This window comes from Streptomyces sp. ALB3, assembly GCF_044385685.1.
In the GTDB taxonomy this organism is placed as follows: domain Bacteria; phylum Actinomycetota; class Actinomycetes; order Streptomycetales; family Streptomycetaceae; genus Streptomyces.
In genome coordinates this window covers 1-56,200 of sequence record NZ_JBISCE010000039.1, presented here as the reverse complement: position 1 = coordinate 56,200, position 56,200 = coordinate 1, and the positions used below count along the sequence as shown (strand labels likewise).

The 56,200-nt window shown below is 73.8% G+C and carries 53 protein-coding genes and 1 other RNA gene (1 of these 54 cut by a window edge); 23 read left to right on the top strand and 31 right to left on the bottom strand.

The features are described 5' to 3' along the window. The 3 genes from ACHFIV_RS24970 to ACHFIV_RS24960 form a co-directional block, all read right to left on the bottom strand. Positions 1-487: the 5' portion of an MOSC domain-containing protein gene (locus ACHFIV_RS24970; RefSeq protein WP_398973150.1), read on the bottom strand. The gene continues 59 nt to the left of window position 1, outside the view; only the first 487 of its 546 coding nucleotides appear in the window; the start codon lies at positions 485-487; the stop codon falls past the left edge of the window. A 53-nt stretch (positions 488-540) separates the two neighbouring features. Next, on the bottom strand, positions 541-1,104 hold the full coding sequence (locus tag ACHFIV_RS24965; RefSeq protein ID WP_398973148.1) for a flavoprotein: 564 nt from the start codon (positions 1,102-1,104) through the stop codon (positions 541-543). Positions 1,105-1,204: 100 nt separating this feature from the next. Beyond that, on the bottom strand, positions 1,205-1,717 hold the full coding sequence (locus ACHFIV_RS24960; RefSeq protein WP_398973145.1) for a hypothetical protein: 513 nt from the start codon (positions 1,715-1,717) through the stop codon (positions 1,205-1,207). A gap of 177 nt (positions 1,718-1,894) precedes the next feature. Between ACHFIV_RS24960 and ACHFIV_RS24955 the strand changes: the two genes are divergently transcribed. The 4 genes from ACHFIV_RS24955 to ACHFIV_RS24940 all read left to right on the top strand — a co-directional run bounded on the left by ACHFIV_RS24955 (position 1,895) and on the right by ACHFIV_RS24940 (position 4,452). Further along, the gene (locus ACHFIV_RS24955; protein ID WP_398973142.1) at positions 1,895-2,110 is read left to right on the top strand and encodes a hypothetical protein; all 216 of its coding nucleotides are present in this window, start codon (positions 1,895-1,897) and stop codon (positions 2,108-2,110) included. Positions 2,111-2,385: 275 nt separating this feature from the next. After that, the gene (locus ACHFIV_RS24950; RefSeq protein ID WP_398973139.1) at positions 2,386-2,811 is read left to right on the top strand and encodes a DUF7144 family membrane protein; all 426 of its coding nucleotides are present in this window, start codon (positions 2,386-2,388) and stop codon (positions 2,809-2,811) included. Position 2,812: 1 nt separating this feature from the next. Beyond that, the gene (locus ACHFIV_RS24945; protein ID WP_398973136.1) at positions 2,813-4,195 is read left to right on the top strand and encodes a DUF1254 domain-containing protein; all 1,383 of its coding nucleotides are present in this window, start codon (positions 2,813-2,815) and stop codon (positions 4,193-4,195) included. 35 nt (positions 4,196-4,230) lie between these two features. Next, positions 4,231-4,452: a DUF2277 domain-containing protein gene (locus tag ACHFIV_RS24940; RefSeq protein WP_398973133.1), complete on the top strand. Its 222-nt coding sequence runs from the start codon at positions 4,231-4,233 to the stop codon at positions 4,450-4,452. A gap of 13 nt (positions 4,453-4,465) precedes the next feature. Here the strand turns inward: ACHFIV_RS24940 and ACHFIV_RS24935 are convergent, their stop codons facing one another. The 4 genes from ACHFIV_RS24935 to ACHFIV_RS24920 form a co-directional block, all read right to left on the bottom strand. Further along, on the bottom strand, positions 4,466-5,125 hold the full coding sequence (locus ACHFIV_RS24935) for a DedA family protein (RefSeq protein WP_398973131.1): 660 nt from the start codon (positions 5,123-5,125) through the stop codon (positions 4,466-4,468). A gap of 211 nt (positions 5,126-5,336) precedes the next feature. Next, on the bottom strand, positions 5,337-5,795 hold the full coding sequence (locus ACHFIV_RS24930; RefSeq protein ID WP_398973128.1) for a DoxX family protein: 459 nt from the start codon (positions 5,793-5,795) through the stop codon (positions 5,337-5,339). A gap of 112 nt (positions 5,796-5,907) precedes the next feature. Further along, on the bottom strand, positions 5,908-7,584 hold the full coding sequence (locus tag ACHFIV_RS24925) for an alkaline phosphatase D family protein (protein WP_398973125.1): 1,677 nt from the start codon (positions 7,582-7,584) through the stop codon (positions 5,908-5,910). Positions 7,585-7,677: 93 nt separating this feature from the next. Continuing rightward, on the bottom strand, positions 7,678-8,322 hold the full coding sequence (locus tag ACHFIV_RS24920) for an HNH endonuclease family protein (protein WP_398973122.1): 645 nt from the start codon (positions 8,320-8,322) through the stop codon (positions 7,678-7,680). A 249-nt stretch (positions 8,323-8,571) separates the two neighbouring features. Between ACHFIV_RS24920 and ACHFIV_RS24915 the strand changes: the two genes are divergently transcribed. Further along, the gene (locus ACHFIV_RS24915) at positions 8,572-9,306 is read left to right on the top strand and encodes an ABC transporter permease (protein ID WP_398973119.1); all 735 of its coding nucleotides are present in this window, start codon (positions 8,572-8,574) and stop codon (positions 9,304-9,306) included. 66 nt (positions 9,307-9,372) lie between these two features. Here the strand turns inward: ACHFIV_RS24915 and ACHFIV_RS24910 are convergent, their stop codons facing one another. Continuing rightward, on the bottom strand, positions 9,373-10,035 hold the full coding sequence (locus ACHFIV_RS24910) for an HAD-IA family hydrolase (protein WP_398973116.1): 663 nt from the start codon (positions 10,033-10,035) through the stop codon (positions 9,373-9,375). 169 nt (positions 10,036-10,204) lie between these two features. After that, positions 10,205-11,173: a peptidoglycan-binding protein gene (locus ACHFIV_RS24905; protein ID WP_398973114.1), complete on the bottom strand. Its 969-nt coding sequence runs from the start codon at positions 11,171-11,173 to the stop codon at positions 10,205-10,207. A 139-nt stretch (positions 11,174-11,312) separates the two neighbouring features. Between ACHFIV_RS24905 and ACHFIV_RS24900 the strand changes: the two genes are divergently transcribed. After that, a complete protein-coding gene (locus tag ACHFIV_RS24900; RefSeq protein ID WP_398973113.1) occupies positions 11,313-13,358 on the top strand; it encodes a DHA2 family efflux MFS transporter permease subunit in 2,046 nt (681 codons plus the stop codon). A gap of 18 nt (positions 13,359-13,376) precedes the next feature. Here the strand turns inward: ACHFIV_RS24900 and ACHFIV_RS24895 are convergent, their stop codons facing one another. Then, positions 13,377-13,853, bottom strand: coding sequence for a GNAT family N-acetyltransferase (locus ACHFIV_RS24895; RefSeq protein WP_398973111.1), 477 nt, complete (start codon positions 13,851-13,853; stop codon positions 13,377-13,379). Between the two features lie 28 nt (positions 13,854-13,881). Between ACHFIV_RS24895 and ACHFIV_RS24890 the strand changes: the two genes are divergently transcribed. Both ACHFIV_RS24890 and ACHFIV_RS24885 read left to right on the top strand, forming a co-directional pair. Further along, a complete protein-coding gene (locus ACHFIV_RS24890) occupies positions 13,882-15,006 on the top strand; it encodes a serpin family protein (protein WP_398973108.1) in 1,125 nt (374 codons plus the stop codon). Between the two features lie 189 nt (positions 15,007-15,195). Continuing rightward, positions 15,196-17,238: a bifunctional glycosyltransferase 87/phosphatase PAP2 family protein gene (locus ACHFIV_RS24885; RefSeq protein ID WP_398973106.1), complete on the top strand. Its 2,043-nt coding sequence runs from the start codon at positions 15,196-15,198 to the stop codon at positions 17,236-17,238. A gap of 29 nt (positions 17,239-17,267) precedes the next feature. On the opposite strand, the gene ACHFIV_RS24880 is transcribed toward ACHFIV_RS24885, so the two are convergent. Genes ACHFIV_RS24880 through ACHFIV_RS24860 form a run of 5 tightly spaced genes read right to left on the bottom strand, consistent with a single transcriptional unit; the run spans position 17,268 to position 22,879 of the window. Further along, entirely contained in the window at positions 17,268-18,086 is an 819-nt protein-coding gene (locus ACHFIV_RS24880; protein ID WP_398973104.1) for an ECF transporter S component, read from the bottom strand. Next, entirely contained in the window at positions 18,083-19,798 is a 1,716-nt protein-coding gene (locus ACHFIV_RS24875) for an ABC transporter ATP-binding protein (RefSeq protein WP_398973101.1), read from the bottom strand. Before ACHFIV_RS24875 ends, ACHFIV_RS24880 begins: the two co-directional genes overlap by 4 nt. After that, a complete protein-coding gene (locus ACHFIV_RS24870; RefSeq protein WP_398973098.1) occupies positions 19,795-20,940 on the bottom strand; it encodes an energy-coupling factor transporter transmembrane protein EcfT in 1,146 nt (381 codons plus the stop codon). The genes ACHFIV_RS24875 and ACHFIV_RS24870 overlap by 4 nt, the downstream gene beginning before the upstream one ends. Then, a complete protein-coding gene (locus ACHFIV_RS24865) occupies positions 20,937-21,623 on the bottom strand; it encodes an SCO2322 family protein (RefSeq protein WP_398973095.1) in 687 nt (228 codons plus the stop codon). Before ACHFIV_RS24865 ends, ACHFIV_RS24870 begins: the two co-directional genes overlap by 4 nt. Beyond that, a complete protein-coding gene (locus ACHFIV_RS24860; RefSeq protein WP_398973093.1) occupies positions 21,620-22,879 on the bottom strand; it encodes a prenyltransferase/squalene oxidase repeat-containing protein in 1,260 nt (419 codons plus the stop codon). The genes ACHFIV_RS24865 and ACHFIV_RS24860 overlap by 4 nt, the downstream gene beginning before the upstream one ends. A gap of 272 nt (positions 22,880-23,151) precedes the next feature. Here ACHFIV_RS24860 and ACHFIV_RS24855 point away from each other — a divergent pair, with 272 nt between their 5' ends. Then, a complete protein-coding gene (locus ACHFIV_RS24855; protein WP_398973090.1) occupies positions 23,152-23,661 on the top strand; it encodes a hypothetical protein in 510 nt (169 codons plus the stop codon). On the opposite strand, the gene ACHFIV_RS24850 is transcribed toward ACHFIV_RS24855, so the two are convergent. Beyond that, entirely contained in the window at positions 23,643-25,133 is a 1,491-nt protein-coding gene (locus ACHFIV_RS24850; protein WP_398973087.1) for an extracellular catalytic domain type 1 short-chain-length polyhydroxyalkanoate depolymerase, read from the bottom strand. The two genes, ACHFIV_RS24855 and ACHFIV_RS24850, sit on opposite strands and share 19 nt — an antisense overlap. 261 nt (positions 25,134-25,394) lie before the next feature. Here ACHFIV_RS24850 and ACHFIV_RS24845 point away from each other — a divergent pair, with 261 nt between their 5' ends. Both ACHFIV_RS24845 and ACHFIV_RS24840 read left to right on the top strand, forming a co-directional pair. Beyond that, on the top strand, positions 25,395-26,180 hold the full coding sequence (locus ACHFIV_RS24845; protein WP_398973085.1) for a 3-hydroxybutyrate dehydrogenase: 786 nt from the start codon (positions 25,395-25,397) through the stop codon (positions 26,178-26,180). Between the two features lie 38 nt (positions 26,181-26,218). Further along, entirely contained in the window at positions 26,219-28,195 is a 1,977-nt protein-coding gene (locus tag ACHFIV_RS24840) for a helix-turn-helix domain-containing protein (RefSeq protein WP_398973083.1), read from the top strand. 21 nt (positions 28,196-28,216) lie between these two features. Here ACHFIV_RS24840 and ACHFIV_RS24835 read toward each other — a convergent pair whose 3' ends face one another. From ACHFIV_RS24835 to ACHFIV_RS24805, 7 genes are all read right to left on the bottom strand, one after another. Beyond that, the gene (locus tag ACHFIV_RS24835) at positions 28,217-29,107 is read right to left on the bottom strand and encodes an alpha/beta fold hydrolase (protein WP_398973080.1); all 891 of its coding nucleotides are present in this window, start codon (positions 29,105-29,107) and stop codon (positions 28,217-28,219) included. Next, positions 29,104-30,192 carry a branched-chain amino acid ABC transporter permease gene (locus ACHFIV_RS24830; RefSeq protein WP_398973078.1) on the bottom strand — a complete coding sequence of 363 codons (1,089 nt, stop codon included), beginning with the start codon at positions 30,190-30,192 and terminating at the stop codon, positions 29,104-29,106. Before ACHFIV_RS24830 ends, ACHFIV_RS24835 begins: the two co-directional genes overlap by 4 nt. Next, complete coding sequence (locus ACHFIV_RS24825) at positions 30,189-31,076, bottom strand: branched-chain amino acid ABC transporter permease (RefSeq protein WP_398973076.1); 888 nt, start codon at positions 31,074-31,076, stop codon at positions 30,189-30,191. Before ACHFIV_RS24825 ends, ACHFIV_RS24830 begins: the two co-directional genes overlap by 4 nt. Further along, the gene (locus ACHFIV_RS24820; protein ID WP_398973073.1) at positions 31,076-31,837 is read right to left on the bottom strand and encodes an ABC transporter ATP-binding protein; all 762 of its coding nucleotides are present in this window, start codon (positions 31,835-31,837) and stop codon (positions 31,076-31,078) included. The genes ACHFIV_RS24825 and ACHFIV_RS24820 overlap by 1 nt, the downstream gene beginning before the upstream one ends. After that, the gene (locus tag ACHFIV_RS24815; protein ID WP_398973070.1) at positions 31,834-32,625 is read right to left on the bottom strand and encodes an ABC transporter ATP-binding protein; all 792 of its coding nucleotides are present in this window, start codon (positions 32,623-32,625) and stop codon (positions 31,834-31,836) included. The genes ACHFIV_RS24820 and ACHFIV_RS24815 overlap by 4 nt, the downstream gene beginning before the upstream one ends. A 3-nt stretch (positions 32,626-32,628) precedes the next feature. Then, positions 32,629-33,864: a substrate-binding domain-containing protein gene (locus tag ACHFIV_RS24810; RefSeq protein ID WP_398973067.1), complete on the bottom strand. Its 1,236-nt coding sequence runs from the start codon at positions 33,862-33,864 to the stop codon at positions 32,629-32,631. Between the two features lie 128 nt (positions 33,865-33,992). Further along, positions 33,993-34,598: a TetR family transcriptional regulator gene (locus ACHFIV_RS24805; RefSeq protein ID WP_398973065.1), complete on the bottom strand. Its 606-nt coding sequence runs from the start codon at positions 34,596-34,598 to the stop codon at positions 33,993-33,995. A gap of 231 nt (positions 34,599-34,829) precedes the next feature. Between ACHFIV_RS24805 and ACHFIV_RS24800 the strand changes: the two genes are divergently transcribed. From ACHFIV_RS24800 to ACHFIV_RS24790, 3 genes are read left to right on the top strand one after another with little or no spacing between them, the layout of a single operon-like run. Then, entirely contained in the window at positions 34,830-36,143 is a 1,314-nt protein-coding gene (locus ACHFIV_RS24800; RefSeq protein ID WP_398973062.1) for a glycosyltransferase family 4 protein, read from the top strand. 52 nt (positions 36,144-36,195) lie between these two features. Further along, positions 36,196-36,927, top strand: a complete 732-nt coding sequence (locus tag ACHFIV_RS24795; protein WP_398973060.1) for a class I SAM-dependent methyltransferase — start codon at positions 36,196-36,198, stop codon at positions 36,925-36,927. Further along, complete coding sequence (locus tag ACHFIV_RS24790) at positions 36,924-38,012, top strand: prenyltransferase (protein WP_398973057.1); 1,089 nt, start codon at positions 36,924-36,926, stop codon at positions 38,010-38,012. The genes ACHFIV_RS24795 and ACHFIV_RS24790 overlap by 4 nt, the downstream gene beginning before the upstream one ends. On the opposite strand, the gene ACHFIV_RS24785 is transcribed toward ACHFIV_RS24790, so the two are convergent. The 5 genes from ACHFIV_RS24785 to ACHFIV_RS24765 form a co-directional block, all read right to left on the bottom strand. After that, entirely contained in the window at positions 38,009-38,302 is a 294-nt protein-coding gene (locus tag ACHFIV_RS24785) for a hypothetical protein (RefSeq protein ID WP_398973055.1), read from the bottom strand. The two genes, ACHFIV_RS24790 and ACHFIV_RS24785, sit on opposite strands and share 4 nt — an antisense overlap. 132 nt (positions 38,303-38,434) lie before the next feature. Next, positions 38,435-39,262: a hypothetical protein gene (locus ACHFIV_RS24780; RefSeq protein ID WP_398973054.1), complete on the bottom strand. Its 828-nt coding sequence runs from the start codon at positions 39,260-39,262 to the stop codon at positions 38,435-38,437. A 186-nt stretch (positions 39,263-39,448) separates the two neighbouring features. Beyond that, a complete protein-coding gene (locus tag ACHFIV_RS24775) occupies positions 39,449-40,327 on the bottom strand; it encodes an N-acetylmuramoyl-L-alanine amidase (RefSeq protein WP_398973051.1) in 879 nt (292 codons plus the stop codon). Between the two features lie 22 nt (positions 40,328-40,349). Then, positions 40,350-41,006, bottom strand: a complete 657-nt coding sequence (locus ACHFIV_RS24770; RefSeq protein WP_398973049.1) for a class I SAM-dependent methyltransferase — start codon at positions 41,004-41,006, stop codon at positions 40,350-40,352. Between the two features lie 102 nt (positions 41,007-41,108). Continuing rightward, positions 41,109-42,656 (bottom strand): MFS transporter, encoded by a 1,548-nt coding sequence (locus ACHFIV_RS24765; protein ID WP_398973047.1) that lies wholly within the window; start codon positions 42,654-42,656, stop codon positions 41,109-41,111. Between the two features lie 272 nt (positions 42,657-42,928). Between ACHFIV_RS24765 and ACHFIV_RS24760 the strand changes: the two genes are divergently transcribed. Next, positions 42,929-44,443, top strand: a complete 1,515-nt coding sequence (locus ACHFIV_RS24760) for an MFS transporter (protein ID WP_398973045.1) — start codon at positions 42,929-42,931, stop codon at positions 44,441-44,443. Between the two features lie 181 nt (positions 44,444-44,624). Here the strand turns inward: ACHFIV_RS24760 and ACHFIV_RS24755 are convergent, their stop codons facing one another. Beyond that, positions 44,625-45,905, bottom strand: coding sequence for a hypothetical protein (locus ACHFIV_RS24755; protein ID WP_398973042.1), 1,281 nt, complete (start codon positions 45,903-45,905; stop codon positions 44,625-44,627). A 597-nt stretch (positions 45,906-46,502) separates the two neighbouring features. On the opposite strand from ACHFIV_RS24755, the gene ACHFIV_RS24750 reads away from it, so the two are divergent. From ACHFIV_RS24750 to ACHFIV_RS24730, 5 genes are all read left to right on the top strand, one after another. Continuing rightward, positions 46,503-47,543, top strand: coding sequence for an ABC transporter substrate-binding protein (locus tag ACHFIV_RS24750; protein ID WP_398973039.1), 1,041 nt, complete (start codon positions 46,503-46,505; stop codon positions 47,541-47,543). Between the two features lie 84 nt (positions 47,544-47,627). Next, positions 47,628-48,464: a Nif3-like dinuclear metal center hexameric protein gene (locus tag ACHFIV_RS24745; RefSeq protein WP_398973037.1), complete on the top strand. Its 837-nt coding sequence runs from the start codon at positions 47,628-47,630 to the stop codon at positions 48,462-48,464. Beyond that, positions 48,461-49,204, top strand: coding sequence for a zinc ribbon domain-containing protein (locus ACHFIV_RS24740; protein WP_398973572.1), 744 nt, complete (start codon positions 48,461-48,463; stop codon positions 49,202-49,204). Before ACHFIV_RS24745 ends, ACHFIV_RS24740 begins: the two co-directional genes overlap by 4 nt. After that, positions 49,204-50,466: a bifunctional RNase H/acid phosphatase gene (locus tag ACHFIV_RS24735; protein ID WP_398973035.1), complete on the top strand. Its 1,263-nt coding sequence runs from the start codon at positions 49,204-49,206 to the stop codon at positions 50,464-50,466. The genes ACHFIV_RS24740 and ACHFIV_RS24735 overlap by 1 nt, the downstream gene beginning before the upstream one ends. 9 nt (positions 50,467-50,475) lie before the next feature. After that, positions 50,476-51,261, top strand: a complete 786-nt coding sequence (locus ACHFIV_RS24730) for a TSUP family transporter (protein WP_398973033.1) — start codon at positions 50,476-50,478, stop codon at positions 51,259-51,261. A 13-nt stretch (positions 51,262-51,274) separates the two neighbouring features. Here ACHFIV_RS24730 and eda read toward each other — a convergent pair whose 3' ends face one another. Together eda and yaaA are read right to left on the bottom strand one after the other, a co-directional pair. Then, a complete protein-coding gene (eda, locus tag ACHFIV_RS24725) occupies positions 51,275-51,922 on the bottom strand; it encodes a bifunctional 4-hydroxy-2-oxoglutarate aldolase/2-dehydro-3-deoxy-phosphogluconate aldolase (protein ID WP_398973031.1) in 648 nt (215 codons plus the stop codon). 80 nt (positions 51,923-52,002) lie between these two features. Next, positions 52,003-52,803: a peroxide stress protein YaaA gene (gene yaaA, locus ACHFIV_RS24720; protein ID WP_398973570.1), complete on the bottom strand. Its 801-nt coding sequence runs from the start codon at positions 52,801-52,803 to the stop codon at positions 52,003-52,005. A 278-nt stretch (positions 52,804-53,081) separates the two neighbouring features. Here yaaA and ACHFIV_RS24715 point away from each other — a divergent pair, with 278 nt between their 5' ends. The 3 genes from ACHFIV_RS24715 to ACHFIV_RS24705 form a co-directional block, all read left to right on the top strand. Beyond that, a complete protein-coding gene (locus ACHFIV_RS24715; RefSeq protein ID WP_398973028.1) occupies positions 53,082-53,615 on the top strand; it encodes a TetR/AcrR family transcriptional regulator in 534 nt (177 codons plus the stop codon). An 18-nt stretch (positions 53,616-53,633) separates the two neighbouring features. Then, positions 53,634-54,033, top strand: an RNA gene (gene rnpB / locus ACHFIV_RS24710) — RNase P RNA component class A. 587 nt (positions 54,034-54,620) lie between these two features. Further along, a partial coding sequence (locus ACHFIV_RS24705; RefSeq protein WP_398973026.1) for a sensor histidine kinase occupies positions 54,621-56,200 on the top strand: 1,580 nt, incomplete at its 3' end.

Sequence of the window (56,200 nt, the reverse complement as noted above, 5' to 3'; positions counted from 1 at the left end):
GCGGGCGGACCAGGCCGCCGTGGCGGACCACGGACATGATGCCGGACCTGAACGTGAAGTCGTCGGAGACGGGATCGAGGGCGAACATCTCTCCCAGCAGGCCCTGGCGGAAGTCGTTGATCTTCGCGCACGGGTTGCGCAGGCCCGTCACCTCGACGACCGCCTGGTCACCGAGGTGCAGCAAGGTGCCGGCCGGAAGGCCGAGCAGGTCGACATCGCGGGTGGTGATGTTCTCACCGAGCCGGCCCGGGGTGACGGTGTAGCCCTTGAGGGCCAGCTCGTCGAAGAGTTCCTCGTGCATCAGGTGCACCTGGCGCAGATTGGGAAGGTCCGGCTCGTACGTCATGCGGAACTGATGGCGGATCGTCACGCCCGCGTGGACGTCCCCCTCGACGCCGAGTCCGGCGAGCAGTGTGACGGACTCGCGATTGGGCTTGCTGAACGCATACGTCCCGTTGCTGCTCACCGCCGTGACCCGGCCGGCCATTCCCACCCCGCCCCTCTGTTACGCGTACGTCGGGCCATCCTAGGGACTCCACGTCAGGGCGTCCGGGCAGCCGCACGTTCCAGGATCGCCGCCCAGGGGAGTTCCCGGAGTGCCGGTCCCTGACGCGGTTCGTACAGGGGCCAGACGTCCGCTCCGTGGACCAGTTCCACGCCCGCCCTGCGCAGGGCCTCGATATGGCCTTCCCACGCCGGGTGCCGCGCGTGGGCCGCGTTGATCATGGGGAAGACCACCACCGGGACGCCGGGAGTGCCCAGCGCTTCGCTCACCTGCGTGAGGGCCTGGTTGTCGGCGATGCCCGTCGCGAGCTTGGCGACGTAGTTCGCGCTCGCCGGAGCGACGACGTAGCAGTCCGCGACGGGGTGGGGCCGGGGCTCGGCCGGCAGGCGGGGGGTGTCCCGTACCGGCAGGCCTGTCAGCGCCTCCAGCCGGTCCCACTCACCGCTCGCCCGCAGCCACCGGCCGGCGTTCGGCGTGAGCGTCACTGCTGCCTGCCAGCCCTGGGTGACAGCCGGCTCGACCAGGCCGGTGCGCAGCGTCTCCAGGCCGTCGGTCGCCGTGGCCACGACGCCCAGCACCCCACGGCTGCCTGCACTCACCGTCTTCTCCGTCCCGCGTCGGTCTGTTCGCCCGGCCGGCGTCACGGCACAGACCTACCACGGCCCCGGCGACCGCCGGTAGCCGCTGTGTGCGCGCACTTCAGTCGCCGATGCCGAGGTCCTGGCGCATGAGGCGGTGCAGGGCGGTGAGCCGTGGGTCCGCGGCCTTCAGGTCGAGCAGCAGCTGACCGGCTGTCTCACCCTCGCGGGGCAGACCGCGGTCGATGCGCTTGAGCGCGGCGTCCACCCCGGCCAGGACCACGTTGACCTCGCGGGACGCGGCGAGTACGGCGTCGGGGACGATCATCTGCGCCTCGGCGTACCGGTCGCGGTAGTCGCGTCGGCCTTCCTCGAGCAGGGCCCGGTCCTCGTCGGTGCAGACCCCGTCACGCGTGCGGTGCAGGGCGTCCTTGAGGAGGGTGTGGAAGTGACGGGTCGCCCGGTTCATCGAGGTGTACGCGGTGCGCCGGTCCTCGAAGGACCGCCGCCGCTCCTCGACCCCGAGTTCCGCCGCGCGCTGACGTCTCGTCATCCCACTCGTGACCACCGGTGCGAAGAGCGTGCCGAGCACTCCGACGACTGCGGTGATCATTGCGGCTATGGCGGCGCTCATGCCGACGACCCTAGCCAGTGTGCCGTCCGTCCGGCGCCGGTTCTCCCGACTGCGGTGCCGCCACGCGCACGACGCCGGCCCCCGCCGCCGGGCCCGCCCGCCGCTGACGAGCGGCCCGGCTCCGGCCGCCCCGGACCCCGGGATGCGAGCCGAGGAGGCACGGGAGACGGTGGAGACATGTCCGGACATCCACCCGTGATCGTGTATCCGCCGTCGCCGACCGGTGGACGACGGGTGACCGTGCGCGGGCGGATCGTCGGGCTGGCGCACGGGCGTGGCGACGTCGCCTCGTTCCTGCGGCGGGCGGGACTCGCCCAGGGGGCCGGGGAGATCGACCTGGACCAGCCGGAGCTGATCGAGTGGCGGGGTGGCGACCTGGACACGTGGAGGTGAGCCGCCCGCGGCACCGTGCGGCACACCGGCGTGCGGCGTCGCCCGGACCTCCTCGCCGGACGTCACCAGGCGGGGTGGGGGAACCCGGGACCCGTACGTCGCGCACCCGGGCCTGATCCTCGACCGGTCACCCGGTCGGCCGCGCACACCCCTGCCTGATCCTCGGCCGGCCGGTCACCCGATCGGGCGCGCCCGAGTCGTGGCCGGCGAGGTCGTCGCACAGGGTCGGATCTGCCCGCAGCCGTGTGGGGTGGTCCGTCGAGTGGAGGAATCCCATGACCCAGTCATCGTCCGCAGCCGACCCCCGGCGCCCCTCCGCCCCCGACCCCTGGGCGGCCACCGGGGCGATGTTCGCGGGAGTCGTACTCCTCGTCGACGGCATCCTCTCCATCGTCAAGGGGATCGCGGGCATCGCGTCCGACGACGTGTACACACGCATCAACAACTACACGTTCAAGTTCGACATCACGGCCTGGGGGTGGATCCACCTGATCCTGGGGGTGATCCTGGTGCTCGTCGGATGGGGCATCCTCAAGGGCGCGGCCTGGGCCTGGGGCGTCGGCATCGGGCTGGCCGCGCTGAACCTGATCGCGAACTTCGTGTGGCTGCCGTACCAGCCCGTCTGGGCGATCATCTCCATCGCGCTCGACACGTTCGTGATCTGGGCCCTGTGCGCCCACCGGGCGAAGCCGGTCATCTGACGTGCGTCCGGGGCGAGGCGGCCCGAAGCCGGACGCGATCACGGCGCTGGCCGCCGACGCGTACGTCTACGGGTCGCCGCTCGTCCGCCAGCTGTCGGCCGTCCAGGCCTGTCTGCGGGAGGGCTGCGGGACGTTGGCGCCCGCGCCGTTCAACGACTTCGCCCACGCGGACGGCCCGGCCAGGCCCGGCGACCCCGTGCCCTTCGCTCCCGCCGACCTCGTCGACGCGCTGGCCCAGCTCGACCTCTCCGGAGGGCCGGTGAGGCTGCACGTGCCGGACACCGGGGGCGCGTACTACGTCCTGCAGTTCGTGGACGCGTGGGGCAACGCCTTCGCCTACCTCGGTCCCCGCGCCACCGGCACGGGCGAGGGGGACTGGATGATCGTTCCGCCCGGCTGGGCCGGCACCGTGCCGGGAGGGGTGTCGGGAGTGATCGACGCGCCTACCTCCGTCGTCTCCGTCGTCGGCCGGCTCGCGTGCGACGGACCCGAGGACGTGCCCCGCGTCAGAGCGCTCCAGCAGGAACTCACGCTCACCCATCTGGGCGACCGCGCCCACCGGACGGGACTTCCGGCGACCGAGCCCGGAGTGCCGGGGGAGCTGCGCTTCTTCGAGGAGCTCCGGGTGTGGATGGGTGACTTCCCGCCCGCCGCCCCGGACCGCGCCTACCAGGACCGTTTCCAGCCCCTGGGGCTCCTGGAGGAGGGCCTCTCGCCGTACGTATCGGCCGGGCCCGCGCTCACACGCGCGCTGGGCCGGGGACTCGCGCTGGGGCGACTGCGTGTGGAGGAGGCGGCCCGCAGACCCCTGGCCGAGACCGGCGGCCTCCCGGGCGCCTGGCAGACGGTCCCGCACCTGCGTGACTACAACCTGGACCACTTCGGTGTCGGCACGCTCGGCTCGCCGGAGTGGAGGATCCCGGACCGGGAAGCGTCGTACCTGGTCAGGGCAGTGGCGGCGCGGCGGGGGCGGTGGATCCCCCATGGGTACGAGGCGCTCTACGCGCACACCTCCCGTGACGCGCGCGGCCGGCCGCTCGACGGCGCCCACCGCTACGTCCTGCGCCTCGCGCAGCCACCGCCCGTCCGGGCGTTCTGGTCGCTGACCGCCTACGACAGCCCCGGCGGCCACCTCGTCGAGAACGCGGCGGACCGGTACGTGGTCGGGGACCGGACGCCCGGGCTCCGCCACGGGGCCGACGGCTCGCTGACCCTGTACCTGAGCACCGAACGGCCGGCGGGCCCGGCCGGGGAGACGAACTGGCTCCCGGTGCCTGCCGGGCCCTTCCGGCCGGTCCTGCGGCTCCACCTGCCCGACCAGGCCCTTCTGGACGGGAGCTACGTGGTCCCGGCGATCGAGCGGCTCGGGGAACACGGGTCCTGAGGCGCGTTGTCAGTGGCGCGCCGCACACTGGAGGCATGTGCCGCAGCATCAAGACGCTTCGTCCGCCAGCCATCCCCGAAGAGGCCACCGAGGAGGAGATGCGAGCCGCCGCCCTGCAGTACGTGCGCAAGGTGTCGGGCTTCCGCGCGCCCGCCGCGCACAACCAGGAGGTGTTCGACCGCGCCGTCGCGGAGATCACCGAGGCGACGCGGCGGCTGCTCGACGACCTGGAGATACGGGGCGCCGCCCGGGTCTGAGTGACCTGGCCCGTCAGGTCCCGGCCGGGACGCCGGCGGCCGGGGCCGTGGAGGCGTGGCGGGGGCGCCGGACGACGAGCGCCGCGAGAGCGCCCGCCAGGAACAGGGCGAGGACCGACACGGCGGTGCCCAGCCAGCCCGCGCCCAGCCACTGGCCGCCGAAGTAGCCGAGGCCCACGCTGTAGACCGCCCATGCCACCCCGGCCACGGCCGACCAGGGCAGGAACTCCTTCACCTTGCGGTGGGCGGCGCCCGCGCCCAGGGAGACGACCGACCGGCCGGCCGGGGCGAACCGGGCTACGACGACGAGTGCCCCTCCGCCACGGCTCAGTGCCGCGCCGAGGCGTTCCTGCGCGGTGGTGAGCCGGCGGGAGCGTGCGATGGCCCGGTCCAGACGGTCACCACCGCGCCAGGCGAGCCGGTAGGCCACCAGGTCACCGAGCACCGAGGCGGTGGCGGCGCAGAAGACCAAGGCCAGGAGCGAGGGCACCTGCCGGGTCGCCTCACCGGCGACGGCCGTGACCGTGGTCGTACCGGCGGCCGCAGCCGTGGCCGCGGTGATCACCAGTACACCGCTCGGCAGTACGGGCAGGAAGACGTCCAGGAGTACCGAGAGGGCGACCACTGCGTAGATCCATGGGCTGCCGGTCAGCGCACCCACACTCTCGAGCACTTGTTACTCCCCGTTCCCGTGTCCGTGTCAACGCCGCGACGCCGCGACGTCGCAGGGGAGCGGCAGGCGGCAGGGCCAGCTGTACAGCGTACGCCTGCCGTTCACCCGGTTCACCTGGTATCAGCCGGGTGGGCGGCCGATGTCGTGCAGGTCACGTACGGCCCCGGCCCCCCTCGGGAGGAGGGGGGCCGGGGTGCGGGAGCTCGTGTGGTCAGACCGAGACGGCCTGCGCCTTCTCGGGCGCGGGCTCGCTCGCGCGCGCGGAGCCGCCGCGCGAGGAGAACAGCCGGTCCAGAGCGACGGCGCCGGGGCCGGTGAAGACCAGCAGGAGGAAGGCCCAGCAGAAGACCGCCGAGGCCTCGCCGCCGTTCTGCAGGGGGAACAGCGACTCGGGCTGGTGCACCTTGAAGTACGCGTAGGCCATGGACCCGGAGGAGATGAGGGCGGCGATCCGGGTACCGAGGCCGAGCGCGACGAGGGTGCCGCCGACGAGCTGGATCACGGCGGCGTACCAGCCCGGCCAGGTGCCGGCGGGTACGGTTCCGCCTCCCATGGAGCCGCCGAGTACTCCGAAGAGCGAGGCAGCACCGTGGCAGGCGAAGAGGAAGCCGATGACGACGCGGAAGAGGCCCAGTGCGTAGGGCTGGGCCCGGTTCAGACGTATGACCATGGGGGGTGGGGCTCCTTCGGTCTGGGGACGGAAACCGATCGGGGCCCCACAGGTTAGGGTGACCTCATTATTACTTGCAAGTTCAACATTCTGTGGAGTGGCTGAAAATTGTTCACTCGTTCGAGGTGAGCCCGCGCTCCAGAACGGTCTCGAGCTGCGCACCCGTAGGTGTCGCCCTGGCCTGAACCAATGTCAGCGCAGCTTTCCGGCCGTGCAGCGTGAGAGTCATCAGCTGATTGCCGAACCACGGTCCGCCCGTCTTGCGCCAGCGCATCGGCGGGCTTCCCGTCCGCCCGTGGAGCGCCAGCGCGCGCCCCAGCCACCGGCCCGTCCGGCTCCAGCCGAAACGGAATCCGGCTCTGACGTATCCGGGAACGGAGTTGTGGACGGGAGAGCAGGTCAGTTGCAGGACGTGGGCGGTGGAAGTGTCGCCCGGGGCGGAATCGGACCACTGGGGTTCGGCGATGTACGCATGGTGCACATCGCCCGAGAGCACGCAAACCGTCGCGGGCCCCCCGGGGGCGCGGCCCACTTCCCTCAGGAGCGCCGACAGGCGGCGGAAGGAATCCGGGAAGGCGGCCCAATGCTCCAGGTCACCGGCCCTGCGCACCTTCTCGCCGATGCGCGCCCAGCGCTCACCGCGCTCTCCGCCGCACAGTGCCGCGTTCCAGGTCTCCGCTTCGTGTATCAGGGGCGGCAGCAGCCACGGCAGTGAGGTGCCGATCAGCAGATGGTCGTACGCGCCGGGGTCCGCGAGGACCTCGTCCCGCAGCCACCGCTCCTCCTCCTCGCGGAGCATCGACCGCTGCTGCTCCTCGAGGTCGCGGGCCGCCCGGGTGTCCACCATCAGGAGCCGTACTCGGCCGAAAACACGCCGGTAGCTCCACCGGGTCCGTGCCGGGTCGGCGTCAGCGGCCGCCGCGTGGTCGCGGAGGGTCTCGGTGCCGTCCGGGACGGCGCGTACGGCCGCGTAGACCGGGTCGGCCTCCAGGGCGTCGGGGGAGAGGTTGCCGAGGTGCTGGTAGACCCAGTACGACATGAGCCCGCTGACGATCCGTTCGTGCCACCACGGCGTACGACGCATGTCCCGCACCCAGGCGGCGCTGGTGTTCCAGTCGTCCACGACGTCGTGGTCGTCGAAGATCATGCAGCTGGGGACCGTGGAGAGCAGCCATCGCACGTCCGGGTCACGCCAGGACTCGTCGTAGAGGTGGGTGTACTCCTCGTAGTCGGCGACCTCCGCGCCGGGGGCCTCCTCGAGGTCCCGGCGGGCCGCGAGCCGTCGCCTGGTGGCCGGTGACGTCTCGTCCGCGTACACCTGGTCGCCCAGGAGGAGGAGGACGTCGGGGCGTTCCCCTCCGGGGTCGGCGGCGAGACGGGCGGCCAGGGTGTCGAGCGCGTCGGGGCCGATGGCGTCGTGCCCGTGGGCGGGCGGAGCCGCCCAGCGGCAGGAGCCGAACGCGACCCGTACCGGACCGGCCTCCTCCGCCTGCGGAACCGCGGGCGTGGTGATGGTGCTCGGGGGGAAGCGCGAGTCCTCCGGCGGCCACACGCGGCGGCCGTCGAGCAGCACCTCGTAGGGCGTGGTCGACCCCGGTGTCAGGCCCGTGACCACCACCAGGGCGTAGTGGTGCCCCTGGACCGCGAACGTCGGGGAGGCCCCGGCCGCCCCGTCCGCACAGCGGACCTCCGCCGTGCAGGGCCGGGTCGCCTCCACCCACACGGTCGCCCGTGACCCCGACTCCCAGTCGACGTACCTCAGCAGCGGTCCCAGGCGTAGCCCGGCCATGTGTGCCCTCCTCGCGTCGCCGTGACCGATGGCTCCGTAGGGTACGGGGCGGCGGAGGAGGGCGGGCCGGTGCCGCCGGAGCGGGAGGGCGGGTCAGCAGCCGTTGAGGACGGACTGCAGGGCGCTCTTCTCGGTGGAGTCGACGCTGAGGCCGTAGTAGTGCTTGACGTGCACCCAGGCGCGGGCGTAGGTGCAGCGGTAGGCGGTGCGTGAGGGGAGCCACTCGCCCGGGTCCTGGTCGCTCTTGGACTGGTTGACGTTGTCGGTGACCGCGATGAGCTGAGGACGGGCCAGGTCGTTGGCGAAGGACTGGCGCCGGGTGTTGGTCCAGCCGCTGGCCCCGGACCGCCAGGCCTCGGCGAGCGGGACCATGTGGTCGATGTCCAGGTCGGACGCGACGGTCCAGGTGGCGCCGTCGTACTCCGAGTACCAGCGGCCGCTCGTCGCCGCGCAGGCGGAGTCCTGGACGACGCCGGTGCCGTCGCGCTTGAGGACCACTTCACGGGTGTTGCAGGCTCCCGACTGGGTGCTCCAGTGCGGGAACTTGTCGCGGCTGTAGCCGGACGAGGAGCCCTCGGCGGAGACGGAGAGCTGGCTCAGATACGTACGGGCGGTCGAGGCGCTGACCGGGGTGGGCATCGCGGCCTGGGCTGTCGGGGCCGTGAGAAGCCCGGTGGTCGCGGCGAGCGCGGCGGAGGCGGCGACGACGGCTATGCGACGCGCGTAGATACCGGACATGTGAACTCCCTTGATGTGGGGGGGGGGGGCTGTCGAGCGGTGACCTGCGAAGCCGGACCATCGTGTCGGCGCCGGGTTTCGGTGGGGTGGTCACCAGGTAACAGAGTGACGACATGCGCACGTCACATCAAGGGGTAGGACGATCGGTCTGACGTGCCGTCCGAAAGTTGTTCGAGGCGCGGTGTTGACGGCCCGGTGGTGCCGGCGGCCGGTCAAGGGGCGCGCACGGGCGCCGCCTAGGCTGGCCGCGTGCTGCTTCCGGTCAGTCCCACGCTCGGTGCCGTGCTCGGCGTGCTCCTGGTGTCCGCCGCCGCCGTCGCCGCGTGGGCCTCGCTCGGCCGGTCCCGTGAGATCGCCGTCGCCGGGGTGCGGGCCGCGCTCCAACTGGCCGCCGTGTCCCTGCTGATCGGCTGGGTGGTGCGCTCGGTGGGACCTCTGCTCGGCTTCCTGGCGCTGATGTCGGCGGTCGCGGTGCGCACCGCCGGCCGGCGGATCACCCCCAACCGCACCTGGTGGTGGGCCGCGCTGCCGATCGGCGCGGGCGTCGTGCCGGTGGTCGTGGCGCTGCTGCTCACCGGTCTCCTCCCGGCGCGCGGCATCGCGCTGATCCCGGTCGCCGGCATCCTCGTCGGGGGCGCGCTCACCGCGACCGTGCTCGGCGGGCGGCGCGCGCTGGACGAGCTCGGCACGCGGTGGGGGGAGGTCGAGGCAGGGATGGCGCTCGGACTGCCCGACCGCGACGCGCGGCTGGAGATCGCCCGCCCCGCCGCGTCGGACGCGCTGCTGCCGGGGCTGGACCAGACGCGGACCGTGGGGCTCGTCACCCTGCCCGGCGCCTTCGTGGGCATGCTGCTGGGCGGGGCCTCACCGGTGGACGCGGGCATCGTGCAGCTGTTCGTCCTGGTGGCGCTGATGGCGGTCCAGGCGGTCGCCGTGGCGCTGGTGCTGGAGCTGGTCGCGCGCGGGCTGTTGCACCGGGACTGAGAGCCGTTGGGGCGGCGCCGGGCCCCGGCGCCGCCCGGAAGTGCGCCCCGGGGCGAGGCGTGGGTGTTACGGGGCGTCGATGTGCAGGCGGACCGTACCGTCGGTGCCCGCTTCCACCCGGATGCGGGTGAGGTCGTCGACGTGGGCGTCGGGGGAGAGCGCGGCCGCGCGCGGGCCGACGCCCACGACGCGCATGCCGGCTGCCCGGCCCGCCGTGACGCCCGCCTCGGAGTCCTCGAACACGATGCAGTCCGCCGGGTCGAAGCCCAGCTCCGCTGCGCCCTTGAGGAAGCCCTCGGGGTCCGGCTTGCTGGCGCCGACCATCTCGGCGGTGACGCGCGTCTCCGGCATCGGCAGGGACGCGGCCGTCATCCGGGCCCGGGCCAGCGCCTCGTCGGCCGAGGTCACGAGCGCGTGGGGGAGGGCGGCGATCGACGCCATGAAGGCGGGGGCGCCGCCGATGGGCACCACGCCGTCGGTGTCGGCGGTCTCCTCGGCGAGCATGACGCGGTTCTCCGCGTAGTTCTGCTCCATCGGGCGGTCCGGAAGCAGGGCGGCCATCGTGGCGTAGCCCTGGCGGCCGTGGACCACCTTGAGCGCGGCCTCGGGGTCGAGCCCCTGCGCGAGTGCCCAGCGGCGCCAGCAGCGCTCCACCACCGCGTCGGAGTTCACGAGGGTGCCGTCCATGTCCAACAGGAGGGCGCGGGCTTCGAGGACGGTGGCCGGCATCGGCATGCTCCAGAGCGCGGGGGACAGCTCGTAGCTGCGGAGGAAGAAGACAAGCAGCCCCGCCCGCCGGTCAGGGAGAACGGGCGGAGGCTACTTTGTTCCTCCACGGTACAAAAACCTGCGCCGAAACGCCAATCCCGCGCCGGAACGCCGGACCGGCCGCCCGGTCTCAGGAGCGGTGTGCTCCGCCGCTCGTCTGCGCCTCCAGGGCGCGCCGGGTCTCCGGGCCGTAGACGCCTGGCGGGTCGCCCTGCACGGACACCCATCTCTGGAACTCGGCGACCGCGTGCTCCACCCGCTCGGAGTAGTCGCCGTCATCCGGCCCCCGGTAGACCCACACCTGCTGGAGCCGGCGCTGGAGCTCCGAGACCTCCGCGCCGCGGTCCCCCCGCCGCAACGTGGCCCCGGACGCCTCCTCGGCCGGCGGCGCCGCCGCTGTCGTGGTGGGGGGCCTGGTCGTGGACGCCGAGGGAGCCGGCGGCTTCGACGCGACGGGCGTCCGTGAGGGCGAGGGGCTGGCGGACGGGGACGGGGAGGCCGACGGCGAAGGCGACGCGGAAGCGGACCGGGACGGCGTGGCCGACGGGGACGCCGACGCCGACTCGGACGCGGATGCGGAAGGCGCCCCGTCCAGGTCCGGCGCGCTCGCGGTGACCTCGGGCAACGCGGTGCTCCCGCTGTCCTCGTCGTCGAACAGGCCCCCCGCGAACGCGGCGGTGCCCACCACGGCCGCCACAGCCGCCCCCACGGCGAGGACGGTGAACGGGCGCCGGCGACGCGGTTGCACGGGGTCGGGACCGCCGCCCGCGTAGGCCGCGGCGGTACGCCGGTGGGCCTCGTCGGCAGGGGCCGCACCGGCCGGCCCGCCCCGGGCGTGCCCCGGGGCCCCGCCGGGTGCGCCGTCCAGGAACAGCGGCATCGTCGTGGCCGCGTCGGGCGCGCCGTGATCATGCGTGTCGTCGCTGTTCAGCGTCACGTAGGGCCGGATGCGCAACGGGTCGAAGTCCTCCGCCGCCGCCATCTCCGCCGAGCGGGCGTCCCGCCCCGTCCGCGCGGCCGTGCCGGCTCCGCAGGCGCATCCCGCCCCGGGTCTCGCGCTCTGCTCGCCGCCGCACTCCGGGCACCGGTGTCCGGTCATCGTGGGTTCCCCTCCCCTTCGAACTGCCTGCGATTATGCAGGCCGCCACGGGGAAGCCCAACGCGCGTAGCACGGCTCGGCAGGCCATAACGGCACACAGCGGCCAGGATGGGGGTGAAGCGGACCCGAGGAGATGCCCATGGCCCAGCAGCTGAGCCCGCCACCCCTAGAAGCAGGTGCAGGGCGGTCCCGGCGGAGTGTCCTGGTGCCCATCGGCGCCCTGCTCCTCGGCATGCTGCTCGCCGCCCTCGACCAGACCATCGTGTCCACCGCGCTGCCGACCATCGTCAGCGAACTGGGCGGCCTCGACCATCTGTCGTGGGTGGTGACCGCCTACATGCTGGCGGCGACGGCGGCGACCCCCCTGTGGGGCAAGCTCGGGGACCAGTACGGGCGCAAGACGCTCTTCCAGACGGCCATCGTCATCTTCCTCATCGGCTCCGCGCTCTGCGGCATGGCCCAGGACATGCCGCAGCTGATCGGCTTCCGCGCCCTCCAGGGGCTCGGCGGCGGCGGACTGATGGTGCTGTCGATGGCGATCGTCGGAGACATCGTCACCCCACGGGAACGAGGCAAGTACCAGGGCCTGTTCGGGGCGGTCTTCGGCGTGACCAGTGTGCTGGGGCCGCTGCTCGGAGGCTTCTTCACCGAGCACCTCAGCTGGCGCTGGGTCTTCTACATCAACCTGCCCGTCGGTGTCGTCGCGCTGCTCGTCATCGCCGCGGCCCTGCACATCCCGGTACGCCGCACCAAGCACACCATCGACTACCTGGGCACCTTCCTCATCGCCTCCGTCGCCACCTGCCTGGTCCTCGTCGCCTCACTCGGCGGTACGACCTGGGCCTGGGGCTCCGCCCAGATCATCGCCCTCACGGTCCTCGCCGTGGTGCTGCTCGTGGCGTTCGTGGCGGCCGAGCGGAGAGCCGCCGAACCGGTGCTGCCGCTGAAGCTGTTCCGCAAGAGGACCTTCAGCCTCGTCGCCGTCATCAGCTTCGTCATCGGCTTCGCGATGTTCGGCGCCATGACCTACCTGCCGACCTTCCTCCAGGTCGTGCACGGCATCACCCCCACCATGTCCGGGGTGCACATGCTGCCGATGGTGCTCGGCCTGCTGATCACCTCGACGGGCTCCGGCCAGATCGTCAGCCGGACGGGCCGCTGGAAGGTCTTCCCGATCGCCGGCACCGCCCTCACGGTCGTCGGCCTGCTGCTCCTCCACACGCTCTCCGAGAACAGCTCCACCTGGACGATGAGCCTCTGCTTCTTCGTCTTCGGCGCCGGACTCGGCCTCGTGATGCAGGTGCTCGTCCTGATCGTGCAGAACTCCGTCGGCTACGAGGACCTCGGCGTCGCCACGTCCGGCGCGACCTTCTTCCGGTCCATCGGGGCGTCGTTCGGCGTGGCCGTGTTCGGCACGATCTTCACCAACCGGCTGACCGGCAAACTCGGGGAGGCGCTCAGCGGCCGTTCGCTGCCCCCCGGCGTCGACGCCGCGGCCCTGGCCGCCGACCCCCGGGCCATCGGCCGGCTCCCGGCGGACCTGCGCCCGTCGGTCCTCGGCGCCTACTCGACCGCTATCACCGACGTCTTCCTCTACGCGGCACCGGTCGTCCTGGTCGCGTTCGTCTTCGCCTGGTTCCTCAAGGAGGAGCCCCTGCGCGGGTCGGTGACGGCGCCCGACACCAGCGAGACGCTGGCCTCGAACCCGGTCCAGCGCTCCTCGTACGACGAGTGCGCCCGCGCCCTGTCGGTGCTCGCCACCCGGGAGGGGCGCCGGGAGATCTACGAGAAGATCACCGAGAGGGCCGGCTACGACCTGCAGCCCGCCGCCAGCTGGCTGCTGCTCCGCATCAAACGGCACGGCACCGTCGAGCCCGGCCGGCTGGCCGAGGTCGCCCCCGTGCCGCTGCGGGTGATCACCTCGGCCGCCCGCCAGGTGGAGGGGCGCGGCTTCGCCCGGCGCGAGGGCATGCAGCTGGTGCTCACCGACCGGGGCGCGGAGGCCGTCGTCCGGCTGTCGCAGGCCCGTGAGGAGTCCCTGGCCGAGCTGCTGGGCGACTGGTGGGGCCCCGACCGGCCCACCGACCTGGTCCGCCTCGTGACCGAGCTGTCCGCCGAGGTCAGCGGGTCGAGCCAGGAGCGGCCGCACATGCCGGAACCGCGCCGCGACCACTCGGTGGGCTGACACCACCACCGCGCGGGCTCAGAGGTCCTTGGCGAGCCAGTGCTCCGCGTAGGGGCCCCGGTTGAACGCGGGCACCTCCCGGTACCCGTGCTTCGCGTACAGTCCGCGCGCCTCCACCAGGTCGGCACGGGTGTCGAGCCTGATCCGCCGGACCCCGAAGGCGCGCGCGGCGTTCTCGATGCCCGCGAGCAGCAGGCCCCCGCCCCCCGTCGACCGGAAGGCTGGCCGCACGAAGACCCGAGTCAGCTCCGCCGTCCCCGCGCCCGCCAGCCGCAGACCCGCGCAGCTCCCCGGCTTGCCGTCGTACCGCCCCACCAGGAACTCCCCGGTGGGCGGGACGAGCAGGCCCGCGTCGTCGTCCCTCAGCCCCTCTTCTATCTCCGCCTCGGTCGCCGGGCGGCCCCAGTAGCGGCTCGCCACCTCGTCGTAGTAGTCCCACCGCAGCGCGGTCGCCTCGGGGCTGCCGACGTGTTCGGGGGTCACGGTCCAGGTCATCGCCCCATTCTGCCGATGGTGCGGCAGGATGACGAACCATCTGCACGAGGGGGAGACGAAGATGAGGGACACGGCCGTCGGGGCAGCCGTCCAGCGGCTCGGGGAACGGTGGATCCAGGAACTGGCGCGGCCCGGCCGGGGGAGCTTCGTGTGCTCGCCCGCCGGACTGTGGCTGGCCCTGACCGCTGTCGCAGCGGGCGCGCGGACGGCGACCGCCGCGGAACTGCGGACACTGCTCGGAGTGGCCGGGCCGAAGGCCGCGGCCGTGGTGACGGAGGCGGCGCGCCACTGGGGGCGCACCGAGGGGCTCAGCGTGGCGACCCGGGTGTGGAACGGCGTGCCGCTCCACCCGGAGTACGAACGGTCGCTGCCGGACGTCGACTTCGGCCCGGTGGACGTGGCGGAGATCGACGCGTGGGTCCGTGAGCGGACCGGCGGCCTGATCGAGCGGCTGCCACTGGACCTCGGTGGCGGCGTCGCGCTCGCCCTGGTCGACGTACTGGCCCTGAAGGCGTGCTGGGAAACGGCGTTCGACGCCACCCGCACCCGCGACGCCCCCTTCACCGACGCGGCGGGGCTGAGCCTTCCCGTACCGACGATGCACGCGCGCGTCCGGCGCGGGGACGTGTGGACGGCAGGGGGCGCGTACGTCGTCGAACTGCGCTGCCACGCGGAGCCGGGCGGCGCCGCACCCGTACGGGTCAGGTTCGTCCTGGGGGAGCCGGGCGCACCGGCGGACCGGGTCCTGCCGTCGGCCTGGGCCCCGGAGGAAGCGCGGACCCCCCTGGCAGCCGACGCGGTGACTTTCGCGCTGCCGCGCTTCACCCTGCGGACACACATCCAGGTCGTCGGCCAGTTGCCGGCGCTCGGTGTGCGGCTCGCCCTCGACCCCGCCGAGGCGGACTTCTCCGGCCTCGCGGCCGTGCCCACGCACCTCTCGGAGGTGGTCCAGGAAGCGGTCGTGAAGATCGCCGAGAAGGGCGTGGAGGCCGCGGCGGTCACGGTCGTCGCGACGCGGTCCGCCGCCCCGAGGCCGCACGTGGCGCAGCACATCGCCTTCGACCGGCCCTTCGGCGTCGTCGTCCTGGACGGCGCGTCGGACGTCCCCCTGTTCGCGGGCTGGCAGGCGGACATGCCCGTGCACGAGGGCTGACCCCGGCTCCCATCGCGGGGCCCGCAGGCGGCCCCGTCCCCGGCGACCGGAGAATCTTTCGGCGAATCGGTGGTGACAGTCAGGCGAAGAGGGGGTTGATTGTGTCTACCTCATAGGGCAATGCGAGGCTTCATCCGCACATACCCGGGTCGAGGGGACAGTGCACGGAACCGGGAGGGTCGGCGCAGCGTGACAGATGTGGAGCGCAGTGTGCGGGGGGACGCGGCGGCGGATCCAGGGGCGAGAGCGGCTGCGGCCAGGGCCGTCCTCTGGCTGCTCGTCGCAGTCCTGGCGGTACGGCAGGTGGCGGTGGTGCTGCGCCGGCCGGCCGGTGAACGGCTCATCGACCTGGAGACCTGGACCGGCGCGACCGGGGTCCTCCACATGGCGGGGTCGCTGTACGACCCCGGCCGGTTCACCGGGACGCCGTTCGCCGGCCTCGTACTCAAGCCGTTGACGGTCTCGGCCGAACAGGCCCTCGGCGTCGTGTGGACGTTCGGCTCGCTGCTGCTCGTCGTGCTGCTCGGCTTCGTCGCCGTCCGCGCGCTGCCCGCACCGGTGAGCCGGGGCACCGCCTTCCTGGCCGCGCCCGCGGCGATCACCCTCCTCATGGTGTCGCTGCCCGTCCGCAACACGCTGCACCTGGGCCAGACCAGCATCCTGCCCGTCCTGCTGGTGCTCGTCGCCTGCTTCGCGGTGCGCGGTGAGCGCCTGCCGGGGGTGCTGACCGGTATCGCCGCAGCCCTCCAGCCCGCCGTGCTGCTCTTCGCCGCCCTGTTCTGGCTCACCGGGAGACGCCGGGCCGCCCTGAGCGGCGGTGCCACGTTCGCCGTCTGCACGGCGCTGGCCTGGGCGGTGATGCCCCGTGACTCCTGGGCGTACTGGGTGCACCATCTCGCCGGGGCCGGACTCGGGGAGAGCCCCGACAGCCTCGCCAACCAGTCCCTGCACGGTGCCCTGCTGCGGTTCGGGCTCCAGGGCCCCCTCGAGATCGCGCTGTTCCTGGTGCTGGCCGCCGCCGTCGTCGTCCTCGGGCTGCGCCGGGCGGTGCGCTACGCCCGGGACGGGCAACTGCTCCTGGCCGTCGCCGTCACGGGATGCGTCGCGGTCGCCGTGTCGCCCACCGCCTGGCAGCACCAGCTCCTGTGGGTCCTGCTCGCCGTCGTCGGGCGCGTCGGCACCCGGGCCGCGGACCGGCTGGTCTGGCCGGCGGTCGTGGTGCTCGTCCTCACCCTGCCGGGGAAGATGCTGCTGCCGAACGTCGGCGTGGTCCTGCCCGTGCGCGACAACGCGCTGCTCATCGCCGCCCTGGGGGCGGCCTGCGCGGTGCCGTTCCTGTCCCGCACCTCGCCCCACTGGCAGCGGCCCGTCCCCACGGACTACGCGCAGCCGGTGCCCGCGCGGTACGCGTGGGTGCCGCTGCTGCCGTTCTGGCGGCGGGTGCTCAGCCGCCCCAACCTGCTCCTGGAACTCCTGCTCATCCGGGTCGTCTACTCCGCGTACGCGAAGGTCCGGCTGGCGGCGACCGCCGGACGTCCCACCGCGGAGGAGCACGGCCGGCAGATCCACTCCGCCGAGCAGTGGCTGCACATCGACATCGAGCACTGGGTCAACCACACGGTCGTCGGCATCCCCTGGCTGCGTGAGTCCTTCGACTACTACTACTCGACGTTCCACTTCATCGTGCCGCTCGCGATCCTCGGTGTGCTGTACGTGCGCCGGCCCCCGGACTACCGCTGGGCCCGCAGCTCCCTCGGCTTCGCCACGGTCCTCGCGCTCGTCGGCTTCTGGCTCTACCCGCTGGCCCCGCCGCGCCTGATGCCCGGCCTCGGCTTCATCGACACCGTCCACGGGGTGCAGGACCTCGACAGCCCCGACTTCGGGGCGCTGACCGCGATGACGAACCAGTACGCGGCGATGCCCTCGCTGCACTTCGGGTGGTCGCTGTGGTGCGGTGTGGTCATCCTCCTGCTGGCGCCGAAGCCGTGGATGAAGGCCCTGGGCCTGCTGCACCCGCTGTTCACGGTCTCCGCCATCGTCGCCACGGGCAACCACTGGGTGCTCGACGCGGTCGGCGGTGCGGCGGTGGTGGCGGCGGGCTTCGGCCTGGCGTACGCCCTGGCCGGGCCGCGCAGGCTCAGGGCCGGCACCGGCCCGGCCGGACCCCCTGGCCGGGAGGCCGGGGACACCGCCGGGGAACCGGTACCCGAACCGGCGGGCAGCAAGGTGTAGGGCCGGCGCGCCCCGCGCCGCCCGGCTGATCAGTCCGCCCGGCCCCCGAAGGCCGCCCGGGCGTCGAACGCGGCGCGGCGCGTGGCCCGGCGCAGGGCCCTCAGCAGCGTGGGGCCGACGGCCACGGTCAGCACGACGGTCAGGGCGGCGCGGCCGAGGTCCCAGCCGAGGGACGTGGCGGTGCAGTACGCCAGGAAGCGGACGAGGTTCTCGTGCAGCGGTGCGCCCGCGACGAAGGAGATCCCCGAGCCGAGCCCCGGCACGATCGTCCAGCCGTACAGGTTCATCACCGTGCCGTACGCGAACGCCGCCAGGAATCCGTACAGCGCCAGCAGCAGCAGCTCACCCCTGCCCCGCAGCCGGTCAGGGCCCGGCAGCAGACCCGCGCCCATGGTGAACCAGCCCATCGACAGCATCTGGAACGGCATCCACGGTCCGACGCCGCCCGTGAGCAGCGCCGAGGCGAACATCGTGACCGACCCGAGCACGAACCCGAAGCCGGGCCCCAGCACCCGGCCGCTCAGCACCATCAGGAAGAACATCGGCTCCAGGCCCGCCGTCCCCGCGCCCAGCGGACGCAGAGCCGCGCCGACCGCGGCGAGCACACCGAGCATCGCGACCGCCTTGGCGTCCAGACCGGAGTCCGCGATCGTCGCGAGGACCACCCCGACGAGCAGGACGAGCAGGACGGCGAACAGCCACGGCGCGTCCTGCGCGTGGGCGAGACCGGAGTCCGCCCCGGCCAGCAGCGGCCAGCCGAACGCGACCAGTCCGACCGCGCTGATCAGGACGAGCGCGGCCACGGCGTGGGGGCCGAGCCGTACCGGGCGGGCGGAAGGGGCCGTCATGCGAGGCCCTCCAGCGCCGTGCGCACCTGCCCCACGGTCAGCCACTCCCTCGGGGCCAGTATCTTCGCGGTCTGCGGGGCGAACGCGGGGGAGGAGACCACGACCTGCCGGGTCGGACCGTCCGCGACGGCCTCGCCGTCGGCGAGGATGACCACCCGGTGCGCCAGCTCCGCCGCCAGCTCCACGTCGTGCGTGGCCAGGATGATGGCGTGGCCCGCGCCCGCCAGCCGGCGCAGAACACCGACGAGCCGTGCCTTCGCCGCGTAGTCCAGGCCACGCGTCGGCTCGTCCAGCAGGAGCAGCGGAGGCCGGGCGGTGAGCACCAGGGCGAGCGCCAGCGCGAGCCGCTGGCCCTCCGAGAGATCACGGGGATGGCTGTCACCGGGTACCCCGGGCAGCAGCTCGGCAACCAGAGCCCGGCAGCTGCCCTCCGGCGCGCCCGCGTCGGAGTCGGCCGCGGCGCACTCGGCGGCGACCGTGTCCGCGTACAGCAGGTCGCGCGGTTCCTGCGGCACGAGCCCGACCCGGCGCATCATGTCGCGCGGCGCGGTGCGGGACGGGGGCAGACCGCCGACGAGGACGGACCCGGTGGACGGCTCGGTCATCCCGACGAGAGTCGTCAGCAGCGTCGACTTGCCGGCGCCGTTGCGGCCCATCAACGCCACGGTCTCACCGGGTGCGACGGACAGCGTCACCCCGCGCAGCGCCTGGACCCGCCCGTGCCGCACCCCGAGCCCCTCGACCCGCACGACGGCGTCGTGGACCGGAGGCCCCGCGGGTGGCGGAGCCTGACGACGGCCCAGCAGCCGGCTCAGGAGACCGGGACGGGCCACCACCGGAGCCGGCAGCGGGACCACGGCGGCATCCGCCGGGGCGGTGCGGGGCGGCGGCTCCACACCGGCGAGCCGTTCCCGCAGGTCCACCGCCCGGCGCCGGGCGTCACGCACCGACAGCGGCAGCGGGTCCCAGCCCACCAGCCGCCCCAGGGCCACCACCGGCGGCCGGACGGGCGAGAGCGCCATGATGTCCGCGGGCGCGCCCATCACGGGGGCGGCGCCGGGGGCCGGCAGCAGGAGGACCTGGTCGGCGTACTGCACGACACGCTCCAGGCGGTGCTCGGCCATCAGGACCGTCGTCCCCAGGTCGTGCACCAGCCGCTGGAGCACCGCCAGCACGTCCTCGGCCGCCGCCGGGTCGAGGGCGGACGTCGGCTCGTCCAGCACCAGGACCCTCGGATGGGGGGTGAGGACCGAGCCGATCGCGACCCGCTGCCGCTGGCCCCCGGAGAGCGTGGCGATCGGCCGGTCCCGGAGCTCGGCGAGGCCCAGCAGGTCCAGTGTCTCCTCGACCCGGCGCCGCATCACGTCGGGAGCGAGGCCCAGCGACTCCATCCCGTACGCCAGCTCGTCCTCGACGGTGTCCGTCACGAAGTGGGCGAGCGGATCCTGGCCGACCGTGCCCACCAGGTCGGCGAGTTCACGCGGCTTGTTAGTCCGGGTGTCACGGCCGCCGACCGTGACCCGGCCGGTCAGCAGCCCGCCGGTGAAGTGCGGCACGAGACCGGACACCGCGCCCAGCAGGGTCGACTTGCCGACCCCGGACGGGCCGACGACCAGGACCAGTTCGCCCTCCGGGACGGTGAGGTCGATCCCGGACAGGGTGGGGCGCTCGACGCCCTCGTACCGTACCGAGACCTGCTCGAACCGGATCATGCGAGCTCCTTGGAGTCCGAGGGGGAAGCGGGCAGCGGCGCCACCGCGGCGGGCAGCAGCCCGGCCAGCACGGCGGCGGCGGGCAGCAGCGGCAGAACGGGAGCCGTCAGCGGGACGACGCCTGGGTGCAGGGCCTCCGGGCCGGTGGCGCCCGCCCAGATCATCGCCGCCGCGACGGCCGCGCCCGACGCCGCGACGAGCCAGGCGCGTACGCCCCATCGGTCCGGCCGGTAGCGGGTACGCACCGAGCGGCGTCCGCCGAGCCTCAGTCCGGCCATCGCCGCGGCCAGCCCGGCCAGCAGCAACGGCAGCCCGTGCACGGCGCCCTCGGCGGCGAGCAGCCCGTACGTCCCGGCGCACACCCCCAGCAGCCCGCCGAGCGTGAGCACATGGGTGGTGCGGCGGACGGCGGGCGGGACCTTCGCGGTACGCCCGTAGCCCCGCGCGTCCATCGACGCCGCTACCGCCACGGAGCGCTCCAGCGCGCCCTCCAGGACCGGCAGACCGATCTGGAGCACCGCACCGACCCCGCCGGTGGGCCGGCCGCGCAGGCGGCGGGCCGTCCGCAGCCGCGCCACGTCGGCGACCATGTTCGGCGCGAAGGTCATCGCGACGACGACGGCGACCCCCACCTCGTACAGGGCGCCGGGCAGGGACTTCAGCAACCGGGCCGGGTTGGCCAGCGAGTTCGCCGCGCCGACGCAGATCAGCAGGGTGGCCAGCTTCGCGCCGTCGTACAGCGCGAAGACCAGTTGCTCCGCGGTGACCCGGCCGCCGACCCTGACCCCCTGCGCCCAGCCGGGCAGCGGCACCTCGGGCAGCGCGAACAGGAAGTGCGTACCGGGGACGGGCGAGCCGAGGAAGACGGAGAAGACCAGCCGCACGGCGACGACGAACAGCCCGAGCCTGACGAACGCCCCGTACGAACGGGCCCACGGCGCGTCCGTGCGGCGCGCCGCCACCACGAAGCCGGCGACCCCCACCAGCAGTCCGAGCAGCAGCGGGTTGCTCGTACGGGACGCCGCGGTCGCCAGCCCGAGCGCCCACAGCCACCAGGCCCCGGCCGGCAACGCGTTGGCACGGGTGGCCTCGGGGGCCCGCAGGGCATGGGGGAGCCGGGCCGGGCCGGTGGAGCGGGTCATCGGCGGCGGCGGGCCCGCAGCACGGCGGCGACGCCCAGGACGAGCACCGCGCCGACGCCGGTGAGCACGCCCGCAGACGGGCCGCCGCCCCCGGAGGAACCGTCCGCGCCTTCCCGGTCGCCCGCGGTGGACGCCGTGGCCGGCCGGTCGGTCTCCGAGGCGCCGGAGTCCTCGCCGGTCTGTTCACCGCAGCCGGACCTCGGATAGCCCGAGATCGCGCAGAGCATCGCGGAGCTGTCGTACCGCAGGGGCTTCGCCACCGAGGCGAGGGCCTCCGCCGTGCTCGCGTCCGGCGCCACCCGGGCACAGGCGGTACGCGGCGCGGGCGGCTCCTCGCCGTCCGGCGCGTCAGCCGCCGTACCCGGGTCGATGACCAGCGCGATCCGCTTCAGGCCGTCCTTCGCCGGGGTGCCCGCGCAGACGGCCCCGAAGTCCGGCGCGCGCCGCGGCCGCGCCGAGTCCTGGGAGTCCTCGCTCACCGAGAAGCGGAAACCCTGCACCGCGCCGTCGTCCGGCCGGACCACGGAAGGCCCCTGCGTGGCGTACGTCCAGCCCGTACCGCCGTCGCCCTCCCAGAACGACCAGTAGCGGTAGCCGGCCGCCTGCGCGCTCCCCGCGCCCAGCACGGCCAGGACGGCGCCGAGGAGGAGCAGCAGCGCCGCTGTGGCCGGCGGACGCCTCACAGCTGCTGGTTCTTCCGGCGTCCGCTGAGCAGGAAGCCGATGCCCGCGCCGAAGGCGAGACCGATGCCGATGATCCACCAGAGGCCGAGCCCCTCGTCGTCGCTGCTCGTGTCCGCGGGCTTCGAGGGTGACGTCGCCGTGGGCGAGGGCACGGCGGTGGCGGCGGGCGCCGGGCCCGTCGCGTTCAGCTGCCTGACGAGGTCGACGCCGCCGAAGTCCCGGGCGTCCGTGCCGGTCGCGTGGGCGGCGAGCACCAGCTGCGCGGTGGCGGCGGGCCCGCCCTCCTTCGCCCAGCCCTGGGCGTGCTTCTCCAGATACGCGACCGCGCCGGCCGCCTTGTCCTTGTGGCCGGAAGCGGCCAGCGCCACGACCGCGTCCGCCGTGTTGCCGAAGTCCGGCTGCGGCGCGGACTCCTCGGCGCCGGGCATCGGCGGCAGATCGAGGTGACCCGACTCGGCGAGCGCCTTCGCCAGGTAGGAGGCCCCGTTCTGCGCGGACTGCTCGGGGGTGAGGCCGGTGCCCTTGTGGCAGACGGGTGCCTTCACCGCGTTGTAGTTCCCCGCGGCCATCCCCTTGCCCATGGCACCGAGGACCGCCGCCGCCGTGGCGTCCGCGTTGGCGGTGAGCCCGCCCTTCTTGTCCGGCTGGTAGGCGAACGCGCCGCCACCCTCGCCGCCGCAGGGCAGCGCGAAGGTCTGCAACGCCGTGTACGGCGTCTTCCCGCCCTCCCGGGTGAGGTCGGCGAGCGGCACGCCCGCCCGGGCCATCGCCCCGGTCACGACCCCGGTGGAGTTGGCGTCGCTCGGACCGCCCGGGTTGTAGCCCCAGCCGCCGTCCTCGTTCTGCACGGACTTCAGCCAGGCCACCCCGTTGTCCACGACCTCACGGTGCACGCCGAGCTCGACCATGGCCTGGACCGCCGCCGCGGTGGCGTTGGTGTCCGCGACCGTCTTGGCGTCGCACGGCTCGGACGCGTCGCGGTACGCGGCGAAGGCACCGCTGTCGCACTGCTGGCCGACGAGCCAGTCCACCGCCTTCGTGGAGGGGGTGACCAGCTCGATCTTCTGCGCGAGGAAGGCGAGCGACTGGCGCCACACCCCGTCGTACGTCGGGTCCTTGGTGCCGTACAGCCCTTCCGGAAGGGCGGGCGCGGAGGGGGACGGGGACGGACCCGGCGCGGCGACCGCCACCGGGGCGGCCGTTCCACAGAGCACGGCGGTGATCGCGAGCGCTGCCGCGCGGCGGCGTACGGACATGACGGGCTGGGCCTCTCGAAATGGGGTGTCCCCTGCTCGAGCGGAGCCGAGCGCGTGGGGAACGGGTCGGTGCCGGATTCGCACCGGCTTCCCCCTGTACGGGCATGATGACGACCCGACCACTCTACCGGGGCCCTCCCGGCCCTCCCCGGGCGGACGGCCACCCCACGCGCCAAGGGTCTTCCCAGCAGGTCAGACCCCATGCGAAACTCCGGCGGGGGTCACACGGGCACGGGCCCGTGGGGGAGGGACGACCGGGGTGGGAAGCACCAGTGCGCAGACGTAGGACCACGGTGGCCGCCGTGGCGGCCGGACTCATGACGGTGACGGCGGGCTGCGGCCTTGTGGGGGAGAGCGGGGCCGCGACGGCCCCCTCCCCGGAACCCACCCCGCCGTTCACCGCGCGGACGGTCGCCGAGGAGATAGCCGGCTTCGCCCGGGCCGGAGGGCTGCCGCCCGGCGACACCTCCACGGCCGGACTCCCGGAAGGTGACTGGCGGACGTGCGTCGCGCCCTGGAAGGGCGACGCGCCGGCGGCGGACGCCGCCGGCGCCTTCGAGGCGACGGTGCTGCGGCTGCGGCAGCACGACTGGGAGATCGTCTCCAGCCACGCCGAGCAGGACGTCACCTACCGCACCCTGGCCAAGCGGGGCTGGAAGCTGTACGCCCGGCACTACGCCGCGAAGGGCCCGGACGCCGGGCCGACCGTGTCCCTCACCGCGGTCGAGGACGGCTGCGAGCTGCCCCGGCGGGTCCGGAGCGACTACGAGGACCCTGCCTGACAAGCCGGGTCGGCGATCACGAAGTGGCCCGCCGGTGACTCCCGGAGGGTGCGGGTGACGAACACGTTGTACAGCCCCATGTCCTGCCCCGAACCCCGCGCGTAGGCATGGCCGCCTGAGGTGTAGGCACGGCCGGCCGTCACGTGCGCGTAGTTCGTCGCCGTGAAGCACCGGGCGGGCGCCGTACCGCCCGACGTGGTCGCGGTGACGGCCGCCGAGCCCGCCCCGGCCGCGCCCGAGGAGTCCGCCGCGCTCACGGAGTAGCGGTAGGAGGTGCCGGCGGTGAGCCCCGTGTCCGTGTGGGACGTCGAGGCCGTCGTGGCCACCTTCGCGCCGTCGCGGAACACCGTGTAGGAGGCCGCGCCCCGGACCGCGTCCCATGACAGCGAGGCGCTGCCGTCCGTGGTGCCGGTGACCTTCAGGCCGGCCGGCGCGGGCAGCCCGTCGCCGCCGCCCGGGGTGTCCTCGTCCAGCCCCCAGAACACACCCGTGTGGTACGACGAGCAGAGGGTGTTCAGGAAGTACGCGGCCGTCGACCCGCACTGCTCGGCGCCCGATCCCGGGCTCACCGGCAGGCCGTGTCCCATGCCGGCGACCGAGTACGTCTCCACGGCGGGCCGGCCGGACGCGTCGGCGTAGACGCTGCGGGTGGTGTCGCCGGGCAGGTTCTGGGTGCTCGACGGGGTCTGGCCGATGCCCCAGACATCGGTCCACTGGTCGCGCAGCGCGGTGGCGTTGGCCGGGCGGACCGTGTAGTCGGAGGTGCCCTGCCAGATAGCGACCCGGGGCCAGGGACCGGTCCAGCCCGGGTGGGAGTCGCGGACCTTGTCGCCCCACTGGGCGGGCGACAGCTTCTGCGGGCCCGTCTGGCACCCGGACGCGGCGGCCTGGCTCGTGGCGCACTGGGCGGGCAGCCCGGAGGCCACGGACCCGCCCGCGAAGACGTCGGGGTAGGCGGCCAGGAGGTCGGCGGTCATCCCGCCGCCCGCGGACAGCCCGGTGACGTACACCCGGCGGCCGTCGGAGCCGTACGTCTGCTTCGCGTACTGGACCATCTGCACGATGGACGCCGCCTCGCCGCGGCCCCTCGTGCTCTCCGCCGGGTCGAACCAGCCGAAGCACGACAAGGGGTTGTTCGCCGCGGTGGTCTGCGGGAACACGAGGTCGAAGCCCCACAGATCGGCGAACTTCGTCCAGCCGGAGCTGGTGTAGTACGCGTTGGCCGACTGGGTGCAGCCGTGCAGGGCCACCACCAGGGGCGCGCCCGCCGGGACGCTCTCCGGGGTGTAGGCGAACATCTGCAGGCCGCCGGGGTTGGAGCCGAAGCCGGTGACCTGCTGGAGACCGGCGGCAGCCGGGGCCGAGGGGGCGGCGACGGCGGGGACCGGATGCGCGGCGAGCAGGGCCAGCAAGCCGCAGACGGCGGCGGACGCGACGCGGCGGAGCAGGCGTCGCAGGATCGGTGGGCGCACGGTGGGGCCTCCTCATCGGACGTGCGGGGGACGTGGGGACTGCTGCCGGAACCTATGAGCCGGGGGCCGGGCCGCCCATGTGGCAGGCGGACATCCGCCGCCCACCGCTGTGTGCGGCGCTCCCCTTGCGCGTCCCGTCCGCCCGCCCGGTACGCGCCACGGCCCACGGCCGCACCATGTACGCCGCCACCATGCGGCCGTACCGGGGTGTGTGCACCGGCTCCGTGTGATGCGGACGGCGACGTCCTTACGGTGACGCCCATGCAGACTTCCCGGACCCCGCAGCACGACCCCCTCGCCCGCTCCGCCCTCGCCGGGCGCACCGCCCTGGTCACCGGGGCGGCGAGCGGCATCGGACTGGCCTGCGCGCAGGCACTCGCCGCCGCCGGCGCCCATGTGCACGTCGTGGACAAGGCCGGTGACGCCGCCAGGAACCTGGCCGAACGGATCGGCGGAACGGCCTGGGTGGCCGATCTCTCCGTGGCGGAGGCGGTGGACGGACTGCCCGACGACGCGGACATCGTGGTCAACAACGCGGGGTTCCAGCACGTGGCGCCCGTGCACGAGTTCCCGCCGGACCGCTTCACACTGATCCACCGGGTGATGGTGGAAGCGCCGTTCCGCATCTTGCGCCGCACGCTCCCCGGCATGTACGAACGCGGCTGGGGACGCGTCGTCAACATCTCGTCCGTACACGGGCTGCGCGCCAGCCCCTACAAGTCGGCCTACGTCTCGGCCAAGCACGCACTGGAGGGGCTCAGCAAAGTGGTCGCACTCGAAGCGGCGCCGCACGGCGTGACCAGTAACTGCGTCAGCCCCGGTTACGTCCGGACGCCCCTGGTCGAGGACCAGATCGCCGACCAGGCCCGCAGCCACGGCATCTCCGAACAGGACGTGGTCGGCCGGGTCCTGCTGGAACGCAGCGCCCTCAAGTCGCTGATCGAGCCCGGTGACGTCGCCGGTGCCGTCCTGTGGCTCTGCGGGCCCGGTACCTCGCACATCACCGGGAGCTCCCTCACGATGGACGGCGGCTGGACCGCGAACTGACCCCGACCACCCGGAAGCCGGAAGAGCGATGAGCGCCCATGCCTGAACCGTCCCCCTCCGCGGCACCCCTCCTGGCCCGCCTCCTCGACCTGCTGGCGGACGACGCCCCCGCCGAGGAACTGGGAGCCGTCACCTCGGCCGCCCGAGCCGCCGGTGTGCCCGCGGCCGACCTGGCCGAGGTGGAGCGGGCGGCAGCCACCGCCCTGCGGATCAGGGGCGCCCTTCGCCAGCACCGGCGCAGGGAACTCCAGCTCACCGCCCTCTTCGACACGGCGGGCGACCTGGCGGCCTCCCGCGACCTGGACGACGTGCTGAAGGCGATCGTGCGGCGGGCCAGGATGCTGCTGGGCACCGACACCGCCTACCTCACGCTCCCCGACGAGGAGGCCGGCGACACCTACATGCGGGTGACCGACGGGTCGGTGTCCGTGCTGTTCCAGCGGCTCCGGCTCGAACTGGGCGAAGGACTCGGCGGACTGGTGGCGCAGACCGCGAGCCCGTACGCGACGCCCGACTACCGCACCGACGACCGCTTCCGCCACACCCGGAACATCAACGCCGGTGTGCTGGACGAGGGACTCGTGGCGATCCTGGGCGTGCCCCTGCTGCTCGGTTCCAGCCGGGGCGGCACGGGCAAGGTCATCGGGGTCCTCTTCGCCGCCGACCGTGCCGCGCGGGTCTTCAGTCCCGACGAGGTGGCCCTGCTCTGCTCGCTCGCCGCGCACGCCGCGATCGCCATCGACACCGCCCGGGCCCTCGACGACACCCGGTCCGCCCTCGCGGAACTCGCCGGCGCGAACGCGGAACTCGCCGAGGCCAACGCCGCCGTACGGGCGCACTCGGCCGCCATGCGGCGCGCGGAGGAGGCCCACGACCGGCTCACCGACCTGGTGCTGCGCGGCGGCGACGTGAAGGACGTCGCCGTGTCCGTCGCCGGGCTGCTCGACAGCCCCCTGACCATCCACGACCCCGGCGGGCGCCCCCTGGCGGCCGTACGGCCCGACGGCACCGGGTGCGCCGCCGACAGCCTGGACGCCCACTGGCTCGCGGGCGCCGCCGAGGAGTCCCGCCACGGGGCGCGCGCCGTGCACCGCGACGGGCGGTGGACGTGCGCCGTGCTCGCCGGCCAGGAACTCCTCGCCAGCCTGGTGCTGCACAGGCCGGACCGGCTCGACGACTCCGACCGGCGGCTCTTCGAACGCGCCGCCGTCGTCACCGGCCTGCTCCTCCTGCTGCGCCGCACGGTCGCCGAGACCGAGAACCGGATACGCGGCGAGCTGATCAGCGACCTGCTCGGCGACCCGGAGCGCGACCCGGCCGGGCTGGCCGAGCGGGGCCGGCGGCTGGGCATCGACCTGGACCGGCCGCACCTGCTGCTGGTGGCGGAGGCGGCGGCCAGGGAGAAACTGGGCGGTGCCGCGATGCGGTACCTGTTCGGCGGGGACATCCACGGGGTGAGCGCCGAGCACGCGGGCACCGTCGTCCTGCTCGTCGACCGCGACGGCGGAGGGACCACGGCGGGCGCCGCCGCGCGTGCGGCCGCAGCCCAGCTCGGCCACCTCGTCCAGGCGCCCGTCACCGTCGCCGGCACGGGGCCGGCCGCCGGGGCCCGCGGACTCGCCGCCGCCTACGCGGAGGCCGCCCGCTGCCTGCGGGCCATGCGCGTACTGGGCCGTGAGGGCGAAGGGGCCTGCGTCGACGAACTCGGCTTCCTCGGAGTCGTCCTCGGCAACGCGAAGGACGTCGACGGCTTCGTGGACGCCGCCCTGGGCCCGCTGCTGCGCTACGACGAACGGCGCGGCACCCATCTCGTACGGACCCTGCGCGCGTACTTCGGGGCGGGTGGCAGCCTGATACGGGCCAAGGACGAGCTGCACGTGCACGTCAACACGGTGGTACAGCGCCTCGACCGGATCCAGGTGCTGCTGGGCCGCGACTGGAACGAGCCCGACCGCGCGCTGGAACTCCAGCTGGCGCTGCGGCTCCACCTGCTGTCGGGCGGCCGGGAGGGCTGAGCCCCCGGCCGCCCGCCGCTCTCAGCGCGGGAGGGCCGCCGTCAGCAGGGCGCCCGCGACCTCCCCGGCGCCCCTGTCGCCCGTCAGTACCGTGTAGTGGTTGACGTCCTCGACGCGGACCGCCCTGACCTTCGTGGCGGGCTGGCCCGCCGCCGCGAGCCGCGCTTCGTCGTACAGCCCCTGCTCCTCGTTCATCAGACCGCGCCGCGCCCACAACAGGGTCGCCGGCTCCGGGAGTTCGCGTACCGCCGCGAGCACCTCGTCCTGGAAGAGGCCCACCCCGTCGGTGCGGACGGCCTCCAGCCGGCACCCCGAGCGCATCGAGGGCGGCTCACCCGTCAGGTCGCGCTGGATGTACGCGTCCACCTCGGGCGACCAGGCGTCGCCCCCGAACGCGGGGTGGGCCCGCCAGAACGACCGGTAGGCGTCCCGGTCGGGGAACGTCATCGACAGCCTGTCCATGGCGGGGCCGATCACCGCCGTCATCAGCTCGTCCGCCGAGAGGTGGGTGGGCGCGGGGAAGCCGAACCCGCCGTCGACGAGCACCAGGGGACCGAAGCGCCCCGGATGACGCACGGCCGCCAGCGCCGCCACGAACGCCCCCATCGAGTGGCCCGCGAGCACCACCCGCCCGTGACCGAGCGCCTCGGCCACCGCGGCCGCGTCGTCCGCGTGGGCGGCGATGCCGTACGGGCCGGGCAGCCCCGCGCTGCCGGCCCGGCCGCGCAGGTCCGGGGCGACCAGAGTGGCCCGGCCGCCCAGCAGGCGCGCCACCGCCCCCCAGGACAGCGCGTTGGCCGTGATGCCGTGCAGCGCCACGACCACCGGCGCGCCGGGGTCGCGGGCGGGCCAGCGCAGCGCGGCCAGTTCGCCGCCGCTGACGGGGACGCGCGTCTCCTCGTACGGGGTCATCGTTTCTCCTCGCGGGTCCCGCGCAGACGGGACGGAAGCCGGGCCAGGCCCCCGGGCAGCAGATGTACCACGGCCACGAACAGCACCCCGAGCAGGAACAGCGGCTGGGAGAGCGGCACGCGCAGGACCGCGGGCAGATCGGCGACCGCGCCCGAGCCGGCGAGGTCACCGAGCCGGTGGTCGGCCCAGGTGTAGAGGACGCCGCCGACCATCGGACCCCAGCGCGTGCCCGAACCGCCCAGCACCACCATCACGAGCAGCGACAGGGTGAAGTCCGAGGTCGTCGTCTGAGGTGTGGAGCCGCCGGTCAGCAGCAGATGGACGAGCCCGCCCGCCGCCGCCAGCGCCCCGGCCAGGACGAACGCCGTCAGCTTGAATCCGTACGGCTCCAGGCCCAGCACCTCCACCCGGCGTTCGTTCTCCTTGATGCCCTCCCAGACCCGGCCGGTGGGGGAGCGCACCGCCCAGCGGACCACGCCGAGCGTGAGGACGAGGTAGGCGAGCGCGATCCAGTACAGGTTCGCGGTGTGGTCGATGCCGACGAGCCATGACGGCAGCAGCTCCGCCGGTGCCGCCCGGCCCTCCTCGCCGCCGGTGAAACCGCCCGGGTCGCGGGAGACGAGGATCGAGCCGGCCTGCGCGAAGGCGAGCGTCACCATGGAGAAGCCGATTCCGGTGACCCGCAGGCTGACCGAGCCCAGCAGCAGGGCGAGCGCGGTACCGGTGCACAGACCGAGGACCGCGGCGACGGCGAACGGCAGGCCCGCCTCCAGCAGGTACACGTTCGTGGCGTAGCTGCCGGCCGCGAAGTACAGCGCGTGCCCGAAGGAGAGCAGCCCCGTGCGGCCCAGCAGGAGGTCGTAACCGGTGGCGAGGGCCCCGAACAGCAGGCAGGTCGCGAGCAGTTGCAGACTGCCCGGGCTGCCCACGGGCCCGTCCAGCAGCCCGGGGAGGGGCAGCGCGCTGTACGGCGCGACGATCAGGAGCACGAGGACGGCGGCCGGCCACCAGCGCAGCAGCCTGGCCCCGGGGCGCCCCGGCGCCGTGGTCACGGCGGAGGGCGCGGGTGTGGTGGCGGTGCTCACGCGAGCCTCCCGGTCAGTCCGCGCGGCCGGACGAGCAGCAGCGCGGCGAGCAGGACGACGACCGCCAGGTCGCCGAGGCCCGCTGCGGTGTAGTAGTTGGCGAACTGCTGGACCAGGCCGATGACCACGGCCGCCACGGCGGCCCCGGTCACCGAGCCCATGCCGCCCGTGACCACGACGACGAACGCGAAGATCAGCAGCGAGGTGCCCTGCCGGGGATCGACCGAGCCGAAGTACAGCCCGCCGAGTGCCCCGCCCAGGGCCGCCGCGCAGCCGCCGATCGCGAAGACCAGCGTGAACGCCTTGCGGACGTCTGTCCCGAGCGCCGTCACCATCGCCCGGTCCTCGACCCCGGCGCGCACGACCAGTCCGTGCCTGGTCCGGCCGAGGAACAGCCGCAGCGCCACCAGGACGACGACCGCCGCCGCGACGAGCACCAGCCGGTTGACCGGCACTTCGGCGCCCAGCAGTGCGAAGGTGCCGGACAGGGCCTCGGGGCCGGGGAAGGTCCGGGCGTCCGAGCCCCACACGCCCGCCAGCAGTGCCGGCACGGCCAGCCCCACACCGACCGTCGCCAGCACCTGTTCCCGTGGCCGGGTGTACAGGGGCCGCACGACGGCCACTTCCAGCACGACGGCGGCCAGGGTGCCCACCGCCGTACCGAACAGGACCGCCAGGGCGAAGCCCCAGCCGCCCGGGCCGGCTCCGGGCAGATGGCCGGACGCCGCCCACCAGGTGCCGTACGCGCCGATGGAGAGCAGCGCCCCGTGGGCGAAGTTGAGCACGTCCATCAGGCCGAAGATCAGCGAGAGTCCCGACGCGATGAGGAAGTAGAGCGCTCCCAGACCGAGACCGGTCATGGTGAGCAGCACGATGGTGGACATCAGGCATCCGCCTCCGAGGTGGTCGGTGGAAGAGGGCCCCGGCCGACGCCGAGCAGCCGGCGGGTGGCCTCCGCGTCGCCCAGCAGCGCGGCGGCCTCGCCCTGGTGGGCCGTACGCCCGTCCGCGAGTACCGCGCAGTGCCGGGCGAGCCGGCGGACGACGGCGAGATTCTGCTCGACGAGCAGGACCGGCACCGCCTCCGCGGCACGCTCCAGGACCTGGGCGACCTCGGTGACGACCCTGGGCGCCAGGCCCTTGGTGGGCTCGTCCGCGATGATCAGCCGGTTGCCGTTGAGCAGGGTGCGGCCGATGGCCACCATCTGCTGCTGGCCGCCGGACAGGGTTCCCGCCAACTGCTTCTCCCGGCGCTTCAGTTCGGGGAAGAGCTCGTGCACCAGGCCGTACGCGGGCCCGTCGGCGCCCCGGCGTTCGGCCAGCCGGAGGTTCTCCGCGACGGTGAGGCCGGCGAAGACCCCCCGGTCCTCGGGGGCGTATCCGATGCCCCGGCGGACCAGGGTGTGGGTGGGCAGGCCCACGGTCTCCGCACCGTCCAGGAGCACGCTCCCGGAGCGCGGCACCAGGCCCAGTACGCCGCGTACGGTCGTGGTCTTGCCGGCCCCGTTGCGGCCGAGCAGCGCGGTCACGCCCTGGTGCGCCACGTCCAGGTCGACTCCGTGCAGGATGTGCCGGCCGCCGATGAGGACGCGCAGGTCCCGTACGACGAGCAGCGCGGGTGTGGTGGTCGCGGGGGGCGGTGTCACAGTCCCTCCCCGAGATAGGCCCGCTGGACGACCGGGTCGGCGGTCACGGCGCCCGGGGTGTCCAGGGCGAGCAGGCGGCCGTGGTGCATCACGGCCAGCCGGTCCGCGAGTCCCAGCAGGACGTCCATGTGGTGCTCGACCATGAGGACGGTGCGCCCCTCCTCGCGGTGCAGCGTGCGGATCAGTTCGGTGAGGGCCGGCACCTCCTCGGCGCTCACCCCTGCCATCGGCTCGTCGAGCAGCATGAGCCGGGGCTCACCCACCAGCAGCACCGCCAGCTCCAGCTTGCGTTTCTCGCCGTGGGAGAGCTCGGACGCCGTGGCCCCGGCGCGATGGCCGAGGCCCGTGCGCTCCAGCACGCCGTCCACCTCGGCGGTGTACGGGCGAGCGCGCCGCCACAGCCGGTGCGAACCGCCGTTCCTGGCCTGCGCCGCCAGCCGTACGTGATCGGCCACGGTCATCTGCGGCCAGAGGCTGGAGGTCTGGAACGTCCGCCCGATCCCGCGCCGCGCACGGGTGTGCACGGGCAGGCGGGTCAGATCCGCGCCGTCCAGTGCGAGCGTTCCGGCGGAGGGCGGGACGAGCCCGCTGATCAGGTTGAACAGGGATGTCTTGCCGGCCCCGTTGGGCCCGATGAAGGCGAGGAACTCGCCCTCCCGGACGTCGAGGGTGACGTCCTCGACGATCGCGGCCCCGCCGACGCGCCAGCCCAGTCCCTCCAGTCGGAGCACCGGAGCGCCCGCACGCGCCCCGTCGTCCCGCCCGGTGGCGGTACCCGGTACGGTCACGGGTCAGCCCGCCGGGGGCGTCGCGGGCGGTGCGACCGCGTCCATCGGCTGTGTGCTCACCAGCTCGGGTTTCGCGGCCGCTCCCGCGCCGTGGAGCCTCGCGACGAACATCGGCTGGATCAGCGCGTGGTCCCCGGCGCGGATCTGCTGCCTGCCCTTCACCCCGTCGAAGCTCCAGCCCTCCAGGGCCTTCACCATGGCGGCGGTGTCGGTGGCACTGCCCTCCTCGACGGCCCGCACGACCATCTGCGCGGCCGTGAAACCGTCGGTGCTGAACAGGTCGGGGGTGCCGCCCGCCTTCCGCACGCCGTCCAGCATGGCCTTCTCCACGGCGTTGCCGCCGCCCGCACCGGGGAAGTAGTGCGCGAGGAACGACACCTTCTCACCGGCCGCCCCGAAGACCGGGTACGACGCCGTCCCGGCCAGGCCGGTGACGACCTTGCCCGCACTCAGCACGCCCTGCTGGTCCAGCGCGGTCCACAGGGCCGGGGCGGTCGCGCCGGCCCAGGCGACGAAGACCAGGTCGGGGCCGCCCGCCTTGACCTGCCGGGCGAACGGCGTCAGGTCGGTGGCACCGGGCGGCGCCAGGACGGAGCCCACCGTCGCCCCCTCGGCTCCCAGTACCGCCTTGACGGCGGCGACGTTGGCCTGGCCGAAGGTGGAGTCCTGAGCGAGGACCGTGACCTTCCTGCCCTTCGGGTCCCCGAGCATGGTGCCCGCGGTGAGGATGTCCTGGTACGACTGCCTGCCGGACCGGAAGGTGTACGTGTTGATGCCCGTCACCGCGTCGGTGGCGGCCGGGCCGTTGACGTACAGGACCTTGTTCTGGGCGGCCAGCGGCGCCATCTGGAGCGCGACCCCGGAGTCGGTGGTGCCGGCCAGCACCTTGTACCCCTTGCCGATCAGGTCCTTCGCGGCGGAGACCGCCTTGCCCGGGTCACCCGCGTCGTCCTGCTCGGTCACCTCGATCGGATGGCCGCCCGCCTCGCCGGTGCCCTTCGTCGCGTGGTCGAGGCCCGCCATGAAGCCGTCGCGGTACTGCTTCCCGTACGCGGCCAGCAGTCCCGTGCGGGAGTAGACGAGGCCCACCTTCACGGCCTCCTCCCCGTCCTTTCCGGAGTCCGCCTCGCCGCCCGCCTGTCCGGCGGCGGTGCATCCCGCCAGGAGGAGGCCGGCGGCGCCGAGCGCGGCCGCTGTCAACGTTCTTCTCTGTACGGTGCCTACGGCTCTGCGACGCATGGTGACCGGCTCCTCGGCAGGGTTCGCGTGATGTCGGCCGAACCGTACGAACACCGTGGCGCCGTCGACATGGTGCAGGGAACCCCACCTGGGCGGGCGGCGGTGTGGGCACCGCACATGGGCACGTCTCAGCCCGTGTCCGCCGCCGTGTCGATCAGCCGGCACACCGTCTCGATGTCCCGCTTCACCTGTGCGACGGACTCCCGCCCCGACAGCCAGGTGATCAGGGCCGAGTGCCAGGTGTGCTCGATGACGCGGACCACGGACAGCTGGTCCGGGGTGGGGTCCGCCACCCCCATCGCGTCCAGGACGATGGCCGTCGTCAGCCGGGACACGGCGTCGACCTCGCCACTCACCCCGCGGTCGGCGAAGGTCAGGGCCCGCACCATGGCGTCCGCCAGGTGGGGATCGCGCTGGAGCGCCCGGAAGGCCAGCATCAGCGTTCCGGCCACCCGCTCGGCGGCGTCGTCCCCGGCGGGCGGCTGTCTGCGCAGCGTGACGTGCAGGCGCTGGAGCTGGTCCTGCATGATCGCCACCAGCAGATGGACCTTGGAGGGGAAGTACCGGTAGAGCGTGCCCAGGGCGACCCCGGCGGCATCCGCCACCTCGCGCATCTGCACCGCCTCGAAACCGCCCCGCCCGGCGAGCTGGGCACCGGCCCGCAGGATGCCGCGACGGCGGGCCTCCTGGCGCTCCGTCAGGGGAGCCGCCGCCGGCCTGGCTTCCGCTGTCATCTGTCCCCGTCCAGAAAGGAGGAACCGGTTCCCTGCCCGCCGGGCGCCGCTCTCCGGGCGCGCACGGCCTGCCAGGGCGTCCGTCGTGGCGCGAATCACCTGATCCGGCCGTCACGCCGACGCTACCTGCCGGTAGATTCGGTGCGTGTTGAACGAACGAGTCTGAAACTTGTTCTAGATTAGCGCGACCGGTTACGCTCCGGCGAAAACGCAGTGAGAAGGGGGCCGAGTGTGACCGCTGAGGCCATAGAGTCGGGCCCCCTCGCGGGCGGCAGCACGTCGGACACCGACGGTGACCGGCCGTTGCGCATCGCGCTCCTGACCTACAAGGGCAACCCCTTCTGCGGTGGCCAGGGCGTCTACGTCCGCCACCTCGGCCGCGAGCTGGCACGGCTGGGCCACAGCGTCGAAGTGATCGGCGCGCAGCCCTACCCCGTCCTCGACGAGGGCGTCCCGCTCACGGAGCTGCCGAGCCTCGACCTCTACCGCCAGCCCGACCCGTTCCGCACCCCGGGGCGCGGCGAGTACCGCGACTGGATCGACCTCGCCGAGGTCGCCACCATGTGGACCGGCGGTTTCCCCGAGCCGCTCACCTTCAGCCTGCGGGCGCGGCGTCACCTCCTCGCCAGGCGGGGCGACTTCGACGTCGTGCACGACAACCAGACGCTCGGCTACGGACTGCTCGGGGACCTCGGCGCACCCCTCGTCACCACGATCCACCACCCGATCACCGTCGACCGGCAACTGGACCTGGACGCGGCGGACTCGGTACGCCGCAGGCTCTCCGTGCGCCGCTGGTACGGCTTCACCCGCATGCAGAAGCGCGTGGCCCGCCGCCTGCCGTCCGTCCTCACCGTCTCCGGATCGTCGCAGCAGGAGATCACCGAGCACCTCGGGGTGCCCCGGGACCGTGTCCACGTCGTGCACATCGGGGCGGACACCGGCCTCTGGTCGCCGGACCCCTCCGTCGCCGAGATCCCCGGCCGGATCGTCACGACCTCCAGCGCCGACGTCCCGCTCAAGGGCCTCGTCCACCTCGTGGAGGCCCTGGCCAAGCTCCGTACCGAGAACCCCGCCGCGCACCTCGTGGTGGTCGGCAAACGGGCCGAGCGCGGCCCCGTCGCCCAGGCCATCGAGCGCTACGGGCTCCAGGACGCCGTGGAGTTCGTCAAGGGCATCAGCGACGCCGAACTCGTCGACCTGGTCCGCAGCGCCCAGGTCGCCTGCGTCCCCTCGCTGTACGAGGGCTTCTCGCTGCCCGCCGCCGAGGCCATGGCGACCGGCACCCCGCTGGTGGCGACCACCGGCGGCGCCATCCCGGAGGTCGCGGGGCCCGACGGGGAGACCTGCCTCGCCGTGCCGCCCGGTGAGGCGGGCGCGCTGGCCGCCGCTCTCGGCCGGCTCCTCGGCGACCGCGAGCTGCGCGCCCGCCTCGGCCTGGCGGGCCGGGCCCGGGTGCTGGCCAACTTCACCTGGGCCAAGGCCGCCGTCGGCACCGTCGAGCTGTACCGTCAGTCGATCGCAGCCCGGGGAGCCCGCAGGTGAACACCCCCGTGGCCCCCGGAACCCGTACCTCCGACCTCGAAGGCAGGCCCCCGTGCTGACCGTCGACTTCACCCGCTTCCCGCTCGCCGCCGGCGACCGGGTGCTCGATCTGGGCTGCGGCGCCGGCCGGCACGCCTTCGAGTGCTACCGGCGCGGCGCCCAGGTGGTGGCCCTCGACCGGAACGGCGAGGAGATCCGCGAGGTCGCGAAGTGGTTCGCCGCGATGAAGGAGGCCGGTGAGGCGCCCGCCGGCGCGACCGCCACCGCGATGGAGGGCGACGCGCTCAACCTGCCGTTCCCCGACGCCGCCTTCGACGTCGTGATCATCTCCGAGGTGATGGAGCACATCCCCGACGACAAGGGCGTCCTCGCCGAGATGGTCCGCGTGCTGAGGCCCGGCGGCCGGATCGCGATCACGGTGCCCCGCTACGGCCCCGAGAAGGTCTGCTGGACCCTCTCCGACGCGTACCACGAGGTCGAGGGCGGCCACATCCGCATCTACAAGGCCGACGAACTCCTCGGCAGGATCCGGGAAGCCGGGCTCAAGCCCTACGGCACCCACCACGCGCACGCTCTGCACAGTCCGTACTGGTGGCTGAAGTGCGCCTTCGGCGTCGACAACGAGAAGGCGCTCCCGGTGCGGGCGTACCACAAGCTGCTGGTCTGGGACATCATGAAGAAGCCGCTGGCCACCCGGGTCGCCGAGCAGCTGCTGAACCCGGTCGTCGGCAAGAGCTTCGTGGCGTACGCGACCAAGCCGCACCTGCCCGGGACCGAGGCGTGAGCACGCCGGAGCAGACGGAGCACCTCGTCCTGCCGGGCGTCCTCACCGCCGAGCAGGCGGCCGAGACCGTCGCCGCCCTGCTCGCCGCGCAGTGCGAGGACGGGGCACTGCCCTGGTTCCGCGGCCACCACCTCGACCCGTGGGACCACACCGAGGCGGCCATGGCGCTCGACGCGGCCGGTGAGCACGAGGCCGCCGCCCGCGCCTACGCGTGGCTGGCCCGCCACCAGAACGAGGACGGTTCCTGGTACGCCGCCTACGACGACGGCGACCCGGGCAGGCCGACCGACCTGGGGCGCGAGACGAACTTCTGCGCCTACGTGGCCGTCGGCGTCTGGCACCACTACCTCGCCACCGGCGACGACGCGTTCGTCGACCGCATGTGGCCGACGGTCTACGCCGCGATCGAGTTCGTGCTGGGACTCCAGCAGCCCGGCGGCCAGATCGGCTGGAAGCGCGAACCCGACGGCACCGCCGTCACCGACGCCCTGCTGACCGGCTGCTCCTCCGTGTACCAGGCGCTGCGCTGCGCCCTGGCACTGGCGGAACAGCGCGAGGAGGCCCAGCCGGACTGGGAGCTCGCGGCCGGCGCGCTCGGCCATGCCATCCGCAGCCACCCGGAGCGCTTCCTGGACAAGAGCCGCTACTCGATGGACTGGTACTACCCGGTCCTCGGCGGCGCGCTCACCGGACCCGCCGCGACACGGCGCATCGAGGAGGGCTGGGACAGCTTCGTGGTCCCCGGCCTCGGCGTGCGCTGCGTACTCCCCAACCCCTGGGTCACCGGCGGCGAGAGCTGCGAACTGGCCCTGGCGCTCTGGGTGACGGGCGAGTCGGACCGCGCCCTGGAGATCCTGCAGTCCGTCCAGCACCTGCGGGCCGACGGCGGCCTCTACTGGACCGGTTACGTCTTCGAGGGCGAGCGGGCCATATGGCCGGAGGAACTGACCACCTGGACGGCGGGCTCCCTGCTTCTCGCGGTGGCCGCGCTCGGGGGGGACGAGGCGACCACCGCGGTCTTCAGCGGTGAACGGCTGCCGACGGGACTGGAACCCGACTGCTGCCGTGAGGAACCGGCCCGCTAGAAGCGGCGGACCCGGCCGGCCACGGCGTGACCGATGAACAGGTAGACGACTGCGGCCAGACCGTAGCCCGTGACGACGCGCGCCCACGCTTCGTCGAAGGTGAACAGGTCGTACGACCAGTCGGCCAGCCAGTGGGCCGAGTCCTGCACCCACTGGACGAGGTCGTTGCCCCGGTTGGCGTCGAGCAGGTACATCAGGATCCACAGAATGATGATGAAGGCCATGATGTCCGCGACGACGGCTATGACGCGTGCGGCGGTACTGCTTCCTGTGCCTGTTCTGGGAGACATGCTCTCCGGATTGCCGCTCTGCCGTGACTGAAACCCGTACGGCGCGCGCCGGGTGGCGGACCGTCCGGGCCGGCCGTCCGACGGAAGTGGCCCCCGCCCTGGAAGGGCGGGGGCCACTCGTGCGCGGGGGGCTCAGCCGCGCTGGATGCCCGTGGTGTCCTGGAGGACGCCACGACGGCCGTCCTGCGTCTGGGCGATGAGCCCGGGACCACGCTGCTCGACCGCGAGGTACCACGTACCGGGCGCGAGCTCGGCGATCGGGTTGGGCGCGCCGTCCTCGCCGTACAGCGGGCGGGCCACCGGCACGGCGAACCAGAAGGGGGTGAAGTCGCCGGCGGGCGCCCCACCGCCCTGCGGAGCCTGCTGCGCGCCCTGCTGGTGGTGCTCCGGCTGACCGGGCCCCGGCTGGCCGGGCTGGGCACCGTACGGCTGGGGCTGGCCGGGCTGGGCGCCGAACTGCTGGCCACCGGGGTAGCCGTAGCCCTGGCCGGGCTGCTGGCCGTAGGCCGGCTGCACGGCCTGCGCCGGGCGCGGTGCGCCCATGAGCGGGGCCTTGAGCGCGGGGACCAGCGGAGTGGCCACGGCGCCGCCGGCCAGCACGAGGGCCGCCAGCAGTCCGAGGATCAGGCCGGCGCCGGCGTCACCGGCGTCGATGATCGTCCAGAACATGGTCCACAGGGAGAACACCGTGAACGCGGCGCCGAACTGGCCGAGTTCGAAACCGGCGACCTTGCGCCCCGGCATCGCGCGGCTGAGGATCAGCAGCGCGGCGCCGATGATGCCGGCCAGGTAGATGCCCATCAGGACGGACAGGGAGTCCCAGGCGTTCGCGCTGTAGCCCGAGCAGTCCACGCCCGAGGGGCAGTCGTAACCGGAGAGGTCGAGGAAAGAGGCGATGAACAGCACGACCGCTGCTCCGATCACCACGCCGTCGCCTCGAGTGAGGGAGCGGATATTCACGTGAAGGTCCTTAGTCGGTCGTCTCGTCGGGGCGGTCGTCGATGCCGCCTGAACGGCGGGTACGGCGCGAAGCTCGGGGGCGGCTCCCCATCGTACGGATGAATCTATCGTCTGCCCGGGCGGGTTGTGATGCTGCCCGGACCTCGGACCGGTCATCCCCCCGAAGTCACCACCATCACCGCAGAACTACCTCTTCAGATAGCTGCTGACGCCGTCGGCGATACCGAGAGCCGCCTTCTGGCGCCAACTCCCGCTGGTGAGCAGGGCGGCGTCCGCCGGATCACGCATATTGCCGCATTCGACGAACACTTTGGGGACGGTCGACAGATTCAGTCCGCCGAGATCGTCACGGGTGTCCAGCCCGGTGCCGCCGCCGATGTAATTGGAAGGGGCGCTTCCGGTAACGCGTACGAAATTCCCGGCAATGCGTTCTCCCAGTTCACGCGAAGGGGCCACGATCTCCGCGGTGTCCGCGCCGCTTCCGTCCACCACCGCGGGGAGAATGACGTGGAATCCACGGTTCCCGGTCGCCGAACCGTCCGCGTGGACCGAGACGACCGCGTCGGCGCGTGCCTCGTTGCCGATCCGCGCGCGCTCGTCGACGCACGGGCCGAAGGGGCGGTCGTCGTCCTGGGTGAGGACCACCCTCGCGCCCCGCTCCTCCAGCAGCGCACGCAGCCGGCGGGAGACGTCGAGGGTGAACAGGGCCTCCGCGTAACCGGATTCGGTGGCGGTGCCCGTGGTGTCGCACTCCTTGCGCCCCGTACCGATGTCCACCTTGCTGTTGATCTCCCGGGTGTGGTCGCGGTTCCCCGGGTTGTGCCCGGGGTCGATCACCACCGTGCGGCCCGAGAGCGGCCCCCGGGGCGGGGGCTTCACGGACGAGGCCCCGGCCGACGGCGACGCCGGGGCCGACGCGGACGCCGGTCCGGCACCGGGCCCCGGCCCGTCGTCCGCGCAGCCCGCAGCGGTCAGGCAGACGCCGGCCAGCGCCGCCGCGGCGAACACGGAACGGCGGCGCGGACCCGGGCGCGGTGTGGGGGGAGCGAGGTCTTCTTGGCGCACGGCGCGATGCTATCCGTGGCCCTCAGGCTCCCGGCCCCGTACGCCGCAGGACGCGCAAGGAGTCCGTCACCGCGATCTCGGTGAACGCCCCCGAGGCCAGGGCGCGTCGGTGGACGCGGTACGGGGCCTGGCCGCCGTCCGCCGGGTCGGGGAACACGTCGTGGATGACCAGCAGGCCGCCGTCGGCCACCTTCGGCGCCCAGCCCTCGTAGTCGCCGTTCGCGTGCTCGTCGGTGTGCCCGCCGTCGATGAAGACCAGACCGAGCGCCCCGCCCCACACGGCGGCGACCTGCGGGGAACGCCCGACGAGGGCCACCACGTGCTCCTCCAGGCCCGCCCGGTGCAGGGTGCGCCGGAAGGTGGGCAACGTGTCCATCAGGCCGGTCTCCGGGTCCACCACCGACGGGTCGTGGTACTCCCACCCCGGCTGCTGCTCCTCGCTGCCCCGGTGGTGGTCGACGGTCAGCGCCGTCACCCCGGCCGCCCGGGCGGCGTCCGCCAGCAGGATCGTGGACCGCCCGCAGTACGTGCCGACCTCCAGGAGCGGCAGGCCCAGGGTGCCGGCCTCCACGGCGGCGGCGTAGAGGGCGAGCCCCTCGTGGACCGGCATGAAGCCCTTGGCGGCCTCGAAGGCCGCGAGAACCTCCGGCACGGGACGGGCGGCGGACTCGGCGGCCACGGGGTTCCTCCTGGCGGGGCGGTGGATCGGACGGCGTCCCATCGTGCCGTACGCCCCCGCACCCGGGAGCGGCGGGGGCGCGCGGCACGCCCCCGCACCCGGCTACGGCGCGGGGGACCGGCGCTCCGGCGCACCGGCCGGCGCCGCGGCGGGGGCGGATCCCGCGGCCTCGGCCGCGGCCAGGGCGTCGCCCGCGCTGCTGGCCAGCAGCACCGGGCGGGCCGGCCGCTGGGCCGGGAGGAACGAGGCCAGCACGAGGCCGATCAGCACCGCCCCCGTCGCGATCACGAACGAGGTACGGAAGCCCTCCATGGTGGGAACGTCCACCGGCCCCGTCCTGACCGAGGTGTTCGCCAGCACCATCCCGATCACCGCGCTCGACAACGACGTGCCGATCGAGCGCATCAGGGTGTTCAGACCGTTGGCCGCACCCGTCTCGGAGGCGTCGACCGCCCCGATGATCAGAGCGGGCAGCGAGGAGTAGGCGAGCCCGATCCCCGCCCCGAGCACCACGGCGATCACCACGGTCTGCCAGGCGGCGCTCATCAGGCCGAGCCCCGCGCCGTAACCGACGGCGATGACGAGCATCCCGAGGATCAGTGTGGTCTTGGGGCCGCGGCGGGCGGAGAGCCGGGCGTACAGCGGGGCGACGAACATCATGGTCAGACCCAGCGGCGCCACGCACAGCCCGGCCACCACCATGGACTGCCCCAGGCCGTAGCCCGTCGCCTCGGGAAGCTGGAGCAGTTGCGGCAGGACCAGTGAGACGGCGTAGAAGGCCACCCCGACCATGATCGAGACCAGGTTGGTGAGGAGCACCTCACGGCGGGCGCTGGTACGCAGATCGACCAGCGGCGCGGGGGAGCGCAGCTCGAACAGGCCCCACAGCACGAGGATCACCAGGGACGCGGCGATCAGCCCGAGCGTCAGGGGGGAGGTCCAGCCCCAGTCGCTGCCCTTGGTGACGGGCAGGAGCAGGCAGACCAGGCCGAGGGAGAGTCCCAGCGCGCCGACGAGGTCGAAGCGTCCCGGTGCGCGGAGCGGGGGTTCCGGAACCACGAGGACCGTCAGGGCCATGGCCAGCACCCCCAGCGCGGCCGAAGCGAGGAAGAGGGCGTGCCAGTCGGCGTGCTGGGCGACGAGCGCGGCGGCGGGCAGCGCCAGACCGCCGCCCACGCCTATGGAGGAACTCATCAGGGCCATGGCCGAGCCGAGCCTCTCGCGCGGCAGCACGTCGCGCATGATGCCGATCCCCAGCGGAATCGCCCCCATGGCGAAACCCTGGAGCGCGCGCCCGACGATCATGATCACGAGGTCGTCGGTGGAGGCGCAGACCAGGGAGCCGAAGACCATCACGGCGAGACTGGCGAGCAGCATCCGCCGCTTGCCGTACAGATCACCGAGCCGTCCCATGATCGGGGTCGCGACGGCCCCGGCGAGCAGGGTGGCGGTCATCACCCACGTCGCGTTCGCCGGGTCGGTGGCGAGGAGGGACGGCAGATCCTTGATGACGGGGACGAGCAGGGTCTGCATCACCGCGACGGTGATCCCCGCGAACGCGAGTACGGGAACGACTCCGCCGCCCTTGCCACCGCGCGGGTCCGGAAGTCCGAGCTCCCCGGCTCGCGGTCCGTTCGTCGTCCGTTGCATACGTGTGGCCTCCGGGCAGGGGGTGGTGCGGGACATGGAGCGGGCGGGCATGCGGCGGCGCGCCGACGGCAGCGCCGGCCGCCAAGTATGTGCACGCTGAACCTTCTGCGTGCCCGCGATATTCCTGTCACGTGCGTGCCCGCGGTGTTCCGGTCGCGCCGCGCGGGACGCGCGCAGCCGGCCGGTCCCGCACCGAGGGACGCGGAGTCCTCCGGAATCCCCGGGGGACCGGCCGATGTACGGGGCACGGATGGCCTGCGATTATGACGCCCATGGTTGACGCCCTCCCGCCCACGCGGCCTCCCGCCCGATCGAGAACCCGTACGTGGGCCGTGGTCGCGGCCGCCTGCACCGGCCAGTTCCTGGTCGTCCTCGACGTCTCCGTCGTCAACGTGGCCCTGCCCTCCATGCGCACCGACCTGGGCCTGAGCGGACCCGGACTGCAGTGGGTCGTCAACGCCTACTCGATCGCCTTCGCCGGCTTCATGCTGCTCGGCGGGCGGGCCGCCGACATATACGGCCGCAAGCGCATGTTCCTGACCGGGCTCGGCCTCTTCACCGCGGCCTCGCTCGCCGGCGGGTTCGCGCAGGAGGGCTGGCAGCTCCTGGCCGCCCGCGCCGGACAGGGACTCGGCGCGGCCGTGCTGTCCCCCGCGACGCTCACCATCCTCACCGCCGCCGTCCCCGAGGGCCACGCGCGGACCCGGGCGATCGGCACCTGGATGGCGGTCGGCGCGGGCGGCGGCGCGGCCGGCGGACTGATCGGAGGGGTGCTCACCGACGTGCTCTCCTGGCGCTGGGTCCTGCTCATCAACGTGCCGGTCGGCGTCCTCGTCATCGCCGGCGCAGCGGTGTGGCTGGCCGAGGGCCGGGCGGGCGACCGGCGCCGCGTGGACCTGCTGGGCGCGGTGCTCGTCACGGCGGGCCTGGCGACGACCGCGTACGGCATCGTGCAGACCGAGGCGGCCGGCTGGACCGGCGCCGCCACCCTGGTGCCCCTGCTGGGCGGCCCGGCACTGCTCGGCGTGTTCGTCCTCGTGGAGGCCCGGGCGGCCGCGCCGCTGATGCCGCTGCGGGTGCTCGGGGTGCGCGCGGTCTCGGCGGCCAACGTGTCGATGCTGCTGCTCGGATCGGCGACCTTCGGCATGTGGTACTTCATGACGGTCTACGCCCAGAACGTGCTGGGCTACACACCGCTGGAAGCCGGATTCGCGCTCGTGCCGAGCTCCGCGGCCGTCTTCGCCGGCGCGAAGGCCGCGCCCGCGATCATGGCGCGGGCAGGCGCCAAACCGCTGGCCGTGACGGGTGCTCTGGTCGCCGCCGCCGGGTTCGGATGGCAGTCCACGATGGGCGTGCACGGCTCCTACCTCACTGCGGTCTGCCTGCCCGGCGTCCTGATGATGGCGGGGGCCGGCCTTGCCTCCACCCCGCTGGCCACGCTCGCCACCTCCGGAGCCGCCCCCGGCGACGCCGGACTCGTCTCCGGACTGGTCAACACCTCCCGGACGATGGGTGGTGCGCTGGGGCTCGCCTTGCTCTCCACGGTCGCGGCGGCCCGCACCGGGGGCTCGGAGGACGCGGCACAGATCACCGCGGGATACGCCCTGGCCTTCCGCACGTCCGCCGTGGTGCTGGTGGCGGGGGCCGTGCTCATGCTGTTCTGGCTGCCGGGAGCCCGGGCGACGGACGGGCGGGGACGTCCGGACACGCGGGCCGGGGGCCGGGGGACAGGGGCCGGGGACGAGCCCGCGCCCGCGCCCGCGCTGCGCTGCCGGGACACCGCCTGAGAGCTGTCCCGCTCCTTTCCGGTGGGTCAGCGTGCGGCGTCAGCTGCGGTGCGTCGCAAGGCGGAGGGACGTCCGCACGCCGGATGTATCCGGGCGTTCTGACAACACGGCGAGGTGCCGTAGCTGTCGTCGTGCGCCCGCCGGGGACTGCGGGGCAGGCCTTGGAGGACCGGGTCCGAGTTCAGCCGGGCGGGGTGCGCCCGACCAGAGGCGCCTGCCCCAGCGGGACGGGCGTGGGCGCGGCGGGAGCCGGCGTCGCCCTGCCGCTCCCGACGGCCGGGTGCGGCTCGTCCGCCGGAGCTTCCAGCAGCGCCACCGCGCAGGGAGCCCCCTCCAGCGCGTACGGCAGGTGCAGCACTCCCTCGCGGGTCCAGAAGCCGCTGCCGGCCAGCCACCCCCCGGGCGCCGCGACCTGGTGGAGCCGGCGCCCCGCCGGACGCCACAGCCCCACCCAGCTGCCCGCCGCGCCGTCGACCCGCAGCGCCACCGCGCAGCTCTCGGGCATCAGCATCTGTCCCGGCTGTACGGCGAACGGCGTCAACCTCTCGTCCGGTGTGCGCAGGCACTCCGGGAACCGCACCGGGAGGCAGCTGCCGAGCACGCCCCAGCCGAGCCGGTCACTGCCGGGCGCGTCCGACCGGACCAGCAGCAGGCCGCTGTCGGCATCCGCCAGCAGCAGGCGGTCGTTGCTCTCCGGCGCGATCTGCAGCAGGGGGGTCACCTCGCCGCCGCGCCCGAGGTCCACGACGACCGCCTTCACCGGGCCGCCGCCGGGCATCCGCCGGTCCAGGGCGAGGAGCCGGCCCTCGCGGTCGAGCCAGACACCACCCGAACAGTGTCCCGGCACATCCGCGACCTGCTCGGGGCCGTAGGCGCCACCCGCCACCCGCCAGACACCGGTGGAGCGCGCGCCGGCCAGCAGGGCGTAGGCACTCGAGCCGTCCGGGGACGGGGGGAGGAGGGCGAGTTCCGAGCTGTCGAGGGCCCCCAGGAAGATCTCGCCCGTGCCGGGTCCGGTCGGATAGAGCAACGAGAACGTGTGCCGGCCGGCTGCCACCAGGCGCCGGATCAGGACCCGCCCGTCGGAGAGGGGCAGGACGTCGGAGCCGGCGTCCTCCGGCTGGTCGAGGGGGAGGGGCACGGCGTAGGGCTCGGGGCCGTCCAGTGTCCAGCGCTCGGGGAACCAGGCCGGCTCCGCCGTCCCGTCGGCCGCGGTGAGCCGCGCCGCGTACGCATGGCCGGCGGCGATGGTGAGGACGGGCGGCACGGCGCGTGAGGGGGCGTCGACCGTGAGGGCGGGCGGGAGGGGAGGCGCCGAGGGCCGGGGACCGTCCGCTGCGGCCGTCCGTACGGAGGACGCGGACGCCGCGGCGGATGCCGGCAGGGCGGACGGAGCGGACACAGCGGGCGGCAGGGCGGACGCCGAGGGCGGCACGGCCGGTACCGGCCGTGCCGAGGGCATCGGCGGCACGGGACCGGGTGCGCCCGGGCCGGGGGACGCGGGAGGCCACACGGCGGCCGGCGTCGCGGTGGGGCCGCCGCGCGGAGCCACGGACGGGACGAGCCCGCCCGTGGGCGGACTCCCGTGCGGGACGGCCGGCGTCGCGGCACCGGCCGGGCCGGCACCGCTCTCGGACGCTCCCGCCGGGCCGGGACCCGTGCCCCTGGGGGGCGTTCCCGCCGGGCCCTGGCCGGCCGCCCCCGCTCTGACGGGATCCGCGCCCTCGTCCGACGCCCCCGCGACGCGGGGTTTCACGGGCTCGCCCGGCCCGTCGGGCTCCGCCGGCCCGGATACGGGTTCGGCCGCTGCGGCAGTCCTCGTGACTCCGGCGGTCTTGTCCTCGATGGCACAGGCAGTCATGGTCCGGTCACCTCCGGCAACCGAAGCTAGGTATCGCACTCCCCGCCGGACAACACGTGCCACGTCACTTCACACATAAGGGTGCCGATGTCCCGATTTCCCTGCGGGGGCAGGGGGCGGTGTGCTGCCGCATCTCCGCGCGCTTAAGGTGAGCCTTCCCTAAGAATTTCCTGTGTACGTTCCGAACTGGAGCAGAACATGTCCTTCAGACGCCGCGGCACCGCCGCGATCGGCCTCGCGGTCGCCGCCGCCCTCTCGCTCTCGGCGTGCGGCGGCGACGGCACGGCGGGCGGCACGGCGGGTGACGGCGCCGGCGGCGACAAGAAGGCGGCCGTCGCCACGGGAGGCAAGGACTTCGCCGCCGCGGCGAAGAAGACCGCGGAGTACGGGACCGACGCCGAAGCCGGCGAATTCCCCCGCACGGTCACCCACGCCATGGGCAGCACCGAGATCGCGGCCGCCCCCGAGCGGGTCGTCGTGCTGGACGTCGGCGAGTTCGACAACGTCGTCTCGCTCGGCGTGAAGCCCGTCGGCTACGCGCCCTCCGAGGGGGACGAGGCCATTCCGTCGTACCTGGAGAAGGACGCGGGCAACCCGGTGAGCGTCGGGACGATCAACAGCCTCAACCTCGAGGCGATCGCGGGCCTGAAGCCGGACCTGATCCTCGGCAGCCAGCTGCGCGCCGCGGACATGTACGACGAGCTCTCCGAGATAGCGCCCACCGTGTTCTCCATCCGTCCCGGCTTCACCTGGAAGGAGAACTACCTCCTCAACGCCGCCGCCCTCGACAGGACGGCGAAGGCGGAGACCGAGCTCGCCGCCTACGAGGCGAAGGCGGACAAGCTGGGCGAGGACATCGGCCCGGACAAGCCGACCGTCTCCATGGTCCGGTACATGCCGGACAAGATCCGCCTCTACGCCAAGGCCTCCTTCATCGGCACGATCCTCCAGGACGTCGGCCTGCCGCGGCCCGCCAACCAGCAGATCGACGATCTGGCCGTCGAGATCAGCTCCGAGAACATGGACCAGGCGGCCGCCGACTGGATCTTCACCGGGGTCTACGGCGACGCGAAGGCCACGAAGCGCGACACCGCCCGCGCCAACCCGCTGTGGAAGAACCTCGCCGCCGTGAAGGCAGGCCAGGCCCAGGACGTCCCCGACGAAACGTGGTACCTCGGTCTCGGCGTCACCTCCGCGAACCTGGTCCTCGACGACCTCCGCGCCGACCTCGCCGGGTAACGATTCGCACCGGCCGCCGTTCCCGCTGCACGGGCCCCGGCGGCCAGGGGCGGCGGGGCACGGCGGACAGGTAGCCTTTCCTCCGTGCCCCGTCTGTCTGAAGTCATCGCCGAGCTCGACGCCCTCTGGCCGCCCGAGCGGGCCGAAGGATGGGACGCCGTCGGCACGGTCTGCGGCGACCCGGAGGCCGGGATCGACCGGGTCCTCTTCGCCGTCGACCCCGTCCGCCAGGTCGCCGACGAGGCGCGGAGCCTCGGCGCCCAGCTGATCGTCACCCACCACCCCCTCTATCTGCGCGGTACGACGACGGTCGCGGCATCCACCTTCAAGGGCCGGGTGGTGCACGGACTCATCAAGCACGACATCGCCCTGCACGTCGCACACACCAACGCCGACACCGCCGACCCCGGCGTCTCCGACGCCCTCGCCGGCGCCCTGGACCTGCGCGTCACCGGCCCCCTGGTGCCGGACCCCACGGACGCGGGCGGACGCCGCGGACTCGGCCGGATCTGCGAACTCGACCACCCGGAGACCCTCCGCGACTTCGCCGCCCGAGCCGCCGCCAGGCTGCCCGCCACCGCGCAGGGCGTCCGGCTCGCCGGTGACCCGGACGCGCTCGTGCGCCGGGTCGCGGTGAGCGGCGGCTCCGGCGACAGCCTCTTCGACGCCGTACGCGCCGCGGGCGTGGACGCCTTCCTCACGGCGGACCTGCGCCACCACCCGGCCTCCGAGGCCGTCCAGCACTCACCGCTCGGCCTCGTCGATGCCGCGCACTGGGCCACCGAGTGGCCCTGGTGCGAGCAGGCCGCCGCGCAGCTCGACGCGATTTCCGACCGCCACGGATGGGACCTGAGGGTCCACGTCTCGAAGCAGGTCACCGACCCCTGGACCACCCACCACTCTTCTGGAGCCCCCAACTGAACGCCGCGCCCGCCGACCAGATCCGACTCCTCGAAGTCCAGGCACTCGACGTACGTCTGTCGCAGCTCTCCCACAAGCGCAACTCGCTTCCCGAGCACGCCGAGCTCGACTCGCTCAACAGCGACCTCGCGCAGCTGCGCGACCTGCTCGTCGCCTCGCAGACCGAGGAGAGCGACACCACCCGCGAGCAGGCCAAGGCGGAGCAGGACGTCGACCAGGTGCGTCAGCGCGCCGTCCGTGACCAGCAGCGGCTCGACTCCGGCGCGGTCTCCTCGCCGAAGGACCTGGAGAGCCTCCAGCGGGAGATCGTCTCGCTGGCCAAGCGCCAGGGTGACCTGGAGGACGTCGTCCTGGAGATCATGGAGCGCCGCGAGTCCGCCCAGGAGCGCGTCGCCGAGCTGACCGAGCGCGTCAGCGCGGTGCAGGCCAAGGTCGACGACGCGACCGCCCGCCGGGACGCCGCCACCCAGGAGCTCGAGGCCGAGGCCGCCACCGTGGCCAAGGACCGTGAGGTCGTCGCGGGCGCCGTCCCCGCCGACCTGCTCAAGCTGTACGACAAGCTCCGCGCCCAGCAGGGCGGCGTCGGCGCCGCCCGGCTCTACCAGCGCCGCTGCGAGGGCTGCCGCCTCGAGCTGAACATCACCGAGGTCAACGACGTGAAGGCGGCGTCCCCCGACACCGTGCTGCGCTGCGAGAACTGCCACCGCATCCTGGTGCGCACCGCGGACTCGGGCCTGTAGTGTCCGCTCCCCGCAAGCTGGTCGTCGAGGCCGACGGCGGTTCCCGGGGCAACCCGGGGCCCGCCGGCTACGGCGCGGTCGTCCTCGACCCCCTCGACGCGGGGACGCTCGCCGAGGCCGCCGAGTACATCGGGGTCGCGACGAACAACGTCGCGGAGTACAGGGGCCTGATCGCCGGCCTGAAGGCGGTGAAGGAGCTGTTCCCGGACACGCCCGTCGAGGTGCGTGTCCGGATGGACTCCAAGCTGGTGGTCGAGCAGATGTCGGGCCGCTGGAAGATCAAGCACCCTGACATGAAGCCGCTCGCCGCGGAGGCCGCGAGCATCCTCCCCGCCGGCTCGGTGACGTACGAGTGGATTCCGCGCGCGGAGAACAAGCACGCCGACCGGCTCGCCAACGAGGCGATGGACGCGGGCAGGCGGGGCGAGCGGTGGGACCGGACGTCCTCGACGGCCGAGCTGGACACACCGCGCCCACCGGCCGGCTCCGAGCCGTCCCCGGCGGGGCCGCCCGGCGACGCGGTGGCGGGCGCGGCGAAGGTCCGCGCGGCCATGGCCGCCGCCCGCCCGGCCGCCGTGGCCCCGCAGCCGGCCCTGTCGGCGTCCCCGCAGGTGGGCTGGGGGACCGCACCCGACCTGGGCGCGCCCGCCACCTTCGTGCTGCTCCGGCACGGCGAGACGGCCCTCACCCCCGAGAAGCGTTTCTCCGGGAGCGGCGGCAGTGACCCCGAGCTGTCGGAGACGGGCCGGCACCAGGCAGCCCGCGCGGCGGAAGCGTTCGCCGCCCAGGGCGCGGTCCAGGAGATCGTGACCTCCCCGCTGCGCCGCTGCCGTGAGACCGCCGCCGCCGTGGCCGAGCGGCTCGGCCTGGGGGTGAGCGTCGACGAAGGCCTGCGTGAGACCGACTTCGGCGCCTGGGAGGGGCTCACCTTCGCCGAGGTCAGGGAGCGGTACGGCTCCGACCTCACGGCCTGGCTCGCGTCACCCGACGCGGCGCCCACGGGCGGAGGCGAGAGTTTCGCCGAGGTGGCGGAACGGGTCGCGGCTGCCCGCGACCGGCTGATCGCCCGTCACGCGGGCCGCACCGTACTGCTGGTCACGCACGTCACCCCGGTCAAGACGCTGGTCCGGCTTGCGCTGGGCGCCCCCCCGGAGTCGCTGTTCCGGATGGAGCTCTCGCCCGCCTCCGTCTCGACGGTGGCGTACTACGCGGACGGGAACCCGTCGCTGAGACTCCTCAACGACACCTCGCACCTGCGGTAGCGGGCCGCGGTGACCTGGTCCACGGGACTCCTCGGCTTCCTCGCCGGACTGCTGATATCGGTGGCGACCGCGCCGGTGGGAGTCTCCGGCGCGGTGTTCCTGCTGCCGGTCCAGATCAGTGTCCTGGGTGTGCCCAGCCCCGCGGTGACGCCCACCAACCTCCTGTACAACGTGGTGTCGTGCCCGGGAGCGCTCCTGCGCTACCGCAGCAGCGGCCGGCTGCGCGGTCCGCTGACCCGGCTGCTCGTGGCGGGCGCGGTACCGGGTGTGGTGACCGGCGCGGTGATCCGGGTCTTCGCCGTGCCCGGCCCGACGGTCTTCCGGGCGTTCATCGCCGTCCTGCTGTTCCCGCTGGGAGCCTGGCTGTGCGCCCGCACGCTGCGCCCGGCCCGGCGCACGGCCGACGCCGCGCCGCCTTCGCCCCGGGCCACCACCGCCCTCGCCCTGGCCGTCGGTGTCGCGGGCGGTGTCTACGGCATCGGCGGCGGCTCCCTGCTCGGCCCGATCCTGGTGGGCCGCGGGGTGCCCGTCGCCAAGGTGGCTCCGGCCGCGCTCGCCTGCACCTTCGTCACGTCCCTCGCGGGGGCGGGCGCGTACGCGCTGCTGTCCCTCACGGCCACCGGCGACATCGCGCCCGACTGGGCACTCGGCCTGGCCTGCGGCCTCGGCGGGCTCTGCGGCGGCTACCTCGGGGCCCGGCTCCAGCCGCGCCTCCCCGAGACGGCGCTGCGGCTCCTGCTGGGCGTCCTCGCCCTGGGCATCGGCCTGTTGTACGCGGTCCAGGCGGCGGCCTGAACCCGCCGGCGGCTCAGCCCCGGCCGAGCGCGGACGCCTCGGCGGCCAGCCGCTCCACGCGCTCCCAGTCCTTCGCCGCCACCGCGTCACCGGGCACCATCCAGCTGCCGCCCACGCAGCCGACGTTGGGAAGGGCGAGGTACGACGGCGCCGACGCGAGCGAGATGCCGCCCGTCGGGCAGAAGCGGGCCCGGGGGAGAGGGGAGGACAGGGCCTTCAGATAGGCGGTGCCGCCCGCGGCCTCGGCGGGGAAGAACTTCATCTCCGTGATCCCGCGCTCCAGCAGCGCGACCACCTCGGACGTGGTCGACACGCCGGGCAGGAACGGCACGCCCGACGCCGTCATCGCGTCCAGCAGGGCATCCGTCCAGCCCGGGCTGACCAGGAAGCGCGCTCCCGCCGCGACGGTCTCCGTCACATGCGCGGGGGAGATCACGGTGCCGGCGCCCACCACGGCGCCGGGCACCTCCGACGCGATCGCCCGGATCGCGTCGAGGGCCGCGGCGGTCCGCAGGGTGACCTCGATCGCGGGGAGCCCGCCGGCGACGAGCGCGCGGGCCAGTGGCACCGCGTCGGCGGCGTCCTCCAGCACGACGACGGGGACGACAGGGGCGAGGTCCAGCACGGAGGCGGACACGGGGGCGGGTGCGGAGGAGGTCATGGGCTCATCCTGCCGCGAGAACCGCACCGTGCGCAACGCGCGTTGCGCAGGATGCAACGCGCAACGCCCTGTCCTTCCGGTCAGTGGATCTCGGTGACCACCACGTCGAGCGCCCACGGCCGGCCCGCTCGCGCGGGAGCCTGCGCCTCCACCGCGTGACCGAGGTCGCGCAGCACCTCCACCAGCTGCGCGGGGCCCTTCGGCCGCGCCCCCGCCAGCAGCAGGTCGCGAACCATCCGCCCCTTGGTCGCCTTGTTGAAGTGGCTGACCACGGAGCGCTTCTCCACCCCGTCCACCATCTGCGACTGGAGCACCCGCACGCTCGCCGTGCGCTCCGCGACCTCGCCGGAGGGCTTCCACGCCCCGGCGTACGCCGACGAGCGCAGGTCCAGGACCAGGCCCTCCCCTGCCGCCTCCGGCATGACCGAGGCCATCGGAGCGCGCCAGTAGGCGTTCAGGGCACCCAGGCCCGGCAGCCTGACACCCATCGAGCAGCGGTACGAGGGAATCCGGTCGCCCACCCGCACCGCGCCCCACAGTCCGGAGAAGACCAGCAGCGACTTCGAGGCCCGCCGCTTCGCCGCCGCGTCCAGCGTGGCCAGACCGAGGGCGTCGTACAGGACCCCGGTGTAGATCTCACCGGCGGGCCGGGTCCCGGCCGTGCGGAGCTCCGCGTTCTTCGCGACCTCGCCCCGCAGCCCCTCGCTCAGGCCGAGCACCTGCCGGGCCTTCTCCTCGTCGGCCAGGCAGAGCTCGACCAGCTCGTCGAGGACCGCGGCCCGGGCGTCGGCGAGTCCGGGCAGGGACAGGGACTCCGGCTTGAGCGGTGCCCCGCGCCCCGAGGCGGCCTTACCTTCGGAGGGCGGCAACAGCACGAGCACGGGGATCTCCTTCATACGCGGCACACGGGGCCCCTCGCCGACGGGAGCCCCCGGCAAGGGTACGGGCAGGCCGGCCCCCCGCGGCCCGGCCGGAAGGCGCGGGGGGCCGGGCACGCCCCCGCCCCCCGCCCGGTGGCCCTCGCCCCGCCGCAGGCCTCGCCCCCCTGCCCGGGAGCAGGGCCGGCCAGGGCCCCGGCGACCGGCTTGTCCGCATCTCGTACGATCACGTCTTCGGCTACGGACTGCGTACCGACTCCGTACCAGGGAAGGTCTCACGCGTGAGTGACCTCGCCACCGCCCCCGCCGCCGGCAGGCCCCGGCAGATCATCGCCGCCGCGCGCTCCCTCCTGGAGGCCGACGGCCCCGAAGCGCTCACCATGCGACGGCTCGCGGACCGGGTGGGAGTCAAGGCGCCGTCCCTCTACAAGCACTTCCCGGACAAGTCGTCCGTGGTGGCGGCGCTCGCCTCCGAGATGCTCCGGGAGACCGCCGGGGTCCTGGCGGCCGCCGAGGCGGCGGCCCCGGGGTCCTTCTCCGCACTCGCCACCGCGTACCGCACCTACGCCCTGGCCCACCCGCACCTCTACCTCCTCACCATGGGGCGCACCCTCCCCGCCGCGGGAGCGGCGGACGCCGCAGCCGCCCCGCTGTTCCGTGCCGCCGGGGGTGACGAGGACCGCGCACGGGCTGCCTGGGCCTTCGCCCACGGCATGGTGGTCCTGGAACTCAACGGCCGCTTCCCCCCGGGTGCCGACCTCTCGGCGGCCTGGGAGGCGGGCATCGCGGCCTTCGCCGCCGGTCCCGCCGGGTAGCATGGTCACCACGGCAGACGAGCCGGGCGGACGGCCGCGTGAGGATCCCCGGATCCTCCCGAGGAACGTCCGGGCTCCACAGGGCAGGGTGATGGCTAACGGCCACCCGGGGTGACCCGCGGGACAGTGCCACAGAGAACAGACCGCCGGGGACCTCGGTCCCCGGTAAGGGTGAAACGGTGGTGTAAGAGACCACCAGCGCCTGGGGCGACCCAGGCGGCTAGGTAAACCCCACCCGGAGCAAGGTCAAGAGGGAGCACCCCGGTGCTCCTGCGCGAACGTCCGAGGGCTGCCCGCCCGAGTTCGCGGGTAGACCGCACGAGACCGGCAGCAATGCCGGTCCTAGATGGATGGCCGTCTCCCCGGCCGCCGCGAGGCGACCGGGCGACAGAACCCGGCGTACAGCCCGACTCGTCTGCCGCTCCACGTGCGGCTCCGCCTCCCTGAGGCTCTCCGGCCTCCCCACCGTGGCGCGGCGCCCCGCAGGGGAGCGCGACGGCGACCGGCGGCGCGACGCACTGCTCCAGGACGCGGACCGCTCACCCTGACTGCCCGGGACCGCGGGTGCGCGGCCCCCGCCGGGCAGCACCGCACACACTGACGCCCTGACCTGACGTCGCCGGCTCCGGTCGCGCGCCGGGCGCGGGCCCGGTGACTGCTCGGCGCCCCCTTCGGGACGCCGTCGGCCGTCCGGCCCGGCGAGCCTTTCCGGCCAGTCGGTGGCCTCCCGCTGCCAGCGCCGGCGCCGCCGCGTCCGGGCCGTGCGCCGTGGTGGCGGCGCCCTCCTCCACGTCACGTCCTGACGGCCGGAAGGTTCCGGCCAGAGCGTGATCGAATACTTCCCGGTATGCGGAGGGAGGTTGATCACTTGTGTTCGAAACCCGATAGGCTCCTTTGCGGCGCGGCGAGTTGACTCGAACTCACTCGGCCGCCGCCGCGCTGCCCGCTCGGCATGTGCGGCGCCGCCCACCCCCCGTTCGATTGTGTTGCTCTCGAAGGATGCAGATGGAACTTGCCACTCCACCACCAGCGGCACGTGCACCCGTCGCCTGGTACGGCTGGTGGCTGATGCCGCTGGCCTTAGGAGCCGGAACCGTCGCCACCGCAGTGGCGGGACCCGAACAGGTCCAGATACCCGCGACCTTCGCGGGGGCCGCGGTCACCGTCGCCGGCGCGGCATGCGTACGGCTTCTCGTCCGGACCCGTACCCGGCTCCGCCGTCTGGACGACGACTTCCGCTCGGCTCAGGCCGAGCACTCCCAGCAGCGGTACGCGGACGTGCGGGGCAGGGAGCAGAGATTCGCGGAAGAGCGCTCCGCCCTGGAGGCGCAGCTGCGCGAGCAGACAGCGGCCTTCGAGGCCCGGCTCGCGGAGCACGCGCAGGCGTACGAGGCCGGCATCGCCGCGCGTGCCCGCGTGACGGAGGAGCGGTTCGCGCTCCAGCAGGCCGCTGTCGCCAGGCTCGGTGACAGCCACCTCCCCGAAGCGCTCGACCGGCTGAGGGACGGCGAGGCCATCGACGACATCCTGGCCGAGGTCGGCCAGGAGGCCGACGTGAGCCCGGAATCGCGCGCCGCGCTGCGCAAGGTCATGCGGACCGCGCTGCTCGGTGTCGAGGAAGAGCTGAATCGTTCCACCTCCGCGGAGCAGGCCGTGGTCGGCATCGGCAGCCGGATCCACGTGCTGACGGGCCGGCTGCGCGGCCGGCTGCACGAGATGCAGGGCGAACACGGACGGCTCCCCGCTGTGGCCCAGGGCCTCATGGAGCTGGACCAGGAGATCGGTCCCGCCGACTGTCTCGCCGCCAGCATCGGCGTACTCGGTGGTTCGGACCGGCCCGGACGTCAGTGGCAGGAGCCGCAGCGACTGCTCAGCGTGGTCCGGGGCGGCATCGGGCGGATCAAGGACTTCAACCGCGTCCAGGTCCGTCATCTGCCCGAACTCGGCGTGGACGGCGGTCTGGTGGACCACCTCACCCTGATCTTCGCCCACCTCCTGGACAACGCGGCGCGCTACTCACCGCCCACCGAGCCCGTGGTCGTCTCCGGCAAGGAGGTGCCCAACGGCGTCGGCATCGAGATCCAGGACGCGGGCAAGGGCCTGAGCGACGAGCGCAAGCGCGAGGCGGAGCAGTCCATCGCGGGTACCTCGAAGGGCCCGGGCCTCGGAGGCATCTCGGAGGACGCCAACCTCGGCCTGCGCGTGGTGGGGGCCCTCGCGCGCCGCTACGGCATCCGGGTCACCTTCGCGGACTCCCCGTGGCTCGGCACCTCCGTGGTCGTGGTCGTCCCCCACAAGTACTTCAGCCATCTGCCCGCCCCCGTCACCGAGCCGGCCAGGCCCGCTGTGGAGAGGTCCGGGCCGGCCCGGACCGCCGTGCCCGTGGAAAGCGCCGAAGGCACCGAGGCCATGGACACCACGCCCGGCGGTCTGCCGCGCCGCAGGAGCAGGCGGGACGCCGCGCCGGCCGCCCGGCCGGGCGCCGCCGCCCGTCCGGCCGAGTCCATGGCGGCCGTGCCGCCGGACGCGTCGTTCGCCGGCCTCGCCGCCTTCGCCACGGCGGGGCGGGGGGGCGCCCCCCCCGG

What these genes read in the sequence shown, in the direction of transcription:
- ACHFIV_RS24960 (WP_398973145.1), bottom strand. Translation starts at nt 1,717, where the DNA reads ATGAGCGCCGCCATAGCCGCAATGATCACCGCAGTCGTCGGAGTGCTC.
- ACHFIV_RS24955 (WP_398973142.1), top strand. Translation starts at nt 1,895, where the DNA reads ATGTCCGGACATCCACCCGTGATCGTGTATCCGCCGTCGCCGACCGGT.
- ACHFIV_RS24950 (WP_398973139.1), top strand. Translation starts at nt 2,386, where the DNA reads ATGACCCAGTCATCGTCCGCAGCCGACCCCCGGCGCCCCTCCGCCCCC.
- ACHFIV_RS24940 (WP_398973133.1), top strand. Translation starts at nt 4,231, where the DNA reads ATGTGCCGCAGCATCAAGACGCTTCGTCCGCCAGCCATCCCCGAAGAG.
- ACHFIV_RS24930 (WP_398973128.1), bottom strand. Translation starts at nt 5,795, where the DNA reads ATGGTCATACGTCTGAACCGGGCCCAGCCCTACGCACTGGGCCTCTTC.
- ACHFIV_RS24925 (WP_398973125.1), bottom strand. Translation starts at nt 7,584, where the DNA reads ATGGCCGGGCTACGCCTGGGACCGCTGCTGAGGTACGTCGACTGGGAG.
- ACHFIV_RS24920 (WP_398973122.1), bottom strand. Translation starts at nt 8,322, where the DNA reads ATGTCCGGTATCTACGCGCGTCGCATAGCCGTCGTCGCCGCCTCCGCC.
- ACHFIV_RS24910 (WP_398973116.1), bottom strand. Translation starts at nt 10,035, where the DNA reads ATGCCGGCCACCGTCCTCGAAGCCCGCGCCCTCCTGTTGGACATGGAC.
- ACHFIV_RS24905 (WP_398973114.1), bottom strand. Translation starts at nt 11,173, where the DNA reads ATGACCGGACACCGGTGCCCGGAGTGCGGCGGCGAGCAGAGCGCGAGA.
- ACHFIV_RS24900 (WP_398973113.1), top strand. Translation starts at nt 11,313, where the DNA reads ATGGCCCAGCAGCTGAGCCCGCCACCCCTAGAAGCAGGTGCAGGGCGG.
- ACHFIV_RS24895 (WP_398973111.1), bottom strand. Translation starts at nt 13,853, where the DNA reads ATGACCTGGACCGTGACCCCCGAACACGTCGGCAGCCCCGAGGCGACC.
- ACHFIV_RS24890 (WP_398973108.1), top strand. Translation starts at nt 13,882, where the DNA reads ATGACGAACCATCTGCACGAGGGGGAGACGAAGATGAGGGACACGGCC.
- ACHFIV_RS24880 (WP_398973104.1), bottom strand. Translation starts at nt 18,086, where the DNA reads ATGACGGCCCCTTCCGCCCGCCCGGTACGGCTCGGCCCCCACGCCGTG.
- ACHFIV_RS24875 (WP_398973101.1), bottom strand. Translation starts at nt 19,798, where the DNA reads ATGATCCGGTTCGAGCAGGTCTCGGTACGGTACGAGGGCGTCGAGCGC.
- ACHFIV_RS24870 (WP_398973098.1), bottom strand. Translation starts at nt 20,940, where the DNA reads ATGACCCGCTCCACCGGCCCGGCCCGGCTCCCCCATGCCCTGCGGGCC.
- ACHFIV_RS24860 (WP_398973093.1), bottom strand. Translation starts at nt 22,879, where the DNA reads ATGTCCGTACGCCGCCGCGCGGCAGCGCTCGCGATCACCGCCGTGCTC.
- ACHFIV_RS24845 (WP_398973085.1), top strand. Translation starts at nt 25,395, where the DNA reads ATGCAGACTTCCCGGACCCCGCAGCACGACCCCCTCGCCCGCTCCGCC.
- ACHFIV_RS24840 (WP_398973083.1), top strand. Translation starts at nt 26,219, where the DNA reads ATGCCTGAACCGTCCCCCTCCGCGGCACCCCTCCTGGCCCGCCTCCTC.
- ACHFIV_RS24835 (WP_398973080.1), bottom strand. Translation starts at nt 29,107, where the DNA reads ATGACCCCGTACGAGGAGACGCGCGTCCCCGTCAGCGGCGGCGAACTG.
- ACHFIV_RS24825 (WP_398973076.1), bottom strand. Translation starts at nt 31,076, where the DNA reads ATGTCCACCATCGTGCTGCTCACCATGACCGGTCTCGGTCTGGGAGCG.
- ACHFIV_RS24810 (WP_398973067.1), bottom strand. Translation starts at nt 33,864, where the DNA reads ATGCGTCGCAGAGCCGTAGGCACCGTACAGAGAAGAACGTTGACAGCG.
- ACHFIV_RS24805 (WP_398973065.1), bottom strand. Translation starts at nt 34,598, where the DNA reads ATGACAGCGGAAGCCAGGCCGGCGGCGGCTCCCCTGACGGAGCGCCAG.
- ACHFIV_RS24785 (WP_398973055.1), bottom strand. Translation starts at nt 38,302, where the DNA reads ATGTCTCCCAGAACAGGCACAGGAAGCAGTACCGCCGCACGCGTCATA.
- ACHFIV_RS24765 (WP_398973047.1), bottom strand. Translation starts at nt 42,656, where the DNA reads ATGCAACGGACGACGAACGGACCGCGAGCCGGGGAGCTCGGACTTCCG.
- ACHFIV_RS24760 (WP_398973045.1), top strand. Translation starts at nt 42,929, where the DNA reads ATGGTTGACGCCCTCCCGCCCACGCGGCCTCCCGCCCGATCGAGAACC.
- ACHFIV_RS24755 (WP_398973042.1), bottom strand. Translation starts at nt 45,905, where the DNA reads ATGCCCTCGGCACGGCCGGTACCGGCCGTGCCGCCCTCGGCGTCCGCC.
- ACHFIV_RS24750 (WP_398973039.1), top strand. Translation starts at nt 46,503, where the DNA reads ATGTCCTTCAGACGCCGCGGCACCGCCGCGATCGGCCTCGCGGTCGCC.
- eda (WP_398973031.1), bottom strand. Translation starts at nt 51,922, where the DNA reads ATGACCTCCTCCGCACCCGCCCCCGTGTCCGCCTCCGTGCTGGACCTC.